The organism is Gilliamella sp. B2828, from assembly GCF_026537125.1.
Lineage (GTDB): Bacteria > Pseudomonadota > Gammaproteobacteria > Enterobacterales > Orbaceae > Gilliamella.
This window is the reverse complement of the sequence record NZ_JAFNMU010000016.1, coordinates 1-44,732: the sequence shown is the minus strand read 5'-3', so window position 1 is coordinate 44,732 and position 44,732 is coordinate 1. Positions and strand designations below refer to the sequence as shown.

Here is a 44,732-nt window from a genome sequence, read left to right as displayed (position 1 = left end):
GCAATGGCAGAAGGCTTACGCTTTGCTATCCGTGAAGGTGGTCGTACTGTTGGTGCTGGTGTTGTTGCTAAGGTTATTAAATAATCTTACTAACTATTTAGAGCATTATCCTTAATGCTCTTGATCAGTATAAAAGGCGCGTATAATACGCGCCTTTTTTAGGTTTATCAGAATTCCTTTTAAAAACCAATTTGCCATTTTAATTTGAATGTACTTTACTTGTTCTTTGTAGAACAATTTTCCTAAATACCAACAGCTTTTTTGAATAAACGTTGATAAGGAGAAATCCGTTCTTTCAAATAAAATACTTTTAGTATATTAACTCAATGAGTTTCAACTTAAATAATTTTTTGCTTTCGATAGTGCCACATCAATCAACTTAACGATTCATAACCAATACCTAACTTTGTTGCTAAAAGATCACGAGCGCTAGACAATATAAATTGATGAGCGTTATCCGAACATAATATCAATAAACAAATAACCAAATGCTATTGTAAGGCGCTTAATATTAAATACCTAATATTATTATCTATTTGTTCCTATACAGTTAGTACTGAAGCATATTAATAAACCGTCGCATAATAATGGGATGAGTTTTATAAAATTGATGTAAACTCGGTTTTTCAATCAATCGTACCCAATAACCTATTTTGGCTTTAATCGACATTGGAAAACGATAATGAGGCAAAAGATAGCAGCAATTACTACTAAATGATAATGATTTAAAATACCAAACATCGTTTCATCACCTAAATGAGTACTGCGATACACATGAACCTCCCTCTGTTAAAATAAAGGTATAGCAAAATAAAGGTGTGATTCATGGCGGATCATTTTGTCTTTAACCAATTTTTTATCGCTAGTGCTTCTATGGAATAATTTGACGGCCTCTTTAACGCTACCTAAAATAGGAATACCATGACTTAACACCGTTTTTTTGCTATAGTAAACGCCATTTTATTTAATTTGGATTAATCATACCCATGGAATCTATACCTAACTGCCCTGTTTGCCAGTCTGAACATACTTATCATGATGGTTCGTTTTATGTTTGCCCTGAATGTGCCCACGAATGGGATCCGAATGATGTTGCTTCAACAAATGAAGGTTTACAAGTGAAAGACAGTAATGGTAATTTACTTGCTGATGGCGACGATATTATTTTAATTAAAGATCTTAAATTAAAAGGATCTTCTACTGTTTTGAAAAAAGGGGCTAAAGCAAAAGGGATTCGTTTAGTCGAAGGTGATCATGAGATTGATTGTAAAATTGATGGCATGAAAATCATGCTTAAAGCCTGTTTTGTAAAAAAAGCTTAATTGATATAAATAAAATGCTGATTATATCAGCATTCTTTTCTTATTGAGTTTCCACTAATATTTTTTAATTTACGTTTAGTGGAATTCAGCCAATTTTTATATTCAAACGTATCGTTAACCTCAAATTTTTTTAAAAAAAGACCTATTTGAAGGAAGGTTAGTAAGCAGACTAATTCAGATAAGAATAAAATTGATAAATTATCCAGTCATATAATCAAAATTACACTACTGAACATCACTCAAAAACCATAAAATAGCTGAAATGTGATTGAATATTTGTTCAAAAATAAACTCTGTAAATGCTGGCAACATCGAAATTAAATAGCTTAACATGATTAATCCTAACAATAGTGTTAAAGGATAACCAACAACAAAAATGGATAATTGTGGTGTAATCCTATTTAATAAGCCCAATGATATATTAATGATTAACAATAAAGTCATTAAAGGAAGAGCTAACATAATACCATTAATAAAGAGTTGGTTACTGACATCAATTAAAGATAAATAGCCATTTGCAGGCAGTGGCATAAGTCGAATTGGAACAATATCAAAGCTATTAGAAATACCATATAGTAACCATAGATGACCATCTAAACTCAGAAAAATCAGTAAAGCTATAATATTAATTAAGCGTGACAAAACTGATGTAGAAGGTCCTCCAATTGGATCAAAAAATGTAGCCATACCCAGCCCCATTTGCATGCCAATTAATTCACCCGAAATTCTGACTGTTATAAACGCCAATTGCATAGTAAAACCGATCAACACTCCAATCATTATTTGCTGAGCAAGAACCCATATCCCCGTTAGAGAATAAAGTTCTATATTCTCATCAAGATTAGGAAGAGGTAGAAGCATAACAATTACTAACGCTAAACCAATTTTTATGCGATTTGGCACTTCTTTTTCACCAAAAATTGGCGCGACCATAATTAATGCTAAAATGCGCACAAACGGGAAAAAGATATCTTTAACCCAAGCAAAGAAATCAATATTAAATAGACTGTTAATATTAATATCCATTACATTTAATGAGTTAAATTAGGAATATCGGTAATCACAATTTGAATGTAGTCAATCATCGTTGACAACATAGAGGGACCCAAAATAATTAAAACCACAATGACCATTAAAATTTTAGGAATAAATGATAATGTCATTTCATTAATTTGCGTAGCCGCTTGCAATAAACTAATGACCAAACCAGTAAATAAAGCGGCTAACAATAAAGGACCTGCAAGGGATGCTGCAACTTTTATGGCTTGCATTGCCAAAGTACTAATATACTCAGGTGACATACTGTTCCTAAACTAAAATTTCTTAACTAAAAAAGCTTTGTGCTAATGAACCTAGTAATAAGTGCCAACCATCGGCCAATACAAACAACATTAACTTAAATGGTAATGAAACTGTTGCCGGTGGAACCATCATCATCCCTAATGCCATAAGTGTACTAGCCACCACTAAATCAATAATTAAAAAAGGAATAAAAATCGTAAAACCTATTTGAAAAGCGGTTTTTAACTCGCTAACCACAAAAGCAGGTACCAAAACTTTCAAGGGAATATCTTCACGGCTTTGGATTTCGTTTTGATGAGACATATTCACAAATAACGCTAAATCATTTTCTCGGGTTTGAGTAAGCATGAACGCCTGTAATGGTTTAGTTGCTGTGGATAAGGCTTCTTGCATGGTGATTTGATTTTGTGAATAAGGTATATAAGCATCTTGATAAATTTTATCAGTCACCGGTGACATAATAAAAAATGTCATAAAAAGGGCAATACCTAAAATAACTTGGTTAGGGGGAGCAGATTGTGTTCCTAGAGCATTACGCAATAAACCCAACACAATAATAATGCGGGTAAAGCTGGTCATTAATAGTAATATTGCAGGAATAAACGTAAGTAAGGTTAAAAAGACCAAAGTCTCAACCGGTAACGACCAGCTTTGTTCATTATCCAAAGTAGTACGGGTAATGATAGATAACGGTGAAATTTCAGCAAAGCTATATTGGCTAATCGACAATAAGCCTAGCAAAATAACAGATTTTAACCGCACTACCAATTACTCCTTTCTCAATTTCAAAATGGACTGTAACATTTGCTCAAATAACTTATTTTTTGAAAGGTCTTTTTCTGCTGATGGTTCTGCTAGCAGCATATCGGTTCGTTGTTCATTTATGGTATGCAGTAGGGTCATCTGCTGTCCAGTCACACCAACAACTAATAATTGATGATCGACATGAACCAAAACGATTCTTTCTTTAGGGTTTATATTATAAGTTGCTTTGACTTCAATTAATTGTTTATTAGGACTCTTCCAATTGAAGCGTTTTACTATCCATCCTAACAATAAGATCAGGACAATCACACCAATAAGCGATATCCCAATTGATGTAGCCATTTGTGTGTTTACTTTGAATTCCGGTGATATAGAAGTTAGCGAAATTGTATCTGTTGTTGACGAAGGCTGAGCCTTATTTTCGTGTTTTATATCCATTAACGACTCAACCTACGTACACGCTCTGATGGAGTGATAATATCGGTAATGCGTACGCCATAATTATCACCGACAACCACGATTTCGCCTTGGGCAATTAAATAACCATTAATTAATATATCTAAAGGTTCACCAGCAAGACCATCCAATGCAATGACCGATCCTTGAGTTAGATTCAATAAATCTTTAATTGCCATCTTAGTTCGACCAAGTTCGACACTCAAATCAATTGGAATATCTAAAATAAGATTAATATCTTGCTTTTGTTCTTCAGTTTGTTGCGGTGATAATGTTTCAAAAATAACGTCCTTAGTGGATAATTCATCACTTTTTACATCGACTTTTGGGATATCTTCACTATCTTGTTTGATATCAGTCATTTTGCATTCCCTCATTTAATTGTTCAATTACAGGATTAATAACCTGTTCAACTTGAATTGCATATTGTTTATTAACTTTACCGTAATGACCTTTTAATACTGGCACTCCACCAACAGTAACATCTAAATTTGTCGGTTTGTCGATGACTAAAATATCATTCGTTTTTAATGCTAATAGTTTAGAGACAGTCGTATGAATACGAGTAAAGTTAGCGACTAATTCGACAGTTGATTGTTTGATGCCAGAGGTTAATGAACTCATCCAGATATTATCATCTTGATAAGTTTGCTGCTCGATAGGTGGTTTTATTAATAATTCTTTGATTGGCTCAACCATGGCATAAGGAATACAAATATAAAACGTCGCTTTAAAACTACCAATTTCAATCTTAAATTTGGTGGTTAAAACTACATCATCAGGCGAAGTAGTAATATTAGTAAACTTACTTTGTATTTCAGAGCGGATATACTCAGTTTCAACTGAATATATATCTGCCCAAGCACTTTGATAAATGTTTAATGCTAACTCTAGTACTCGTTTTATGATTTGTTGCTCTGTATGAGTAAACTCACGATCTTCTGTTTCAACTTTGTTTGTATGCCCATCCCCACCAAATAAAGTATCAACCACAATAAACACTAATTCGGGTGAAAAGGAAAATAAGCAAGAGCCTCTTAAAGGATTGAGATGCACTAAATTCAAATGATATGTAGATGAAATATTAGAAAATTCTTTGAAAGTTTGTGTGCCAATTGGGGAAGCAATTACATCTGTATTACGACGTAATAGATTAAATAATCCTATTCTGAACTGACGAGCAAAACGTTCATTTATGATTTCTAATGCCGTTAAACGTTCAGGAATAAAGCTATGTTTGACCGATAAATCGTAAGGTTTAACATCGGCTTTTTTCCCTGATGGTAATGAGACAATATTAGTATCAAAAACGTTACCCTCAGTGGCAATGGAGCTTTCTGATACTGGCAAAGTATCATTGTCGGCATTAATGTCTGTTATCGGTTCACGCTTATCAGACATAACAATCACCGTATAATAAAATCAGTAAAGAGTACTTCGTCAATTTTTACTGAGTGTTTAATATCATATTGACGTGATAATGTATTTTTTATCTGCTCTTGTAATTCAAATTTACCTGATTCTTGTTTTAATTTATTAACATATTGTTTAGATAATAAAAGAAGTATATCACTTCTAACTTCAGGTAAGTATTCTAATAACGCAATTTTTTGGGCTTCATCGGCAACACGCAGTACCATACCAACATAAAGAATTTTATTAATATCACCATTATCTTCTGATGTAGGTAACGACACAGTAAACGGCTTTAAAGTTAAAAAAACTGGCGATACGATAGTTATTTCATCATGCTTTTTAGCCGTGGTTTTTGATTGATTTTGGAACCATAAATAAACAGCTGTACCTGATGCGAACAGCGTGATGAGAATAAGTATTAAGTTCAAAATATTCACTTTTTTAGGGGTAGTTGGCATATTTATTCTTATCTCAATAAAAAATTTATAACCATTAAATGGTAATAATAAGAAGAATAATAAATCAAACTCGCAGAATTGATTTGAAGAATAGGCAACAAAAATATTACCTATTTAACGTTTTCAATTTGTTTTTAAGATACTTGCTGACAATAAATCACAAATTAAATTTTAAGCAAATACACTCAATCCTGATTGAACAAAATGTTTTTGGTTGTTTGACTGCTCATTAATTTTGTCTACTGTTTTTGATACAACTGCATTCGATTGGTGACGGTGATTATTTTGATGATGCATCGCTGAGTGATCACCATCACTCATCATCGAAAAATCACTGATATCGGTTTGTTGTAAGTTAAAACCTTGTTCTTGCAGCGAAGTTCGTAAAAATGGTAATGCCGATTCTAACAATCCTTTTACCATATTGTGTGCAGCCATCATATGCAGATTGATATTATCATCGGTCATAGCAAGTTTAATATGTAACGAACCTAATTCTTGAGGATGTAATTTAATTTCGGCAGTTTGTATACCTTGACGATTAAACATCATGATGTGCTGAGTTAACGATTGTTGCCATTGCACAACATCAACAGGCGTAGATAAATCCATTGTGTAAGAAGAAACAGTCGAATTAGCTGGCGTTATCAAGTTGGGGTCATGGGTTATTGATGGCAAAGATGAGATTTGATGGATAGGCACCATCACATGGTGACTTCCTAAATTCATCGTAAAATCAGTTTGAGAAGGGGTCACTTTTGACATAACATCACCAATACTGGATAAATGAGTGGATGAATTAGAAAAATAATTGCTAACGTTATGACTAATATCAGAGATTTTTCGATGAATCAGTGTTGTGTTTGCTTGACGTTTTTCTTCAAATAACGACATAAAATCATTTTGTTGCATTATCGAATTAATGACCTTACCTTCGTTATTAATGACTTCGTGAGTTGGCTTACTATCTAATAGATTTGCGGGTAAATTGAGCAAAAAATTGGCTTCGAATATGTCAGAATTTATGTTATTCGTTGGCAGTGAATAATGGTTAATTGGTATATTTCTGTTTTCTGTAGCGTTTATTTCTGTCGCACTGATAATAGTCCACTTTTCCTGTTCAAAATATTCAATAGCACCTGGATAACAGCCGACAGTTAACTCATCATCAACAGATTTATCATCATCTAATTCTCCATTCCCCCTATCACTCAATTTCGTCGAATCTGACTTATTAGCAATGTGGCTATGCTGTTCACTTTGTAATAGCAATTGCCCAAATAAATCACCATCATTATCGATAGTATCATTAGAAACAAACTCTGATTGATGCACTGGCATTAAGTTTACATTACCAATCAAATTAATACTCACTCAATATTCTCCTTGCTAATTGCTGTTGGGCAAATTCATCGGTCAGTTTTTGTTGCAAACGATTTTGCTGTTGTAAATATTTGTTATATTGCTTATTTAATAATGTTGTATAGGTATTCAAACTTTTTTGTGATTGATTAAGCTGGTTAGTAATCTGCTTTTGTTGGATATCCAAGGTTAATAACAGTTTTTTTTGCTGTTCTATTCCTTGCTCAATAGTGGCAATAAAAGCATTAAAATTATTTAATTCATATCCTTTTATGCCACCAGATAAAGCATCGTTCAATTTTTGTTGATACTCAACATAGTAATCATGTAAGACATTAAGTTGTGACTGTGCTTTACCCTTATTTTCATTTGCTTTTTTTAACCTAACTAAGTTATCGTCAACAGATTTTTGCGCTAGCTTTTTTAATGTTAAAAAGGCTAATTGTGAAGGATTTTTTTTCATTAGTACTTTCCTAACCGTTTAATGTTGGCTCACAATCGCAGCCAATTGTTGACACGCCTCTTGATATCCACAGTGTTCGTAAATACCTTGTTGCAAAAATTTCTGCATAGCTGGATATAAAGTTATTGCCTTATCTAACAAAGGATCGGTACCTGACACATAGGCGCCAACATTAATTAAATCGCGATTACGTTGAAAACTGGAAAATAGCTGTTTAAATAAACGTGATTTCTTTTCATCTTCCGGTGCGGTAAGATCGGTCATTACTCGACTAATGGATGCTTCAATATCAATAGCAGGATAATGACCTGACTCAGCAAGTGCACGTGACAAAACAATGTGCCCATCTAAAATTGCTCTGGCCGAATCAGCTATCGGATCTTGTTGATCATCACCTTCGGTTAAAACCGTATAAAAAGCAGTAATAGATCCTTTACCATGTTCATCATTGCCCGCCCTTTCTACAAGTGCTGGTAATTTTGCAAATACCGAAGGAGGATAACCTTTAGTTGCTGGAGGTTCTCCAATTGCTAAGGCAATTTCTCGTTGTGCCATAGCATAGCGAGTTAAAGAGTCCATGATTAATAACACATTAAAACCTTGATCGCGAAAACTTTCAGCAATTCTTGTTGCATAGGCAGCACCTTGCAAACGTAATAATGGTGATACATCAGCGGGGGCAGCGACCACAACAGCACGTGCTAAACCGTCTTCGCCTAAAATATTTTCGATAAAATCTTTAACTTCTCGACCTCGTTCACCAATCAAGCCTACCACAATAATATCTGCTTGTGTATAACGAGCCATCATACCGAGTAAAACACTTTTACCAACGCCCGAACCAGCAAATAACCCCATTCGTTGTCCTTGTCCGACCGTTAATAACGCATTGATGGCTCTTACACCAACATCAAGAACCTGATGAATGGGAGTGCGATTGAGTGGGTTGAGTGTTTTATTAACCAAACCAGCATTTTCAATATTTTCTGGTAATGGCTTACCATCTAAAGGTTTACCCATGGCATCAACCACTCGACCTAATAACGCCATACCTACCGGTAATAATTTATGGCTAAAATGAGCTAAATCATACTGTGAGGTATAAACACGAGCGCCTAATAAAATGCCATCGGTTGCCTCAAATGGCATCAAAAACAACGTCTGACCATTGAATCCAACCACTTCACACTCAACTGCATCAAGTTGACCATGAGATTGTCGTTCAACAAAACAGTTTGAACCCAATGGTAATTTCAATCCCACAGCTTCAAGTACTAATCCCGATGCCTTAACTAACCGTCCATATTGGCGTATTAAGGACAAGGATTGAAGTTGCTGTGTAGCTTGGCTAATTTTATTGATCCATTGGGATGAGTATGTCATGTTAATGCTCACCTATCATGTAAAAAATCAGACATAATTTGCCACTGGTCCGTAACATTAGTATCAATTTCATTGGTTTCTGTAAAAATTTTACAGCCACCACTTTCAATATTGGGATCCGCAATAAGCTGCCAATGATATTGCTTAATCTCTTCATTGATTATTGGCTCTAACCACAGCAAATCATCAGGGTTAAAATGCACAGAAATCGGTTCTGATAACATTGAACATTGCTCAATAAGCCTCTGCACAGTAAAAACCAACTGCTTTTGTTTGACCTTAGAAAGTGTGCCAACGGTTTTTTGTGCAGCTAGCAATGCTAAATCAACTAATTTAGGTACTATCAATTCATCTATTTCACTAATTGACTGCTGAAAATTTTGGATTAGATCAGCTATGCTCTCAACAGCTTTTAACTTCTCATCACTCAGTTGCTGCTCTATCTTTTGACGTCCTTCTTGCTGTCCTAAAGCAAATCCCTGCTCATAGCCCGACTGTTTACCGACATCAAAACCTTCAGTTTGACCTAAAGAAAACCCTTCTTGATAAGCTTGTGCTTTAACCTCTTGCTTTAACTGATCAAGTATTTCTTGATCAATATCCGGTTCTTCATTTGATTCAATTAACTCTACCTCTTGTTCAGGCTGGCAAATATCACTTTCTTGTGTACTGCTGTTGGTACTTAATTGTGGTAATCTTGCCGAAGTTAAATCCTGAAAACTAAGTGGTTTCCAGTTTAATCTACTGAGTTGATTATACATACTCATCATCACCACTACTTAAGATCACCTCACCACTTTCGGCTAAGCGACGCGCAATAACCAAAATTTTCTTCTGTTCAGTTTCAACTTGTGATAAGCGCACTGGCGGTCTATTTTCCAGATCTTCACGTAAAATAGAGGCGGCACGTTGTGACATATTACTTAACAACTTATCACGTAATGTGCTTGAGGCACCTTTCAAGGCGATAATTAATGTTTCATTATCAACATCTTTAAGTAGACGTTGGATACTTCTGTCATCGACTTCAACCAGATTTTCAAATAAGAACATTTCATCAATAATTTTTTGAGCAAGTTCGTTGTCATAATCACGCAACGCACTAATAACAAGCTCTTCTTGCTGAGATTTCATTAAGTTAATGATTTCAGCAGCAGTACGAATGCCACCCATATTATTAAGTTTAAGATTTTGTCCATGTAATAATGTTGATAATGATGTCGATAAAACTTGTAATGCTGATGGTTCAACGCCTCCAAATGTTGCAATACGTAACATAACATCATTACGTAATTCATCATCAAAAAGATTTAAAATGTCAGCAGCCAAATCCCGATTCAAATGAATTAAAATAGTAGCAATAATTTGTGGGTGTTCTTTTTTAACCAGATCAACTGCCCTTGCAGCATCAACAAAGTTAAGCATTTCAAGACCATCGGTGGCTTCTTCGCGATCCGTTTCTAATAACTCATCAAGTAAACGTTCAGTTTTTTCGCTACCAATAGATTTTTCGAGAACTGAACGTAAATAACTATCTGTATCGGAAGTTAAAACAGCACAATTTTCAAGTGTAAATTGACATTCATTAAGGACATTTTTTAATTGCTCTTGCGAAAGCTGTGGTAATGACATCATCGCACTACTGATGTGCTGCACCTCTTTAGAACTAAGATATTGCATCACCTTTGCAGCAAGATTTTCACCCAATATCATCAATACTGTGGCGGCTTTTTGAGATTCACTTAAATTCATTATTCTGTGTCCTCCTTATTAATCCAACCACGAATAATTAAGGCCATTACCCGAGGGTCTTTCTCGACAATTTTGCGAATATATTGTTGTTGCTGCATATTATCTTCAAATATTTTCTGCTGCTGCTTACTGTGTGCTTTATAATCTAATTTCTCATCCAGCGTGATTTGAGAATCAGCCGTTTTATTATTAACACTCAAGTACTGTCGTTGTAGTTTTAGCCATACTGAACGCAATGCTTTTCGCCAAATAATCCAAATGATGAAAATATAGATTAAATATTTACCGCCTGTTTTAATAGAATCGTAAAATTCAGGCGTTTTCCAAAACGCGATACCACTATTGTCATCAAATTCTTGATCGGTAAATTTCAAATTGGCAACAGTCAAACTGTCGCCGCGTAATTGAGAAAACCCCATAGCTTGACGAGCTAATAATTCGATATTAGTTAATTCATTACTATCCAGTTTTACCCATTGTTCCGTTGGAAGTAACGACTTATTTTCACCATCACTTTCATCTGCTTCATTATTTTCTAATGCATTGGTCACAAACTTATAGTTAACTAGCACCGCGACAGATAAGCGTTTAATACGCCCCTCCGGTATCTTGCTGTGTACAACTTGCCGATTAACTTCATAATTTAAAGTATTATTAGATTGCCAGTTGCTCGGCTGCTGTTTATCAGCAATGTTTGTGTCTTCATTCTTTTCATCAATAGGTGCACTCGATGTAGGTACAGGTTGATTGGATAAAGCTCCTGGCACACCACCTATTCCATAACTTTTAATCAATTGCCGATTTTCCGTTAACTGCTTACTGCGAATAGTTTGTTTAGCAATATCACTATTAGGATCATAAATTTCTGAAGTTGATTCTTGTCGACTAAAATCAACCTCAGCATTAACTTGTACCCGAACATTATGTTTACCCAAAATAGGAATAATAATTTTTTCAACTCGTTCACGAACGCTGTTTTCGATGCGCTCACTAAATTCTAATTGCGCCACATTGGCGTTTCGGTCACGATAATTTTCACCCGTTAATAGGTGACCGTGTTGATCAATAATCGTTACTTTATCCGACTGTAATTCTGGTACGCTACTCGAAATTAAATGGATAATGGCATCAATTTGACCTTGTGACAAACTGCGGCCAGGTAATAACGTTAATGCCACCGATGCGGAAGGAAATTTTCTTTCTCTGACAAATAAGGATGGTTTAGGCATCGCCAGATGCACTCTAGCATCATCAATACTACTGATAATCGAGATTGTTCTGGATAGTTCGCCCTCCAAAGCACGTTGGTAATTGATTTGCTCGTTGAATTGACTCATACCAAAACTTTCTTTATCAAGCAATTCAAAACCTACAGCGCCACCTTTAGGCAGTCCTTGTTGTGCAATACGCAAACGCGTATCATAAACTTTATCTTCAGGAATTAAGATAGTAGAGCCGGACGATGAAAATTTATAAGGGATATTCATCTTATCGAGTTGGCTGATAATCTCGCCACCATCTTTATCATTTAAATTACTAAATAAAACACTATAAGAGTCATTTTTAGCCCATAAATAGATAATACTGATAATAGCAATAGCAATAACAGCTGCAATTGACCATGCCATTTTGGCATTTTGTTTTATTTGATTTATAAAAGGTAACTTATTTAATATTGATTCGCCTTTACCATCGACTGTTTGGCTAGCCATAAATATCCTAATGCTAAACTGATTAGATAAATTCTATGGTCTATTATCTTTGTATTAATAAAAATCAATAGCTAAAAAAACACAGCATTTGTCCCTTACTTACGCCATTTAGTTTTTACTTTGTATGATAAATTGCACCTTAAAGTAATAAAATAAAACCAATAACCAAACCTTTATGACAACCATCAATACATTAAATACAAACGAACTTATGCATTTAAATGCATCATATGCAACAAAGCCTCAATTAACAACTGAGAATAATTTTATTGATGAGCTCAAAACCGCATTAGATAATATTAGCCAATTGCAAATAAAAGCCAGTAATTCTGCAAAAGCTTTTGAAATGGGAGAACCGAATGTTTCTCTAAATGAAGTAATGGTTAATATGCAAAAATCGACGGTTTCATTGCAATTTGGCATTCAAGTTCGGAATAAATTCGTTTCAGCATATCAAGAAATCATGAATATGAATGTTTAACTAATTGATAACGATGCAATTCTAAATTTGTCCTCAATGACAGTCTATCCTTTATAATAAATTGTTAGACTAAGGTAACTATGCCCAGTTTCCCAGCAACTTTTTCTAATAAAAAAGTGAATAAACAATTTATTAGCTTGTTAAAACAGTTAAATAACCTGTTTCAACACTCGTTATTTAACTGATTGTGTTATAACTTGCTTATCAGCAAATCTAATTTAAAAGCACTAAATTACCAACTTATACCAAATTAGCAACGTTTTGATAGCTGTTTATCTTTGTTTGATAATCAACTTGTTTACCAATAAGCTGGCTTAGCTCACTCCGCCGTGCTTGAATTAATTGGATTAATTGCTGATGATAGCTAATTATATTGTTGAAATACATTTTAATAATATCTTGATATTGTAAAGGCATTTTTTTAATAACAGTAAAACCCTCAGAGAGTTTAAGTTCCTGCGTTAATTGGTGATATTTTGGTTGCCAACGAATTAAAGATTCCCAATCTTCTTTTTGAGTATCAATTAGCATTTGTTCAACAACATAATTAAGTTGTTCATATTGTTCTAATAAAAAATCAGTATTCACAGCATTCGTCCTCTAAGCTATCTCTCGCCAAGCTTGTGCAATATTATCAAGCAAATCAAAACAGGTTTGCAGTTTTTCCTTATCATTATGTAAGTTAGCTAAAACCAATTGCTGGCTAATGTAGTGATACAGCTGGTCTAAGTTTTCTGCAATTTCACCACCTTGCTCTAAATCAAGGCAACTTTTCAGTCCATTATCAATGATATTAATCGCTTTTGAGATTGCTTTTCCTTTACCGGCAATATCACCTTTTTGTATGTATAAATCAGCGAGTCGAATGGCATTAAGAGCTCCATCAAATAACAAAACAATAAGCTGATGTGGTGATGCCTGACTGACACTGGTTTCTAAATTAACTTGCCTATACGCTTGAGATCCCATTTTATACATTGTTATCCCTTATTTTTTTAAATTAGCCATCATTTCAAATTGGGTGGTTAAATAGTTGCTCATACCATTTAATTCATTGATCAAGATATCCAATTTGGTAAATTGCGTTCGATATCGCTCAATGGTTTGGTCAATGGAATTACTGACTTGGTCATAGCGTTTATCTAATGATTTTAACGTTGAATTTAAACCGTTAGTTGCAGTATCAATCATGCCATCACTATCAATAAAGCTATTGACTTTGGTAAACACTTCGTTAGCAATGCCTGTCGTTTCACCATCACCAGTAAATAGCATGGCGACTGCTTCACTGTTTTCTTTGAGGGCTTTTTCTAATTCATTTTCTTTAATTACCAGTTTGCCATTGCTGTCCATATTGATACCAATTTGTGACAATACCGATAATTCGCCTTCTTGACCTTTCGAAAAGATAGAGCGAATGCTCTGATCAATATTACGCAGTGTTGAATCTCCAATCAGTGGTCCATTATTACTATTTAATTCATCTGAGTTGGCATCACTAGCGGTGAATTGAGTTAAAGTTGATATCATTGATTGCAATTGATTAAATGCGTCCACCCACTCTTTAAGTGCTTCTTGACTTTTTTCATTATCGGCACCGATAGTTAAATTTTGTGATGTGGTTGTTACAGCTTTTAAAGTAATATCAACACCAGGAATAACATCTTTAACCGTGTTTGATTCACTATTGATTGTAATACCATTGAAACTAAATTTAGCATCTTGCGCTTTAGCCACTTCACTCATTGCCGATGATTCTGCTTGATGAATATCAAAACCAATAAATGAATTAAGCTTTTCATCATCAGATGAAATTGAAGTAATGGTTTGTTGCTCACCGGTTTCTTTTGATGTAATAACCAGCTGATAATTATCGGTTCCTGAACGCACAATTGTTGCATTGACGGTTGACTCACTGGTTGAACCATCTTCATTAACCACCTTCGCTTGATTAATCGCATTGGCAATCGACTCTAAAGACGTCTCATCTTTGGATAAAGTAACATTTAACTTTTGCCCATTGGCTTGTTCAATAGTGACGGTTCGAGTTTCATTATCGTTGCCTAACACTGCTTTTTTATCGTTTACCGCGTTGGTTGCAAGGCTGTGTGCATTAGCAAGCTGTTCCACACTAACGGCATAATTACCCAGTTGAGCATTACTTCTTACATTAGTCGTAAAATAATTATCATGACCTAATACTGTACGAGCATGAAAGAGTTCTTTTTTTTGCAGTTTTGCTGTCGCACTATTAAATGTGGATAAGGCACTTTTTAACTTACCAAAACCACTTATTTTATTATTTATTGCTTTTTGCTGAGCTTTTATTGGGGTAAGACGATTTTTTTCAACGGCTTCTAATTGATCTAATACTTCATTTAAATCAATACCAGAACCAATACCTAAAATACTCATTGCCATGATTGATTATCCTAATATAAATTCTTTCATATCTTGTTTTATCGGCCGATGTAACAAAAAGTTTAGTATTGATAATCAATTCATAGATTAAAAGTGAAAATCTGAGGTTATTTAATACAGTAGGATATATTTTGTGGAAATAATATTGATATAACCAATTGAAATATAAACATAATGTTGTATATTTTTTAAATAATTTTTTTTAAAACCAATATTCGTGGAAAAAATACTAAAGTTTCTTTTTTTAAAACCGATAACTAAATCATCAGCAAACGTTTTGAATTATTTTTCAATTTCGTGTTGATGAAACTTATCATATTAAAGGAGATAAAAATGGCACAAGTAATTAATACTAATACTATGTCTTTAATGGCAAGAAACAATCTTAATCATTCTCAAAGCGTTCTTGGAACAGCAATTGAACGTTTATCATCAGGTATGCGTATCAACAGTGCTAAAGATGATGCAGCAGGTCAAGCAATTGCCAATCGTTTTTCTTCAAGTATTCGAGGTTTAACTCAAGCAGCACGTAATGCAAATGATGGTATTTCAATTGCACAAACTACTGAAGGTGCATTGAACGAAATCAACAATAACGTACAACGTATTCGTGAGTTAACTGTTCAAGCGGCTAACGGCACTAACTCTGAAAGCGATCTTGTATCAATTCAAAACGAAATCGATCAACGTTTACAAGAGATCGACCGTGTATCAGCACAAACTGATTTTAATGGAACAAAAGTATTATCAGAAGATAAAGTTCTTAACATTCAAGTAGGTGCAAATGATGGTGAAGTCATTACTATCAACTTAAAACAAATTGATAGCAAAAAATTAGGTTTAGATGCTTTCAATGTATCAGATACTCCAACAGCAACTCCATTAAAAACCATTGATGCGGCATTATCAAAAATTGATGAATTACGTGGTGAGCTTGGTGCGGTACAAAATCGTTTTGAGTCAACGGTAACTAATATCAACAATACTGTAAATAATCTAAGTTCAGCGCGTAGCCGTATTGAAGATGCAGATTATGCAGAAGAAGTATCTAATATGACTCGTGGTCAAATCTTACAACAAGCAGGTACTTCAGTTTTAGCACAAGCAAATCAAGTACCTCAATCAGTACTTTCTTTATTACAATAAGGTATACAATTAGAATTCATGGTCACTCTAATTTGTACTATAGCAATAATGGTATTTTTTAATACCATTATTGCTAATAAGGTTAATTACCAATTTTTTTTATCTTATTCTAGCCATTAACTTAATCAATTATCGTCATAATACTTATTAGCATTTTTTTACATTGGTTCAAAAAATGAGTGATAGCCTGTATAACTCTCAAGGTATAGTGAATCAAATTGATTGGCAACAATATATCTATTTAGTTCGTAATGAAGCACTTAAATTAGCGGTTCGTTTGCCAACAACTATCGAACTTGATGACTTATTACAAGTCGGTTATATCGGTTTGTTAGAAACCATAAAACGGTATGATGCTTCCCAAGGTTATTCTTTTACCACATTTGCTGTTCCTCGAATAAAAGGTGCTATGCTAGATGAACTGCGTAGTCGAGATTGGTTGCCGAGACAGACGCGGAAAAAAATTAAAGAAGTGACAAATGCAATAAATGAGTTAGAAAAAAAACTAGGCGTCACTCCCAATGATCACCAAATAGCGGCATATTTGCAATTATCCCTGACTGAATATCGCAAAGTATTATTAGATACAAATTACAGTCAGATATTGTCCTATGATGAAATACAAAAAAAATCAGGCGATAATTTTGATGCATTAATTGAATCAGGTACGGACAATAATCCCTTTTCATCAATTATTAGTGATGAAATTCGCCATATTATTATTCAACAAATTGATAAATTACCAGAAAAAGAAAAAATGGTTTTAGCACTTTATTACCAAGAAGAATTGAATTTAAAAGAGATTGGTAACGTGATGAATATTAGCGAATCTCGAGTTAGCCAGTTACATAGTCAAGCAATTAAACGAATACAAAGTAAAATTACCTTATAACAAAACAGAATTAAAACAGTAAAACACAAAAAAATAAATTGAAAATAAATTGAAATGATTTTTTTATTGACCTTTTCCATTTAAAAATGTAATTTTAAGTACAAAAAAATTATTTTTGTTTTATTTTATTAATTATTCGTTTTTTTATACGAACATAAATGGATATGAATGGGTGATTAAATTGGGAAATATACTCGATGACGATATTTTGAAATGTATACATCATTTGAATCTTTCAACACTCTTGTTAAGTCAAAAGATGCTTGAAAAAGATAAAGTGATGGCAATGTATCGACTAGGCATTGATGAAGAAACAGCCGACATACTTAGCAGTTTAAATACTTCACAAATGTTGGTTTTATCAGAAACGAATCAATTAACATTTCAATTGCGATTTGAAAACGCAGAAATGATGAAAAAACTCACAGAAGATTCCCGCATAAGTGATATAAAACAAATGCATACGGGTATACTTTTATCAAGTTTACTTTTGGATTCATTAAATAAGTAGCGAAAAGGAATCAGGATGAAGTGTTCAAGTATCATTCAAAAATATAAGGAAGTTCAATTAGCTACCCGATTAATTTCACTTGGCGCAAGAATTCAAATGCTAGAAAGTGAAACGAATTTAAGTCGAGGTAAACTAATAAAACTGTATAAAGAGATTCAAGGTTGCCCTCCACCCAAAGGCTTATTACCATTCTCCACCACGTGGTTTATGACGTGGGAACCCAATATTCATTCTAGTATATTTTACAATGCTTACCATTTTTTGGTGAAACATGGCACAAAGCCTGGTATACAAACGATTTTAAAAGCCTATCAACTTTATTTAGAGCAATGTTCATTCTCACATGAACACGAGCCCATTTTAGGAATAACCCGTGCTTGGATCTTAGTAAAATTTGTTGAAAGTAATATCATGCAACAATCATGTTGTAAAGAATGTCATGGACGATTTATTACGCATGCTTATCAGCCATACAACAGTTTTATTTGCAGTTTATGTCAGCCACCATCAAGGGCAGAAAAAAATAATAAAACACCGAAAGAAAACCATGCAAAGTGTTTACAGGTACTATCAGTACCAAACAATTTTCATTCAGCAATTGCTAAAAAAATGACAGTTTAAAATCAGTATTAGAAACATTAATTATGGAGAAAAAGGAAAACCAATGTTAATAATTATAGGATATATTGTTGTTATCGCTTCTGCTTTAGTTGGTTATGTGCTAAGTGGAGGGTATTTAGCAGTACTTTTTCAACCATTAGAATTTCTGATTATTGGTGGAACAGCAATAGGGGCTTTTATTGTCAGTAATGAAAAGAAAGTAATAAAAGCGACACTTAAAGCATTAGGCCAATTATTTAAATCATCCAAATATAATAAAACACTTTATCTAACACTGATTAATTTAATGTACACCATTCTTACTAAAATTCGACAAAATGGTACATTATCCATTGAATCTGATATTGATAATCCAAAAGAGAGCGAGTTATTCAAAAAGTATCCAATTATTTTAGCCAATCCTCAAATCTGTGATTTTATCACTGATTATTTGCGATTAATGATCAGTGGCAATATGGATGCATTTGAAATTGAAGCGCTGATGAATGAAGAGATCGAGACTTATACTCACGAATTAGAAAAACCGGCTGATGCAATTTCCAGTGTTGGGGATGGATTACCAGCTTTTGGTATTGTGGCAGCCGTTATGGGTGTCATTAATACTTTAGCACAAGCGGACAGACCAGCGAGTGAGTTGGGTGAACTTATTGCGCATGCCATGGTAGGAACTTTTTTAGGTATTTTATTGGCTTACGGATTTGTTTCCCCATTAGCCGCATTATTAAAGCAAAGAAACACCGGTGTGATCAAAACACTAGAGTGTACCAAAGTAATACTCATTGCTAGTATGCACGATTATGCCCCACAAATTTGTATTGAATTTGGGAGAAAAACGTTATTTTCTCATGAAAGACCATCCTTTTTTGAATTAGAAAAATACATACAAGATGTAAAAGATAAAAATGCCAACTCAAATGAAAATAACGAATAATGAAAGACAAATCTGTAAGAATAATCACTAAAAAAAAATCAGGGCATGGTGGCAGTCACCATGGTGGTTCGTGGAAAATCGCTTATGCTGACTTCATGACAGCGATGATGGCACTTTTTTTGGTTATGTGGTTAATTTCCAAATCGAGTCCACAAGAATTACAAGGTATCGCAGAATACTTTAGAACACCGATTATTTTGGGGCAAAATGGCGGTAAAAACCTAAGTGACAGTGAAAGTCCCATTCCAGGTGGTGGTGATGATGTTAGTAAAAAATTAGGCGAAGAAAAAAATACATTTTTAAGCCAAAACCTGACAGAATCAGAATCCAAACAAGTTGAAAAATTACAGCTGATAAAAGTAGCTCAAAAAATCTATGAAGTCTTCCAAATTGATCCTAGATTAAAAAAATTAGCCGCCAATTTGATCATTGAATTGACCGAAATGGGATTACGGATACAGATTCTGGCAACGGATGATAATCCCATGTTTGAAGTAGGAAGCGCCGTAATTCGTTCTGATATGCAAGATATTTTGCATGCGCTTGCGCCAATTTTAAATTCTTTGCCAAACAAAATGACTTTATCAGGTCACACTGATGAGCGTCAGTATATAACCGGTGATCGAGGGTACAGTAACTGGGAGTTATCTGCTGATAGAGCAAATTCATCAAGAAGAGAACTTATTGCTGGCGGATTAGATTCTGGCAAGATTATTCGCATTATTGCTCTTGCTGATACGGTAAGTCTCAATAATCAAAATTACAGCAAAGATGCCAATCGTCGAATTAGTATTTTGATTTTGAATAAGTCGGCACAACAATATATTGAAGATGAAAATACGATGACGGGAATCGATTTTTTAAAACAAGCACAACCAATTAAATCAGAGTAATGCCAATAAAAATAATTTGATTGAGTACGCTAAAAAATGAAAATTAGAAAAAATCCAATTTTATCTAAAAAAAACTAAAGTTTTACGATTTTAGTCCGATATAAAAGATAACCCTAGGGGTGGTAGTTTGGTTATTAACGGAAATTATATTTAGGAGCTATTATGTCAAATTCATTGATGAACACAGGTATTAGTGGATTAAATGCAGCACAAAATATGCTTAATGTGATAAGTAATAACATTAGTAATGCACATACCGTTGGTTATAATCGCCAACAGCAAATTTTGCGTCAGGCAAATGGTACTAAATATAATTATGGATTTGTTGGTAATGGCGTATCGGTTTCATCCGTTAATCGAGCATACAATAGTTTTGTAGTAGGACAATTACGTCAAGCGCAATCACAAAATGGTTCGATAAAAGCTTACTACAATGAATTATCAAAAATCGATAATTTATTGGCTGAGAACGAAAACAGTATTTCTTCACAATTAAATAATTTATTTACTAGTTTAAATAAGCTCTCCTCTGATGCGGGCAATGCAGCATCCAAACAGACAGTCATTAATGATCTTAGCTCGTTAGTTAGTCAATTCAATAAAACAGAATTAAATTTAAAAAATCAGATTGCCAATATCAATACTGAAATCGTTAATAATGTTGATACGATTAACTCATACACTAAACAAATTGCCGATCTTAATCAAAAAATCGCAAGATTACAGGCAGTGAGCGGTGGTCATGAACCCAATGCACTACTCGATGAACGAGATCAATTGGTGAATGAGTTAAGTGAAATGATCGGAATAACGGTTACAGAACAAAATGGAGAATATAATATTTCGCTCCCTAATGGGCTAAGTTTAGTGCAAGGGTCATCGGCAACGCAATTATCTGTGCAACCATCTAAGGATGATCCTGCATTAAATACCATTATCTACACACATAATTCTGGTGCAACTCAAGAACTGACAGGCCAAAATATTGCATCAGGTCGATTAAATGGATTATTAGCTTTTCGTGATGGACAACTCGTTGAAGCACGTAATCAGCTAGGTTTAATTGCATTAAACCTAGCTGAGCGCTTTAATGAAGTGCATATGTCGGGTGTAGATATTAATGGCGATGCTGGTGAAAAATTGTTTGACTATCAGTCTCCTAGTAGTATTGCTAGCACCAAAAATCAAGGCAATGCTACGGCTAAAATTAATTACAACTCAGTGACAGATATAAAAGCGTCTGATTATAAAATTGAGTTCAATGGTCGTGATTGGGTAGTAACCAGATTATCTGATGATAAGCAAATTACCCCACAATTTGAAGATGGTAAATTATTGTTTGATGGATTATCTATTGAAATAAATGGCAATCCAGTAGCAGGTGATAGCTTTTTACTCAAACCTGTTGCAGATGTTGCATCATCATTACAATTATTAGTGAAAGATGTGAATAAATTCGCAACAGGTATAAACGATGATGAAAATGGTAATGGTGACAACCGTAATGTTGCTAAAATGCTTGAGATTCAAAATGAAAAATTAATTAATGGTACAAAAACTTTAAAAAGTGCTTATAACGCGTTGATAAGTTATGTGGGAAGTGAAACACAAACTGCTAAAATTTCAGCACAATCCAGTAAGAATATTACCCAAGAAATTTATGAGCAAAATCAATCAATCTCGGGTGTGAATATTGAAGAAGAATACATTTCCATGCAAGTTTATATGCAGTATTATCAAGCTAATGCAAAGATTATTGATGCGGCAACTACAATATTTGATACCATTTTAGGTTTGGCTAAATGATAAAAGGATTAAAATATGCGTGTTAGTACGAATGCAATGTATCAAAAAAATTTAAATAGTATTTTAAATACCAATAATAAATGGCAAAAATCAGGATTACATTTAGCAACCGGTAAAAAAATCTTATCGCCGTCGGATGATCCAATGGGCTCATCACAAGCGTTAATATTAAAACAGGCCCAATCGAGAAATAACCAGTTTCAAGCTGCGCGTGAAAGTGCTAATAACTCGTTAAGTCGCCAAGATACCGTACTAAAAGAAGCCAATACCGTTATCCAATCAATTCAAGAAACTTTAGTTTATGCAGGTAATGAAACGCTAAATGACGAAAACAGACTTGATTTAGCCAACAAACTACAGGGATTAAAAGATCAACTCATTTCGTTAGCCAATGCCAAAGATACAAATGGAAACTATCTCTTTGCGGGTAATAAAAATGATACACCTCCTTTTATTGTCGATAAAAATGGAATTGTTAATTATGTTGGTGGCTCAACAACCATCAATATATTTATTGATGAAACGCGTGAAGTATCATTGAGTTTTACGGGCGAACAAATTTTTATGACCGGTGCCAATAGCGCTGCTGAAAGTGATGTGTTTGCCAGTCTTGATTATGCAATTGATGCATTACAAATTGGTTTAGACGACAATGATCCTGATTCGATTGCGCAATTTAGAAAAGGGTTATCCAAAGCCAGCCAAGGGGTTGATAACTCGTTTGAAAACATATCCACAGTGAGATCATCGGGCGGTAATGTACTCGCAGAAGTCGAAAGATTAACTGCTCTTGGTAAGACATTGGACATCGATTTTGAAACGCAAATTAGTCAAATTGAAGACGTTGATTGGTATGAGGCAATTTCAGATTATGTGATGTTACAAGCAAATTTACAAGCAGCACAATATACATTTATGAATATGCAAAGCATGTCGTTATTTCAAATGAAATAACTGATCACCACTAAACTTTACTTATACAAAACCTTCATACCTTATATTTTAAATATACATCCTAAAAAATAGGAGGCAAAAGCCTCCTAATCATCACTTTCTTTAAACTTAAAACAGTTTATTAAATACTATTTAAAGGCAATTTGACTGAAACCAGACATGGATTTTTGTGATGTATTTTTAGCTATTGTCTCAATACGATTGATAATTTGAATCAATTTTTCACTATAATTAGGATCGGTTGCATAATTAGCATCTTGTAATGCTTTGGCCGCTGTTCTTGCATCGGGTGCATTGACTACAGCACGATAACGTGGATTTTTAGTGAGTAAATTAAGGTAATCGGTGATCGCATGTTGTTTACTGTTATACACTCTAAAATCATCTTGAATTTTAACTTTATTATTATTGAGAAATTCTTGCGTCGTTAACCGAGTAGAATTGTCTCTCCATGATGAAGATGCTTTTATACCAAAATAGTTATAACTTGGCTGATTATCAGTTGTTTTTATCTGTTTTTTACCCCAACCTGTTTCTAATGCGGCTTGAGCAATAATAACCTCATAAGGAATACCTGAAACTTTGGCAGCCTGTTTAGCGGGTTCAAACCATTCAACCACAAATTGTGTAATAGGATCTTCATCAAGACGATTAAGTGATGTTGATAGTGACAATTTATTAACATTTTTTTGGGTTATTTCATGAGTTTTATGTTGCTGGTAGAGCATTTGACCTAATGCGGCTGGAGATAAATTAGAAGAATTATTACTGAATAAAGATTGTGCCAATTGCATATTAGCTTGTTGATGATTAGCTTGAGATTGTGCATTAATGCTAACCGTAGAACGAGACTGATTAATTAATTGTTTAGCAATAATATCGGCAAGTCCAAGCCCTTTTCCTGCTGTTTGTTGTGCAATTTGCTGATCAAACATTGAGGTAAATAACTGCATGGCAGATTGATTAAATAACCCACCATTAGGAACGGCTTTTCGCATTGATTGCATCATCATATTCACAAACAATGTTTCAAACTGATCGGCAACTTGTTTGATGCTTTCCCTTGATCCACTAACGGCATTGCGTCTTAATTGGCTAATGTTTGAAAAATCATAAGCAAAACGGTTAATAGACTGATTAATTTGATTCTTCATATTAATAATTCTGCTTTAAATCGTTTCCAATGAGGCATGTAAACAACCTGCGGTTTTTAATGCTTCAAGTATCGACATTAACTCTGTGGGATTTGCCCCTAATAAATTAAGTGAATGAATAACTCGGTTTAAGTCAGTTCCTGAAGTCAAATTATGTAATGCGCCACCATCTTGCTCGATGCTAACATCATTATCAGGAACAACTACGGTGTTGCCTCCCGCTAATGGTGTATTAGGTTGATTAACTTTTAATTTGTTATTGACTACAACCGACAAGTTACCATGAGCAACGGCACAATTGTCTAATTTAACTTTTTGATTCATCACCACAACACCAGTACGTGTATTTATTACCACTTTAGCTGAAATAGGTGTATGACCAATTTCAAGATTTTGTATGCGTGACAATAACTTTACTCGCGCCTGATTATCCTTAGGCATTGTTACAGTAATGGTTGTACCATCCATCGCAACAGCTATATTTTTTTGTAACTTATTAATTGCCTCAGATATTTTTAAGGCACGGGTAAAATCAAATTGGTTAAGATGTAGATGAATCGTATCTTCTTCATCTAAACGAGTAGCAAGCTCTCGTTCGATTGTTGCACCATTAGGAATGGTCGCTCCAGCGGTTTGATTAACATTGACACTTGAACCCTTGCTGCTTGCCCCCATTCCACCAACAAACAAATTACCTTGTGCAATAGCATATACTTGATTATCCGTGCCTTTTAGTGGAGTCATAATTAATGTTCCGCCACGCAAACTTTTCGCATTCCCAAGAGAGGAAACCACCACATCAATTTGTTGTCCAACTCGTGCATAAGAAGGTAATTTGGCGGTTACCATTACGGCTGCTACATTTTTCAATTGCATGTTACTGCCTGATGGCACCGTTATCCCTAATTGCGATAACATATTTGTGATACTTTGGATAGTAAAAGGTGTCTGTGAAGTTTGATCGCCTGTGCCATCAAGTCCAACCACAATACCATAACCCACTAAAGCATTTTCTCTTACCCCTTGAATGGTAACAAGATCACGAATGGGTTTTGCATAACAAACAGGAACAACCAACAATGTCATAACAAGTAAATTGATAAAAATGCGTAAATTATTTAGCATAATGATACTCATTAAAATGGTGAAAAATTTAAAAATAGGCGCTGTAACCAGCCCATAGTTTGTGCTTCATCAATGTAGCCGTTACCGACATACTCAATACGGGCATCAGCAACTTGCGTTGAAATAACAGTATTATTACCACTAATGGTTCTTGGATTTACTACACCCGAAAATCTTATAAATTCTGTACCTTGATTAATGGCAATCTGTTTTTCACCAATGACTTTCAAATTGCCATTAATCATGACATTTTGCACAGTGACGGTGATGGTGCCACTAAAGGTATTTTTTGCATTCGCACCACCTGATCCCTTAAAATCATTACTACCTGAGATATCCGTATCGGCTTTACCTCGGCCAACCAGTCCATCTAAAAAGTGAGGAACGGTTTTTACCCCTACATTTAAAGCCCCATTACGACCGGCATTAATTGATGAGCTTTTGCTTGCACTAACGTTTTCTTGTAAGACAATTGTTAAAACATCACCAATGTTGCGCGGCCTACGATCTTCAAACATGGGTTGATAGCCAAAACTGCTCGGTTGGGCTGCCTGATAGATTGAACCACTGGTATTGACAATATCAGGCATTCTCGGCACGATACTTGTTTGCCCTTCAACCAAGGCTTTTTTAGGCAACTGAGCACAACTAAAAAGAAAAAGTGCTATGAGAATATAAAGATATTTCACTATATTTATCATGCTATTAGATTTATAATTGGTTTAAACGTTGTAGCATTTGATCCGATGCAGAAATGGCTTTACTGTTAATTTCGTAAGCACGTTGTACTTGAATCATATTAACCAACTCTTCGGCAACATTAACGTTAGACGTTTCAGTATAACCTTGATAGAGCAATCCTGCTCCATTTAGTCCAGGAGTATTTTCAGTTGGTGCACCTGAGCTTTCGGTTTCTAAATACAAGTTTTCACCCATACTTTCTAGTCCTGTATCGTTAATAAACGTATGTAAGGTTAATTGCCCAACTTGGACTTGTGTTGATTGATTGGCTAAGGTCACATTGACCACACCATCACGTGCAACGGTCATTTTGATGGCATTAGATGGAATATTAATGGTTGGCTGAATTTCATAACCAGCAGCTGTAACCAATTGTCCATTTTGATTGACTTGAAACGCACCATTACGCGTATACGCTTGTGTACCATCGGGTAATAAAACTTGGAAAAAACCTTGTCCATTAATTGCCACATCACTGCTATTATCCGTTGCTTCCAAATTTCCCTGGCTATGAATACGTTCGGTCGCAACTGGACGAACACCTGTACCAATTTGCAACCCGGATGGTAATGTTGTTTGCTCAGATGATTGTGCCCCTGGTTGGCGAACCGTTTGATAAAGTAGATCTTCAAATACCGCTCTCTGTCTTTTAAAACCACTGGTACTAACATTGGCTAAATTATTAGAGATAATATCCATATTCATTTGTTGAGCAGTTAATCCTGTCTTAGCAATCCATAATGATTTAATCATGCTATTCCCTCCTAAGTAAGTGATAAAATTTGATTCGCTTTTTGAGCATTTTCATCAGCAGTAGTGATTTCTTTCATTTGCATTTCAAATTGACGAGCATGAGAGATTAAATCCACCATAGCGGTAACAGGATTCACATTACTGCCTTCTAATACCCCTGACATTAACTGAGCTTTTGGATTATCAGGCATTACCGCACCACGTTCATTTAATGTTGCCTGTGTTAAATGAAAAAAACCATCATCGCCACGTACCATTTCTTGTGGCAAAAGATGGACTTTTTTTATTTTACCGACTTGGGCTATAGTGGTCGGTTTATCTCCTGCGCCTAAAGCAGAAAGGGTACCATCACGACTAATACTTACTTGAGATTGTTGTGGTACAGTTAAAACACCATTATCCCCCATTAATGGATGGCCTTGGATATAAAGTCCACCGTTTTCATCAATCTCAATTGCACCATTACGGGTATAAGCCTCACTTCCATCTGCTAACTGTACTGCTAGCCAATCGTCTTGAGATAGTGCGACATCTAAATTTCGACCAGTATAATTAAATGCTCCCATTGTTGAATCGTAAGTAGGTGTTGTTGCAACAACCATCGTTCGTGTTGGCATATCATTGCCTACTATTGGCACAGCTTTCATTGCTGTTAATTGAGCTCGAAATCCCACCGTTGATACATTTGCCAGATTATGTGAAGTAACCGCCTGCTGATTAAGCGTTTGGCTTGCGCCCGACATTGCAGTATAAATAACCCGATCCATAAATAATCCTTAAACTAACGCAAATTAACCAATGTATTGAGTATTTGGTCTTGAGTTTTAATGGTTTGTGAATTCGATTGATAATTACGCTGAGCGACAATCATATTGACCAACTCTTGACTCATATCAACATTAGAAGCCTCTACCGCACCACTGGCTAGTGAACCAAACGTCCCACTGTTGGCGGTACCCAACACTTCTGATCCAGAATTAAGCGTTGATCGCCAATTATTATTGCCCGCTGATTCTAATCCATTAACATTGGCAAAATCTGCCATGGCAATTTGACCTAATAACATGGTTTGTTGATTAGAATAAACACCGAAAATTGTACCGTCATCATTAATACTATAGCCAACTAGATCACCAGCGGCATAACCATCAATAATAGGGGTTTTAATGCTACCGACTTCTTTACCCATATTTTGTTGGGTACTGCTTGCAAGTGATAATGTAAAGCTGTTATCTGCCGAACCATTTAGACCATTAATATTGATCGTCATTTCTGGATCACTAATTAATTTACCGGATGAATCAAATTCCATTTTCCCTAAGGTCTGAAGCGTTGCGTTAGGATCGCTGCTATCAAGATAATGAACATCCCATTGGTTATCTGCTGTTTTAACATAAAAAAGCTGAACATTACGTTGATTACCTAAGGAATCATAAGTGGTGATGGTGGTTGAATAATTAAATGTGTCAGCATCTGTTGCACTGATCGGTTGTTTTTCAGGAACTTTACTGTTTGAATTTAAATTTGTTTGCAAAGAGGCCTTACTGGTTGCTGAAGCATTTAACATCTCTTGCGAAATTTTTAATGGGCCAGGCGCAGATCCCTGTTGGATTTGTGGTGGCGTACCTGTCGCTAAATAGCCCGTTAATTGTAATCCATCGGCAGAGATAATATTACGCTCAGCATCTAATTGGAACTGACCATTACGGGTATAATAGATTTGCCCACTGCTATCCACTAACCGAAAAAATCCATTACCAGAAATAGCAACATCCAAACTATTATTGGTAGAGGTTGTCGTGCCATCATTAAAATTTTGCATAACAGATGCAACTTTAACCCCCATTCCAACTTTTGAACCGGCATAGATATCAGCAAATGAGATACTAGCACTTTTGAAGCCAACTGTTGCAGAATTGGCAATATTATTACCAATAACATCTAATTGTTTTGAAGCGGCATTCATACCACTAATTGCTTGAGAAAACCCCATATGAACTTATTCCCCTTTAAAGAATTTGACGCACTTCGTCAATACTAATTGAACCCAGTATCCCTAAATCTAGTAATACTTTATTGTTAACTTTGCTATTAATTACTCCGTACACCACGGAATAAGATAATGGTGTTGAAGATACTTTTTGTCCATCGTAGCTGGCATTAACTGAAAACGTATAGCTACCATCAGGCGCAAGTGTTCCATCATTAAGTTCACCATCCCAAGTAAAAGAACTGACCCCAGCAGGAATCGAACCGAGATCAACCTCACGCACAACATTGCCGTTTTCATCTTTTATGGTAACAACCACTGAATCAGCATCACGCATAAGTTCAAAGCCAAATGGTGTGGTAATGGTCTCTTTTTCTGTTTCTGAGCCTTCGACTTCCGATGTGGCAACCAAAATTTTATTACCTGGAACCATGACACCTTTACCAATCATATTACTTGCATTCACTGACATACTGTCGTCAATCTGACCAGAAACCATACCTAATGTCGTATTAAGTCGTTCAATACCTGCTAACGTATTAATCTGAGCAAGTTGTGAAGTCAACTGACTGTTGTCCATGGGATTGGTGGGATCTTGATTCTTCATTTGGGCGATAAGTAATGTTAAAAAATTATCTTGTAATTCCTGACTAGAATTACCATCAGATGTCCCTTTTCTGACTGGACTCGTCATATTTGATGTTTCTGACACTGCTACATTCGAAATACCCATGAATTACATCCTTCTATTGCCCTAAGGTAAGGGTTTTAAGCATTAAACTTTTTGCTGTATTGATGACTTCTACATTTGCTTGATAACTACGAGATGCTGATATGGTATTGACCATCTCTGCCACTACATCAACATTTGGTTTTTGAATGTAACCTTTTTCGTCTGCTAAAGGATGATTCGGGTCATAGATTAAATTCATTGGCGCTGGATCTTCAATCACTTGTGACACCTTTACGCCTGCTACGCTATTTTGGTAACCATTATCATCAACTTGGAAAATAACTTGTTTAGCTCGATAAGCTTGACCTGTTGTGCTGGTAATACTTTCAGCATTGGCTAAATTACTGGCACTGATATTCATACGTTGGGTCTGTGCCATTAGTGCTGAACCGGAAATGGCAAAAATAGAAAAACTCATGACAATTATCCTTGCTGTAATACTGACATCACATTTTTAAATTGTTCACCTAAAAAAGTAAGATTACTTTGATAGTGAATAGTGTTATCCATAAACGCTGTACGCTCTTGATCCATCTCTACAGTGTTACCATCTGCTGAAGCTTGATAAGGTATTCGATACAATAGATTTTGATTTGTCATCATTGGCATTGACATTGGAATATGACCATTAGAAGTAATATGAAGTGCAATATTATTTGCATTACCTTCATTTTTTATGGCTTTAGTTAACTCTGCTTTAAAATCAATATCTCGAGCTTGATAATTAGGTGTATCACTATTAGCAATATTGGCGGCTAGAATATTTTGCCGCATTTCACGCACATTGAGTGCCTGACTGTGAAAATTAACCCAGTTATCCAATTTATCAAACATAAAATCACCCTAATTTTTTTTGATAGAAAGGATTTTAAGTGAAGCTAAAAAAAATCATCGTACAAATAACGGTTAAAATTGTCCTTATTTCAACATTCAGACTTTCTGAGCATAAAGTAAAATTTACATCATAAATAATATAGAAAAAATAAGCATGATTAGAATAGTGAAATTAATAATTGGTATGTTTATCTTATTTAGCTGCCATATCGTCTTAGCTAACTCGCTTAGCAAACAGATTAACGATCTCATTACTCAGCAATTTAGCCATAATCCTGAAGCTGTAACGATTAGTTATACCAATGATATGCCTAAATTGAATTGCGACAACCCCACCTTATCTTTACTTAATACCAAAAAACCGTGGGGCAATATGACCATCAGTGTACAGTGTGATAATAAAAAAAGGTTTATGCACATTTATGTTGCAGTTAGCGGACATTACCTTATCGCCAAACAACCAATCATGGCTGGCTCAGTTATCACAGAAGATTTGATAGATTTAAAATTTGGATGGTTAGATAAGCTCCCCTCCTCAGTTATTTTAAATAAATCCGATGCCCTTAATCATATTGCTACACGTAATATCAATCAGAGTGAAACCATAAAAAAAGCAATGCTACAAAAAAATTGGCAGGTTAAAGCTGGTCAAATCGTTAAAGTCATTATTGATGGCGAAAGTTATCAAATAACCACAAATGGTAAATCACTCAATAATGCCACATTAGATGAGAAAATTAGTGTTAAACTTAATTCAGGTAATGTCATTGATGGAGTATTAACAAATCAAGGTGTAATCATTTTCAACAAATAAAATTAATGATTTTTCTATTTTTGCCGATAATGGAACTAAACAAATTATACAAATCGTAATTATGATCAAAGGTACCTTATGAGTATTGATGCAACAAAATCTATTACCGCCATTTCAGGACTTATGAGTCGTGATGTAATTTCTGAGCAACAGAAAAATCAGACAGCGGTAATACCAGCCCAAAATGATACCAAGGTAAGTGCTAATGTAAACCTATCACAAAATTCAGTAACACTATTACGCACAATCGACAATGATATTAACGTAAAAAAAGTTGATAAAATAAAACAAGCCATTGCCGATGGTTCATTAGTGATTGATTCACGAAAAATTGCTAAAGAACTGATTCAGCAAATGCTACAAAACATTGAAAGCTAATGAACATTTAAGGAATATAAACATGTTAGAATTAGAGGATATTTTAAACAACATCACAGAAATGTTACAAACTCTCTCAGAAATTCTGCAAACAGAGCAACAAATACTGATTGATAATAAGTTAATCAATCAATTAGCTGATATTATTGATAAAAAAAGTCAGTTACTTATTCAATTAAAATTATTGGATGAAAAACGAGTTAAGTTGAGTCAACAACTGGCAATACAACCCCCTTATAATGAAAATCCAGCCGTGGCGGCTCACTGGCAATCAATTACCGATACTACCAAATTATTGGCAAAGATTAATCACGATAATGGTTTGATTATTCAAAATCGCATGAACATGACAGAACAGTCAATCAATTATCTTAAAAATTTAAATAATCCAGCAGTTTATACAAATAATGGCTATCAGCAAACTGAAGTTATTTCATCCAAACGGGCGAAAGTGTAAAATAAAAACAAACAAACTATTGATATTAAAATCCGTTAAACGAGATAAATACCCCATAAATCATCGCCTTTTCAAAGCAATAATTCTCAAATAATAAGTTCATACTGTTATCATTAAAAAATGCATTTAACAGTATAATTTTATTCCCACCATGGCTAATGAGAGTGATCTAGATAAAAGCGAACAACCCACGGATAGCAAAATAAAAAAAGCTAAGGAAAAGGGGCAGATACCACGATCTCGAGAATTAACATCCTTGTTTATTCTATTAATAGGTATTTCACTACTTTTAATAATAGGACCTTATACAGTTAATCAACTGATCACTATTATAAAAATGGCGATCAAAGTATCACACTCACCAAAAGATGATACATTAATTACTTTACATTTAGTTAATTTGATCACAGCAGGTATTTGGTCTATTGTGCCAATTGTTATAGGATTGGTAATTACTGCCATGTTTGCTCCACTTGGTGTTGGGGGATTACTCTTTAGCCTGCAATCAATCAAACCAAAATTTTCAAAACTCAACCCTATAGCTGGGTTTGGTCGACTATTTAGCATTAGAATTTTTTCGGAACTGCTTAAAAGCATACTTAAAGTTACCCTGATTTCAACCACGGTAGCTCTATTTTTATTACACTATTTTCCCAATATACTTTCCTTACCCAATATGTATTTAAATAACGCATTAACAAATGCAATAGAATTAGTCATTATTTGTGGAATTTTAAGTGTGTTATCTTTAATACCAATGGTTGGTTTTGATATTTTTTATCAAATTTGGAGTAATTTGAAAAAATTGAAAATGTCCAAACAAGAAATTAAAGATGAGTTTAAAGAACAAGAAGGTGATCCACAAATAAAAGGTCGTATTCGCCAAATGCAACAAGCAATGGCCCGACGTCGAATGATGAAAGATGTGACTAAAGCCAATGTTATTGTAACTAACCCAACCCATTACGCTGTTGCTTTACAATATGATGATAAAACCATGGCTGCTCCAAAATTATTAGCCAAAGGTACGGATAACATTGCGCTGCGTATTAAAGAAATAGCAAGCGAACATAATATACCCTTATTAGAGGCACCACCTTTAGCTCGTGCTTTATATCACCATGGTGAAATTGGTGAAACGATTCCAACCGAGCTTTATACCGCTGTGGCACAAATTTTAGCTTGGGTATATCAATTAAAACATTGGTATAAATATGGCGGTGATAAGCCAATAGCACCGAATAATTTACCCGTACCTGAATCGCTATCCGAATATAAATAACCGTAATTACTAATTTTATGATTAAATCAAAGCTACAGACATTATTGTCATTGAATACCTTAAAAAATGGTCAATATCAAATTTTAGCGGGACCAATACTCATATTATTGATTCTGTCGATGATGGTATTACCTTTGCCAGCTTTTATCTTAGATCTATTTTTTACTTTTAATATTGCCTTATCCATTATTATATTAATTGTCGCTTTATTCACTAAAAGAGTGCTTGATTTTGCAGCATTTCCAACGGTTTTATTATTTGCAACTTTATTGCGCTTATCGCTCAATGTTGCCTCTACAAGGGTAGTATTATTAAAAGGTCATACCGGCAGTGATGCGGCAGGGCGGGTTATTGAAGCGTTCGGGCACTTTTTAGTTGGTGGAAATTTTGCTATTGGTATGGTTGTATTTGTTATTTTGGTCATCATTAACTTCATGGTGATTACCAAAGGAGCTGGACGAATTGCTGAAGTGGGGGCTCGTTTTGCATTAGATGGCATGCCAGGTAAACAAATGGCAATTGATGCTGATCTTAATGCGGGGTTAATTGGTGAAGATGAAGCTAAAGCACGAAGAGCAGAAGTGACCCAAGAAGCCGATTTTTACGGTTCAATGGACGGTGCCAGTAAATTTGTTCGCGGTGATGCTATTGCTGGGTTGCTCATTATGGCAATTACCATTATCGGTGGCTTATTAGTTGGTGTTATGCAACATGGTATGACGTTTGCTGATGCAAGCCACACTTATGTATTACTGACAATTGGTGATGGTTTAGTTGCGCAAATACCATCATTAATTATTTCAACTGCAGCAGGTGTTATTGTTACTCGAGTGAACTCGCAAGATAGTATCAGTGAACAAATGCTTAACCAGTTATTCAATAGCCCTAAAGTATTGATTTTGACAGCGGTTGTAATTGGCTTACTTGGACTGATTCCAGGCATGCCCAATATTGTATTTTTAATGTTCACCGGTTTTTTAACCGTGCTGGCATGGTGGCTAAACAAACATAAAAATGCTGAGCCACAAAATACCACAAAAACCACAGAAGCACCGGCAACGACGCCAGCAAGTTTAGAAGCCACTTGGTCGGATGTAAATATTGAAGATATTTTAGCCATGGAAGTCGGATACGGACTTATCCCTATGGTGGATCAAACACAAAACGGCGAATTATTGGGTAAAATTCGTAGTTTACGTAAAAAATTTGCTCAAACGTTAGGCTTTTTACCTCCTCAAGTGCATATTCGCGATAATCTTTCATTAGCGCCTTATCAATATAAAATCTTTATTAAAGGTGGTGAAATTGGAAAAGGTGAAATTGTTAATAATAAATGGTTAGCCATTAATCCAGGTAATGTAACTGAAACCATTAAAGGCACACCTACTACTGAACCTGCTTTTGGATTGCCGGCTATTTGGATAGATAAAAACGATAAAGAAAATGCGCAGATATTAGGTTATACCGTTGTTGATACTAGCACCATGATTGCAACGCACTTTAATCACCTGTTACAACAATTTGCCAGTGATTTACTTGGTCGGTTAGAAACTCAAGAACTGCTCGATCGAATTAAGCAAGAAGTACCAAAACTTGTTGAAGACTTTATTCCAGGAGTCATAACATTAACAACGTTTCATAAAATATTGCAAAATTTGATTGCTGAAAAAGTTTCAATTCGTGATATGCGCACCATTATAGAAACCATTTGTGAACATGCACCAACTCAGAATGATGCTTATCAATTACTTAGTATGGTTAGAATTGCATTAGGGCGCGTAATCACTCAACAATGGTTTTCTGATAGTGAGCAAATCAATGTGATCTGCTTAAATGTCAATTTAGAGCGTTTGTTACTGCAAACACTGCAAAATACCAGTAACTTTGAGCCGGGTTTAGCTGAACATATCATTCAACAACTACAACAAGCTCTTCATCAGCAAGAAGCAATCGGTGCTCCACCGGTTTTATTGGTTAATCACTCGTTACGAGCCATGCTTGCTCAATTTTTAAGACCTAATTTTCCTCAATTAGCGGTATTGTCAAATTTAGAAATTCCGAATAATCGAGAGATCAAAGTAACATGTCAAATTGGCAGTGAAACCTAATAAAAACAGAAAGTTTAAACGGTCAGTTTCGATAGCCACGTAAAATTCTCTATCTCTTTTCAAAGATTGTCCCTTTTTTGAAAGGAGATTGCATAAACCTGTATTTGGTTAATAAGATATAACTTATTCCACCAACAAAAAAACCGACAATCCATGATAAACTTACTTCATAAAATGCCGAAGCAGAACCAATAAGCATCGCTAAAATAGCCGCAGGATTATAACCTGCAAACTGACCTTTATTATTGTATAAAGCATGTATATTAATTTGCTGGCGACGTAATAAATAATATTCCACCAATAGTATTGCAACAATTGGTCCTAAAAATGCGGAGTAAATGAGAATAAATAAGCCTAATCCTTGTGCTGATGTATCTTGCACTAAAATCCAAGGGAAAGAAGCGATAGCTAATAAACCGGTAATTGTTACGGATAATTGATAATTGGCTTTCGTTAACAAGGTAATCACGTAAGCTGGCGGAATAATGTTAGCGACAATATTTACCGCAATGGTACCTAACACAATAAAGGTTGATACGATAATAGTGATATAGGAATTATCTACCACGATTGCAAAGGCTTTCACTGGATTAGCGTTACCAGTGACAGAAGCCAACATCACGCCAATAGTAATAATAAAACCATAAGCAATAAAAATCGGTAGAAAATAAAGTAACGCTCTTTGACGATGGCTAAAGCCTAATTTGAGCTCTCGAGAATAATCAGCTGCACTCAGAAAAATTGCAGAATAATTGCCCAAAAACATCATAATAAAGCCATAAAAAGGCAGTCCCCAGGTTCCTTTAGGCTTCACCCATTTGTCTATAACAATATCTTGATGATTATTGAGTAGTATAATAAAAACATAAACTAATGCACAAAGAATAACAACCGAAATTAAGGTTTCAACCCATTTTATTGCATGGAACCCATATAGCGACAAGGCGATTTGGAAACATTGCAAAATAAGAAAACAGACAAATACCTGATTAAATCCGCCATTCGATAATATTTTAATGATTTCATTAAGGGCTGTTGCGCCAATCCAGCTTTGAAAGCCATACCAAACAATAGCAGGAATACCACGTAGCAACGATGAAACAACAGCTCCTTTTATTCCAAATGACATGCGCAGTTGCATCACATAAGGAATTCCAGTGCGATACCCTAACCGATCATTTAAAACAAAAATTGTGGTAATAATTAAGATTGAGATGAACATTGCAATGAAAGTTTGAAGAGTATTCATAGTCGCAACTCCTGCTACTACCAAGCTTGTGCCTAAAGTCATATTACCTAAATTCATACCATCGCCTATCCACATAAATCCATAGGTAAAACAATTCATGGTTCGATCTTTATTGGTCTTAGGTAGTAATGATCTGTTAATGGTTAGTGATTCAGATGATGATTGCTTTGTATGATTTTTCATAATCCTATCCCTTAATTACCTGAGTTTTTACTTATGTCTTTATGATTAACAGCGAATAAAGGTTCCTCTTGGTGTTGAATCAATACCAGAATCAATCTGATAAATGGTTTCTCCTCGTAACAATGTTTGTACGACTTGTGCACCAATTTGCCTACCCACATAAGGACTAAATTGATTGCGATATTCAAGATTTTGAGCTTTTAATACATAGCATGAACGAGGTTTTATAAAAATAATGTCAGCATCTTTACCAACTTGAATGGCGCCTTTGGTTGGTAAGTTGTATCTTTCGGCAGGATTTTTTGCGATAATATCGGCAAATTGCTTTAATGACATACCCCGTTTTTGTACCGCTTCATCAAAAAATATATCCACATTATTTTGAACACCAGAAATGCCGCCCCAAGCATCAAAAGCATTGTCTTTATTTTTTAAATCATAGGTACAAGGTGAATGATCGGATACGGCGGTAATAATGTGTCCTGCAAAGAGGTATTTCCATAATCCTTCTTGAGCTTGCTGATCGCGGATTGGTGGTGAACATTTTGCAATTGGTCCAATAGCATCCAATTGGTCTGTAGTAAAATAGAGGTAATGGATACAGGTTTCGCACGTCACATTAATGCCTTCTTGGCGTGCTTTGATAACCTCTTCAACTCCTTCTGGACAAGCGACATGGCATATATGAATCGGGCACCCAGTTTGTTTAGCGAAAAAGATGGCTCGACGAATTGCTTCAACTTCAGTAAATGCCGGACGGGTTGCTACATATTGTGATAATTTACTTTCGCCTCGTGCTTTAGCTTGTTGCCCTAAAATATCAGTAATTGCGGCATTTTCTGCATGGATAGCTAGCACTTTACCGGTTTTAGCAATTTGGCGCATTCCTTCCCACAATGCATAATCATTCACATTAGCAAAATCACCGTCAAGATTTGGATCCCCACAAGTTGCCATAAAACATTTAAATGCCGCAACGCCCTCTTCGACTTGTTCTGCAATACCATTATTGGTTAAGTTATAAGGAACTAATCCCCCATAGGAAGCAACATCGACATAAAGTTTTCCTTGACCAGCAGCGTATTTTTGATGAAGAGTTTCAGCACTGGTAGTGGCAGGAAGTTGATTAAGAGGCATTTCAACAAAGGTTGTTACGCCCCCTTTTGCACATGCTTTTGTTCCAGTCACATAGCCTTCCCACTCATGACGAACACCGCCAGGCTCACTAATATGCACATGAACATCAACCATACCAGGGCTGACAACTAAGCCTTGAGCATCAATAGTCTTAATAGCTTGCTCCAAATCCAAGCCAATAGCCGCAATTCTGCCATTTTTTATTGCAATATCGGTATAGACTTCACCCGATTCGAGAATAACAAGACCATTTTTTATGATCAGATCGTATTGCATAACATTTTTTCCAAGTAAAGTAACAACGAATCAAAGACAGTACAACTATAAGAATTATGAAAAAGTGATAAGAACAGTAATGCAATAAATATGCCAATGAATCAATTGGTAAGGATCGATATTGTGATTTGAAAATTTCGATTCGTGATGCACTAAAAGGATCCAACAATGTGTAGCTATATAACATTTTGCCACATTTTTGTGATATTAGAATGAAAATAGATACACGTTATCAAAAATTTCTAATGCTTGCGGATTAAATCATTTGCCTTACATACAACCTAGTAATTTGATTATAGACCATCTTAATGTAAGGCTTAATAAACTAATGAGCAACAACTGTGAAACGTTGCTGAATATGTTTAGCATTTTCAGCTTCATCAACCATAGCAATAGCATAATCAGCATAGCTAATTTGGCTTTTGCCTTGACTATTAATCATAAACTGCTCACCACCAGTGGTATAATGACCTGTTCTTGGACCATCAGCAATAAACTCAATAGCAGGGCTTAAGTATGTCCAGTTCACATTGTTACATTTTTTGAGTGCATCTAACGCTTTTGCCATATTATTTGCTAATGGTTTAAACTCTTCAGGGAATTGGGGAGTATCAACTAAACGAATAGAATGTTCTGGATTGACATATAAACTACCTGCACCACCAACAACTAATAATCGATTAGGTTTATCCATCAAAATATCCGTAAGATGTTTTAAACTTGTTTGATGTAAAGGCAGTGACTCGAGTGTCCAGGTGGCAAATGCATCAACAATAACATCAAAAGGTCTTAAATCATCATAAGTTAACTCAAAAAGATCTTTAACCAATACGTCAGCTTTAGGATCAACTTTAGCATCAGCTCTACGGACAATTGCCGTGACGGCATGACCACGGTTAAGTGCTTCTTTAACAATTAATGAGCCTGATTTACCATTTGCACCAATTACAGCTATTTTCATTATTTACTCCTTTCCTATTATTTAAATTAAAATTCAATTTGATTCAAATAAATATCTGTTATATAAAAAATCTTTTACTCAATGGCAAGTTTTAGATTAATATTCAAAGTATCTATTGTAAAGTAGGTACCGTTATGTAATATAGTATCTTTTAGGAAACTATCATTGAATTTAAAGGAATTATTAACAATGTCATTAAATGAAAATTTGCCTCCTTGTCCTGTTGAAATCACATTAATGTTAATGGGTGATAAATGGAAAGTATTAATAGTGCGTGATTTACTGACTGGAACCAAACGTTTTGGCGAATTAAAAAAATCCCTAAATGGCATCTCACAAAAAGTCCTCACTTCTCATTTACGCATTATGGAAAAAAATGGCTTAATCACCCGCAAAGTTTATGCACAAGTACCACCAAAAGTTGAATATACCTTAACCGAAGTTGGACAAAGTTTAAAACAAGTGCATGATGCGATGTTAGCGTGGGGAAAAACTTATCAAAAATTAATATCAAACAGTGAATGAATAAAATCATAAAAACCATTTCTTATAGTAACGAGATAAATACATTGGGTAATGGCATTAACAGTCAATCGTGTAAAAATCGAATACCGTAATAAATAAAAAAGTGGATCATTTTTGCACACTATTCATTTTATTCAACAACCTATTGAAAGTACACTACTTTTTCCAACGGAAAAACAAAGTTTTTTAGGATTTATTTGAACAATAATGCATGAATCATTGAAGAATGATTGAACAGATCAATTGAACATGATATCTCTATTCATAAACATCTTATTCAATCGGAATATCGCAATTTTGGTCAATCTATATTACTATGATTTCATTGATTTTCGTATAATGAAGTGATTATGAGTGCGTTGTCTAACCATCTAACCATTAAAGACATTGCTAAATTAAGCGGTGTGAGCAAATCGACCGTTTCACGGGTAATTAATCATGATCCAATGGTGAAAGAAACCACCCGTAATAAAGTGATGACAATCATTGAACAGTATCAATTTATCCCTTCTAAGTCAGCAAGAGCAATGCGTGGTTATGGAAATAAAGTGATAGGTATTATTGTCACTCGTCTTGATTCGATGTCTGAAAATCAAGCAGTGCGCGCTATACTGCCAATTTTATACCAGCATGGTTACGATCCTATCATCCTTGAAAGCCAGTTTAGTGTTAATAAAGTCCACGAACATTTAACCATATTGAAAGAAAAGCAAGCAGATGGTGTGATTGTTTTTGCTTTCACTGGGTTAGAACACTCATTATTATCATTTTGGCAAAATAAAAGTGTGATAATCGCCAGATCATTTCAGGAATATACTTGCATTTGCTACGATGACATTGGTGCAGTCACAACCTTACTGAAATATTTACATCAATCAAGAAAACATCAAAATATTGGCTTTATTGGTATTGATCAACAAGACCAAACAACAGGTGCATTACGCTATCAAGCCTATATGGATTATTGCCACAAACATCAAATCAGTACAAATGCTTACTTAGGCAATTTGAGTTATCGTTCAGGTTATGAACTTGCTGAATCAATTTTATCACACTCGCCAACAGCAATCGTTTGTGCGACTGACGCCATCGCTTTAGGATTAAACAAATATTTACAGCAGAATCAATTAGAACATATTGTGGTCGCGAGCATTGGCAACAGTGAGTTACTTAATTTTTTGTTCCCTGATACGCTTTCAGTTGAGCTTGGGTTTGATAAAGCCGGTACCTATGCCGCCCAAGCATTACTCAGCATGTTACAAAATACCGTTTCATTTAAAACCACTACCGTACCTTGTAAATTAATGATTTAAAATCAGCCTCGATTAATCAATCGCCTCACAATCCAAGTAAAAAATTGTGAGTTCAGTCACAAATAGGGAACGTTCCCATTTATTATTTATTAAAATCAATTTAAGCTTGATTCATATTAAATAATAGCCAAACTATTGATGAAACAAATCAGCTAAAGTTTTAATTACAAGGAGACTTTTATGGCTAAAGATTCAAAAATATCAACCGAATCAATAACGCAACTGGTCGATTTAATTGGTGGGAAAGAAAATATTGCCAGTGTTACCCACTGCTTAACCAGATTAAGATTTGCGTTGATCGATCCCAACATCGCCAATGTTGATGCCATACAAGCCCTTCCTTTTGTCAAAGGTTGTTTTAACAACGCCGGGCAATTTCAAGTTATCATTGGGACGAATGTTGATAGCTATTACAAAACTTTAACCCAACAATTAAATTTGGACGAAGCAAGCAAAGAACAGACCAAAGCCGCTGCTAAGAAAAATATGTCTTTCTTTGAACAACTTATTGCCAATTTGGCCGAAATTTTTGTGCCATTATTACCGGCTTTAATTGCCGGAGGTCTATTACTTGGTTTACGTAATATCATCGGTGAAATGCCAACTATTGATGATAAACCACTGATTCAAACTTACCATTGGTTAGAACCTATCTATAATATTCTTTGGCTACCTTGTGAAGCGATTTTCCACTTTTTACCGGTTGCTATTTGCTGGTCTACGGTGAAAAAAATGGGTGGTTCGCCAGTATTAGGTCTTATACTGGGTATTACTTTAGTTTCACCACAACTAATGAACGCTTATGACCTTGGAAGCAAAATACCGGAAGTCTGGGATTTTGGTTGGTCTAGTATCGAAAAAGTTGGCTATCAAGCACAAGTGATCCCATCCATTTTTGCAGGTTTAGCACTAGGGTGGATCGAAACACGATTACGCAAAATTGTGCCTGACTACTTAACGCTAGTAATTGTGCCGATTGTTGCGCTGCTAGCATCAGTATTTTTAGCTCACTTTTTATTGGGACCATTTGGACGAATGTTAGGTAACGGTATTGCTACGGTTGTTAAATATTTAATGACCGGCGATTATGCTTTTATTGGTTCAGCTATTTTTGGATTTTTCTATTCACCGCTGGTCATTACCGGTATTCACCATACTACACTCGCTATCGACATGCAGATGACCGAAAGTATGGGCGGCACTCCGCTTTGGCCAATTATTGCTTTATCTAATATTGCCCAAGCATCCGCGGTAGTGGGTATTATATTAGTAAGTAAAAAACATAATGAGCGGGAAGTCTCGGTTCCAGCTGCCATCTCGGCTTATTTAGGTGTAACTGAACCGGCAATGTACGGCATCAATTTACGCTATAAATTCCCAATGCTATGTGCCATGATCGGTGCAGCTTTAGCTGGATTAATTTGTGGTTTATTTGGCGTTTTATCTAATGGTATCGGTGTCGGTGGTTTGCCGGGCATATTATCGATTAAACCGGTATATTGGTCGATTTATGCCTTAGCAATGATTGTGGCGATTGTTGTACCGATCGTTTTAACGGCTACCGTTTATAAAATAAAGCTTAAACAAGGTACGTTAGATATTCGCTAAATAGTCTATAAAAGTTAACCGTTCTGGCATAAGAACAGTTAATCAATTGTTTAAATTAACGATTTTTAAAAATTACTATGAAGAGCAAGCAATGAATAAAATTGATATTCCTTGGTGGCAAAACGGTACTATTTATCAAATCTATCCCAAAAGCTTTCAAGCCAGCGGCGCAAGTCCAACTGGGGATGTATTAGGTATTATCAGTCGATTAGATTATCTAAAAAGACTCGGGATTAGTGCCATTTGGTTAACGCCTATTTACCCGTCACCACAAATTGATAATGGTTATGATGTCTCTGATTATTATGATATTGATCCCGCCTATGGCAGCATGGAGGATTTTGAATTGCTGGTACAGCAAGCCCATCTTCGCGGTATCCGTATTATGATGGATATGGTATTTAATCATACTTCAACTAAGCACCCATGGTTTAAATCTGCTTTAGATAAATCCAGCCCTTATCGATCTTTTTATATTTGGAAAGATGCCAAATCCGATGGTGCTGAGCCTAATAACTGGCGTTCAAAATTTGGCGGTAAGGCTTGGCAATGGCATGAACCATCTCACCAGTATTACTTACACTTATTTGCTAAAGAACAGGCTGATCTGAATTGGGAAAATCCCAACGTCCGACAAGAAATCAAAAAAGTTTGCCAATTTTGGGCGGATAAAGGAGTGGATGCCTTAAGATTGGATGTCATTAATTTAGTTTCAAAACAACAAGATTTTGCGGATGATAACAACGGCGATGGTCGAAAATATTACACTGATGGTCCCAAAATACATCAATTTCTACAAGAGATGAGCCGAGAGGTATTCCAACCTAATCAACTTATTACCGTGGGTGAAATGTCCTCAACTAGCCTTGAAAATTGCCAACACTATGCTGCTTTAGACGGTAAAGAACTGACCATGACATTTAACTTTCATCATCTAAAAGTTGATTATCCTGATGGTTACAAATGGTCATTGGCACAGCCCAACTTATTAGAATTAAAAAAAATCATGGGGTATTGGCAAACTGGCATGCACGGTAAGGCTTGGAATGCCATTTTCTGGTGTAATCACGATCAACCCCGCATCGTATCACGCTTTGGCAATGAGACCCAATATCATACCGAATCAGCTAAAATGCTGGCTATGTTGCTCTATGGTCTACAAGGTACGCCGTACCTGTATCAAGGTGAAGAAATTGGTATGACCAATCCTCATTTTACTGATATATCACAATATCGGGATGTAGAAAGCTTAAATATTTACCATGAAAAAATCGCCGAAGGCATGTCGAAAGCGGAAATGCTAGCTATTTTAGCCAGCAAATCACGCGACAATAGCCGAACACCGATGCAGTGGGATAACTCCGCTCATGCTGGCTTTAGCAAAGGCGAACCGTGGATAGCTGTTGCCAACAATTATCCACAGATTAACGTAAAAGCCGCACTTGACGATCCCAATTCCATCTTTTATTGCTATCAAACCTTAATCAGATTGCGGAAGGAGTACCCAATATTTATTTTGGGTGATTATCAAGATTTAACGCCAGATATTGCCGATTATTGGTGCTATGTTCGCAATTGGAATAATCAAAAACTTCTGGTAATAATCAATTTGACGAATAAAACAACTCACTGGACATTGCCAAAAGATCTGCAACAGATTCATTGGCAACAATTATTCGGTAATTATACAAACAGCAATGCGTTGGAGTCTGAAATAACCTTAAAACCTTATCAGGCAATGTATTTATTGCTGAAAGTGGATGGATTAAATTAGCCGTTCATCTTTCAATATCATTAACGATTAAAAAGCGTAATCTAGCCAAGATTACGCTTTAATAGCGTTGTTTGAAACTAACGACCAAAATCGACTAAATAAAAAGCATTTTTACTAAAATATGGTCCTAAAACTATAGTACTCTTTCTTCAACGTATTACTCATTCTCGTAAATTATCTATCTATTTTAATTTAAGATTTTTCAAAAAAAAAGTTGCAAAATACATGAAACCGTGTATTTTATATTCACTCTTCAATGATTTTTTGACGTTAATCAATTCCGGATGTTC

47 protein-coding genes and 1 pseudogene are annotated in these 44,732 nt (G+C 35.1%); 20 read left to right on the top strand and 28 right to left on the bottom strand.

The genetic code is table 11. From position 1 onward, the window contains the following. Together J3U19_RS10990 and J3U19_RS10985 are read left to right on the top strand one after the other, a co-directional pair. Positions 1-84: pseudogene (locus J3U19_RS10990) on the top strand (elongation factor Tu); the annotation flags it as partial. A gap of 902 nt (positions 85-986) precedes the next feature. Continuing rightward, the gene (locus J3U19_RS10985) at positions 987-1,322 is read left to right on the top strand and encodes a zinc ribbon domain-containing protein YjdM (RefSeq protein ID WP_267342012.1); all 336 of its coding nucleotides are present in this window, start codon (positions 987-989) and stop codon (positions 1,320-1,322) included. 225 nt (positions 1,323-1,547) lie between these two features. Here the strand turns inward: J3U19_RS10985 and fliR are convergent, their stop codons facing one another. From fliR to fliF, 13 genes are all read right to left on the bottom strand, one after another. Beyond that, the gene (gene fliR / locus J3U19_RS10980) at positions 1,548-2,348 is read right to left on the bottom strand and encodes a flagellar biosynthetic protein FliR (RefSeq protein WP_267346316.1); all 801 of its coding nucleotides are present in this window, start codon (positions 2,346-2,348) and stop codon (positions 1,548-1,550) included. Between the two features lie 5 nt (positions 2,349-2,353). Then, positions 2,354-2,623, bottom strand: coding sequence for a flagellar biosynthesis protein FliQ (gene fliQ, locus J3U19_RS10975; protein ID WP_267342010.1), 270 nt, complete (start codon positions 2,621-2,623; stop codon positions 2,354-2,356). Positions 2,624-2,645: 22 nt separating this feature from the next. Continuing rightward, on the bottom strand, positions 2,646-3,323 hold the full coding sequence (gene fliP / locus J3U19_RS10970) for a flagellar type III secretion system pore protein FliP (protein WP_324123805.1): 678 nt from the start codon (positions 3,321-3,323) through the stop codon (positions 2,646-2,648). A 69-nt stretch (positions 3,324-3,392) separates the two neighbouring features. After that, complete coding sequence (gene fliO / locus J3U19_RS10965) at positions 3,393-3,827, bottom strand: flagellar biosynthetic protein FliO (RefSeq protein WP_267342009.1); 435 nt, start codon at positions 3,825-3,827, stop codon at positions 3,393-3,395. Continuing rightward, positions 3,827-4,207: a flagellar motor switch protein FliN gene (fliN, locus tag J3U19_RS10960; protein ID WP_416380268.1), complete on the bottom strand. Its 381-nt coding sequence runs from the start codon at positions 4,205-4,207 to the stop codon at positions 3,827-3,829. Before fliN ends, fliO begins: the two co-directional genes overlap by 1 nt. Further along, on the bottom strand, positions 4,200-5,246 hold the full coding sequence (fliM, locus tag J3U19_RS10955) for a flagellar motor switch protein FliM (RefSeq protein WP_267346314.1): 1,047 nt from the start codon (positions 5,244-5,246) through the stop codon (positions 4,200-4,202). Before fliM ends, fliN begins: the two co-directional genes overlap by 8 nt. A gap of 5 nt (positions 5,247-5,251) precedes the next feature. After that, positions 5,252-5,719: a flagellar basal body-associated FliL family protein gene (locus J3U19_RS10950; RefSeq protein WP_267342005.1), complete on the bottom strand. Its 468-nt coding sequence runs from the start codon at positions 5,717-5,719 to the stop codon at positions 5,252-5,254. A 171-nt stretch (positions 5,720-5,890) separates the two neighbouring features. Continuing rightward, positions 5,891-7,093 carry a flagellar hook-length control protein FliK gene (locus J3U19_RS10945; protein ID WP_267346312.1) on the bottom strand — a complete coding sequence of 401 codons (1,203 nt, stop codon included), beginning with the start codon at positions 7,091-7,093 and terminating at the stop codon, positions 5,891-5,893. Further along, positions 7,083-7,544, bottom strand: coding sequence for a flagellar export protein FliJ (gene fliJ, locus J3U19_RS10940; RefSeq protein ID WP_267342003.1), 462 nt, complete (start codon positions 7,542-7,544; stop codon positions 7,083-7,085). The genes J3U19_RS10945 and fliJ overlap by 11 nt, the downstream gene beginning before the upstream one ends. Before the next feature lie 18 nt (positions 7,545-7,562). Further along, a complete protein-coding gene (fliI, locus tag J3U19_RS10935; protein ID WP_267346310.1) occupies positions 7,563-8,927 on the bottom strand; it encodes a flagellar protein export ATPase FliI in 1,365 nt (454 codons plus the stop codon). Positions 8,928-8,935: 8 nt separating this feature from the next. Further along, positions 8,936-9,688, bottom strand: a complete 753-nt coding sequence (locus J3U19_RS10930) for a flagellar assembly protein FliH (protein WP_267346309.1) — start codon at positions 9,686-9,688, stop codon at positions 8,936-8,938. After that, positions 9,681-10,679, bottom strand: coding sequence for a flagellar motor switch protein FliG (gene fliG, locus J3U19_RS10925; RefSeq protein WP_267342000.1), 999 nt, complete (start codon positions 10,677-10,679; stop codon positions 9,681-9,683). The genes J3U19_RS10930 and fliG overlap by 8 nt, the downstream gene beginning before the upstream one ends. After that, positions 10,679-12,391 carry a flagellar basal-body MS-ring/collar protein FliF gene (gene fliF / locus J3U19_RS10920; RefSeq protein WP_267346308.1) on the bottom strand — a complete coding sequence of 571 codons (1,713 nt, stop codon included), beginning with the start codon at positions 12,389-12,391 and terminating at the stop codon, positions 10,679-10,681. The genes fliG and fliF overlap by 1 nt, the downstream gene beginning before the upstream one ends. A gap of 175 nt (positions 12,392-12,566) precedes the next feature. Between fliF and fliE the strand changes: the two genes are divergently transcribed. Then, positions 12,567-12,872 carry a flagellar hook-basal body complex protein FliE gene (fliE, locus tag J3U19_RS10915; protein WP_267341998.1) on the top strand — a complete coding sequence of 102 codons (306 nt, stop codon included), beginning with the start codon at positions 12,567-12,569 and terminating at the stop codon, positions 12,870-12,872. A 240-nt stretch (positions 12,873-13,112) separates the two neighbouring features. On the opposite strand, the gene fliT is transcribed toward fliE, so the two are convergent. Genes fliT through fliD form a run of 3 tightly spaced genes read right to left on the bottom strand, consistent with a single transcriptional unit; the run spans position 13,113 to position 15,293 of the window. Continuing rightward, positions 13,113-13,460 carry a flagellar protein FliT gene (gene fliT, locus J3U19_RS10910; RefSeq protein ID WP_267346307.1) on the bottom strand — a complete coding sequence of 116 codons (348 nt, stop codon included), beginning with the start codon at positions 13,458-13,460 and terminating at the stop codon, positions 13,113-13,115. A 12-nt stretch (positions 13,461-13,472) separates the two neighbouring features. Further along, on the bottom strand, positions 13,473-13,850 hold the full coding sequence (gene fliS / locus J3U19_RS10905) for a flagellar export chaperone FliS (RefSeq protein ID WP_267341996.1): 378 nt from the start codon (positions 13,848-13,850) through the stop codon (positions 13,473-13,475). Between the two features lie 9 nt (positions 13,851-13,859). Beyond that, positions 13,860-15,293 carry a flagellar filament capping protein FliD gene (gene fliD / locus J3U19_RS10900; RefSeq protein WP_267346305.1) on the bottom strand — a complete coding sequence of 478 codons (1,434 nt, stop codon included), beginning with the start codon at positions 15,291-15,293 and terminating at the stop codon, positions 13,860-13,862. 333 nt (positions 15,294-15,626) lie between these two features. Here fliD and J3U19_RS10895 point away from each other — a divergent pair, with 333 nt between their 5' ends. From J3U19_RS10895 to flgL, 8 genes are all read left to right on the top strand, one after another. Continuing rightward, positions 15,627-16,439 carry a flagellin gene (locus tag J3U19_RS10895; protein WP_267341994.1) on the top strand — a complete coding sequence of 271 codons (813 nt, stop codon included), beginning with the start codon at positions 15,627-15,629 and terminating at the stop codon, positions 16,437-16,439. 175 nt (positions 16,440-16,614) lie between these two features. Continuing rightward, positions 16,615-17,331 (top strand): RNA polymerase sigma factor FliA, encoded by a 717-nt coding sequence (locus tag J3U19_RS10890; RefSeq protein ID WP_267341993.1) that lies wholly within the window; start codon positions 16,615-16,617, stop codon positions 17,329-17,331. A gap of 190 nt (positions 17,332-17,521) precedes the next feature. Beyond that, complete coding sequence (gene flhD, locus J3U19_RS10885; RefSeq protein ID WP_086271528.1) at positions 17,522-17,842, top strand: flagellar transcriptional regulator FlhD; 321 nt, start codon at positions 17,522-17,524, stop codon at positions 17,840-17,842. Between the two features lie 15 nt (positions 17,843-17,857). After that, positions 17,858-18,463 carry a flagellar transcriptional regulator FlhC gene (gene flhC / locus J3U19_RS10880; protein WP_267341990.1) on the top strand — a complete coding sequence of 202 codons (606 nt, stop codon included), beginning with the start codon at positions 17,858-17,860 and terminating at the stop codon, positions 18,461-18,463. A gap of 43 nt (positions 18,464-18,506) precedes the next feature. Continuing rightward, on the top strand, positions 18,507-19,394 hold the full coding sequence (gene motA / locus J3U19_RS10875) for a flagellar motor stator protein MotA (protein WP_267341989.1): 888 nt from the start codon (positions 18,507-18,509) through the stop codon (positions 19,392-19,394). Continuing rightward, positions 19,394-20,287 (top strand): flagellar motor protein MotB, encoded by an 894-nt coding sequence (gene motB, locus J3U19_RS10870; RefSeq protein WP_267341988.1) that lies wholly within the window; start codon positions 19,394-19,396, stop codon positions 20,285-20,287. Before motA ends, motB begins: the two co-directional genes overlap by 1 nt. A gap of 162 nt (positions 20,288-20,449) precedes the next feature. Next, entirely contained in the window at positions 20,450-22,093 is a 1,644-nt protein-coding gene (gene flgK / locus J3U19_RS10865; RefSeq protein WP_267346303.1) for a flagellar hook-associated protein FlgK, read from the top strand. A gap of 15 nt (positions 22,094-22,108) precedes the next feature. Then, positions 22,109-23,047, top strand: coding sequence for a flagellar hook-associated protein FlgL (gene flgL, locus J3U19_RS10860; protein ID WP_267341986.1), 939 nt, complete (start codon positions 22,109-22,111; stop codon positions 23,045-23,047). A 128-nt stretch (positions 23,048-23,175) separates the two neighbouring features. On the opposite strand, the gene flgJ is transcribed toward flgL, so the two are convergent. From flgJ to flgB, 9 genes are read right to left on the bottom strand one after another with little or no spacing between them, the layout of a single operon-like run. Continuing rightward, the gene (flgJ, locus tag J3U19_RS10855) at positions 23,176-24,201 is read right to left on the bottom strand and encodes a flagellar assembly peptidoglycan hydrolase FlgJ (protein ID WP_267341985.1); all 1,026 of its coding nucleotides are present in this window, start codon (positions 24,199-24,201) and stop codon (positions 23,176-23,178) included. A gap of 15 nt (positions 24,202-24,216) precedes the next feature. Next, the gene (locus tag J3U19_RS10850; RefSeq protein WP_267346302.1) at positions 24,217-25,326 is read right to left on the bottom strand and encodes a flagellar basal body P-ring protein FlgI; all 1,110 of its coding nucleotides are present in this window, start codon (positions 25,324-25,326) and stop codon (positions 24,217-24,219) included. 11 nt (positions 25,327-25,337) lie between these two features. Then, on the bottom strand, positions 25,338-26,015 hold the full coding sequence (locus tag J3U19_RS10845; protein WP_267341981.1) for a flagellar basal body L-ring protein FlgH: 678 nt from the start codon (positions 26,013-26,015) through the stop codon (positions 25,338-25,340). 22 nt (positions 26,016-26,037) lie between these two features. Next, positions 26,038-26,820 carry a flagellar basal-body rod protein FlgG gene (gene flgG, locus J3U19_RS10840; protein WP_039126475.1) on the bottom strand — a complete coding sequence of 261 codons (783 nt, stop codon included), beginning with the start codon at positions 26,818-26,820 and terminating at the stop codon, positions 26,038-26,040. 11 nt (positions 26,821-26,831) lie between these two features. Next, positions 26,832-27,587 carry a flagellar basal body rod protein FlgF gene (locus tag J3U19_RS10835; protein WP_267346300.1) on the bottom strand — a complete coding sequence of 252 codons (756 nt, stop codon included), beginning with the start codon at positions 27,585-27,587 and terminating at the stop codon, positions 26,832-26,834. Between the two features lie 14 nt (positions 27,588-27,601). Then, on the bottom strand, positions 27,602-28,813 hold the full coding sequence (flgE, locus tag J3U19_RS10830; RefSeq protein ID WP_267341976.1) for a flagellar hook protein FlgE: 1,212 nt from the start codon (positions 28,811-28,813) through the stop codon (positions 27,602-27,604). 16 nt (positions 28,814-28,829) lie between these two features. Further along, positions 28,830-29,543, bottom strand: a complete 714-nt coding sequence (flgD, locus tag J3U19_RS10825; protein ID WP_267341975.1) for a flagellar hook assembly protein FlgD — start codon at positions 29,541-29,543, stop codon at positions 28,830-28,832. Positions 29,544-29,556: 13 nt separating this feature from the next. Further along, positions 29,557-29,961: a flagellar basal body rod protein FlgC gene (flgC, locus tag J3U19_RS10820; protein ID WP_267341974.1), complete on the bottom strand. Its 405-nt coding sequence runs from the start codon at positions 29,959-29,961 to the stop codon at positions 29,557-29,559. A gap of 5 nt (positions 29,962-29,966) precedes the next feature. Next, the gene (gene flgB, locus J3U19_RS10815; protein ID WP_267341973.1) at positions 29,967-30,377 is read right to left on the bottom strand and encodes a flagellar basal body rod protein FlgB; all 411 of its coding nucleotides are present in this window, start codon (positions 30,375-30,377) and stop codon (positions 29,967-29,969) included. Positions 30,378-30,543: 166 nt separating this feature from the next. Between flgB and flgA the strand changes: the two genes are divergently transcribed. The 5 genes from flgA (at position 30,544) to flhA (ending at position 35,416) form a co-directional block, all read left to right on the top strand. Further along, a complete protein-coding gene (flgA, locus tag J3U19_RS10810; RefSeq protein WP_267341972.1) occupies positions 30,544-31,191 on the top strand; it encodes a flagellar basal body P-ring formation chaperone FlgA in 648 nt (215 codons plus the stop codon). A gap of 78 nt (positions 31,192-31,269) precedes the next feature. Continuing rightward, positions 31,270-31,569, top strand: coding sequence for a flagellar biosynthesis anti-sigma factor FlgM (flgM, locus tag J3U19_RS10805; protein WP_267341971.1), 300 nt, complete (start codon positions 31,270-31,272; stop codon positions 31,567-31,569). 22 nt (positions 31,570-31,591) lie between these two features. Beyond that, positions 31,592-32,026 (top strand): flagella synthesis protein FlgN, encoded by a 435-nt coding sequence (locus J3U19_RS10800; protein WP_267346299.1) that lies wholly within the window; start codon positions 31,592-31,594, stop codon positions 32,024-32,026. A 151-nt stretch (positions 32,027-32,177) separates the two neighbouring features. Further along, positions 32,178-33,308, top strand: a complete 1,131-nt coding sequence (flhB, locus tag J3U19_RS10795; protein WP_267341969.1) for a flagellar biosynthesis protein FlhB — start codon at positions 32,178-32,180, stop codon at positions 33,306-33,308. Positions 33,309-33,325: 17 nt separating this feature from the next. Next, the gene (flhA, locus tag J3U19_RS10790; RefSeq protein WP_267346298.1) at positions 33,326-35,416 is read left to right on the top strand and encodes a flagellar biosynthesis protein FlhA; all 2,091 of its coding nucleotides are present in this window, start codon (positions 33,326-33,328) and stop codon (positions 35,414-35,416) included. A 49-nt stretch (positions 35,417-35,465) separates the two neighbouring features. On the opposite strand, the gene J3U19_RS10785 is transcribed toward flhA, so the two are convergent. From J3U19_RS10785 to J3U19_RS10775, 3 genes are all read right to left on the bottom strand, one after another. Then, the gene (locus tag J3U19_RS10785; RefSeq protein WP_267346297.1) at positions 35,466-36,848 is read right to left on the bottom strand and encodes an NCS1 family transporter; all 1,383 of its coding nucleotides are present in this window, start codon (positions 36,846-36,848) and stop codon (positions 35,466-35,468) included. Positions 36,849-36,893: 45 nt separating this feature from the next. Then, positions 36,894-38,261, bottom strand: coding sequence for an allantoinase AllB (allB, locus tag J3U19_RS10780; RefSeq protein ID WP_267346296.1), 1,368 nt, complete (start codon positions 38,259-38,261; stop codon positions 36,894-36,896). Positions 38,262-38,586: 325 nt separating this feature from the next. Beyond that, positions 38,587-39,222: an NAD(P)-dependent oxidoreductase gene (locus J3U19_RS10775; RefSeq protein WP_267346295.1), complete on the bottom strand. Its 636-nt coding sequence runs from the start codon at positions 39,220-39,222 to the stop codon at positions 38,587-38,589. A gap of 189 nt (positions 39,223-39,411) precedes the next feature. On the opposite strand from J3U19_RS10775, the gene J3U19_RS10770 reads away from it, so the two are divergent. From J3U19_RS10770 to treC, 4 genes are all read left to right on the top strand, one after another. Next, positions 39,412-39,747 carry a winged helix-turn-helix transcriptional regulator gene (locus J3U19_RS10770; protein WP_267341962.1) on the top strand — a complete coding sequence of 112 codons (336 nt, stop codon included), beginning with the start codon at positions 39,412-39,414 and terminating at the stop codon, positions 39,745-39,747. A gap of 350 nt (positions 39,748-40,097) precedes the next feature. Further along, on the top strand, positions 40,098-41,060 hold the full coding sequence (treR, locus tag J3U19_RS10765; RefSeq protein ID WP_267341961.1) for a trehalose operon repressor TreR: 963 nt from the start codon (positions 40,098-40,100) through the stop codon (positions 41,058-41,060). Positions 41,061-41,240: 180 nt separating this feature from the next. Continuing rightward, entirely contained in the window at positions 41,241-42,668 is a 1,428-nt protein-coding gene (gene treB / locus J3U19_RS10760) for a PTS trehalose transporter subunit IIBC (protein WP_267341959.1), read from the top strand. Positions 42,669-42,759: 91 nt separating this feature from the next. Beyond that, positions 42,760-44,442: an alpha,alpha-phosphotrehalase gene (gene treC, locus J3U19_RS10755; RefSeq protein ID WP_267341958.1), complete on the top strand. Its 1,683-nt coding sequence runs from the start codon at positions 42,760-42,762 to the stop codon at positions 44,440-44,442. Positions 44,443-44,732: the final 290 nt, after the last annotated feature.

What these genes read in the sequence shown, in the direction of transcription:
- J3U19_RS10985 (WP_267342012.1), top strand. Translation starts at nt 987, where the DNA reads ATGGAATCTATACCTAACTGCCCTGTTTGCCAGTCTGAACATACTTAT.
- fliR (WP_267346316.1), bottom strand. Translation starts at nt 2,348, where the DNA reads ATGGATATTAATATTAACAGTCTATTTAATATTGATTTCTTTGCTTGG.
- fliQ (WP_267342010.1), bottom strand. Translation starts at nt 2,623, where the DNA reads ATGTCACCTGAGTATATTAGTACTTTGGCAATGCAAGCCATAAAAGTT.
- fliO (WP_267342009.1), bottom strand. Translation starts at nt 3,827, where the DNA reads ATGGATATAAAACACGAAAATAAGGCTCAGCCTTCGTCAACAACAGAT.
- fliN (WP_416380268.1), bottom strand. Translation starts at nt 4,207, where the DNA reads ATGACTGATATCAAACAAGATAGTGAAGATATCCCAAAAGTCGATGTA.
- fliM (WP_267346314.1), bottom strand. Translation starts at nt 5,246, where the DNA reads ATGTCTGATAAGCGTGAACCGATAACAGACATTAATGCCGACAATGAT.
- J3U19_RS10950 (WP_267342005.1), bottom strand. Translation starts at nt 5,719, where the DNA reads ATGCCAACTACCCCTAAAAAAGTGAATATTTTGAACTTAATACTTATT.
- fliJ (WP_267342003.1), bottom strand. Translation starts at nt 7,544, where the DNA reads ATGAAAAAAAATCCTTCACAATTAGCCTTTTTAACATTAAAAAAGCTA.
- fliI (WP_267346310.1), bottom strand. Translation starts at nt 8,927, where the DNA reads ATGACATACTCATCCCAATGGATCAATAAAATTAGCCAAGCTACACAG.
- J3U19_RS10930 (WP_267346309.1), bottom strand. Translation starts at nt 9,688, where the DNA reads ATGTATAATCAACTCAGTAGATTAAACTGGAAACCACTTAGTTTTCAG.
- fliG (WP_267342000.1), bottom strand. Translation starts at nt 10,679, where the DNA reads ATGAATTTAAGTGAATCTCAAAAAGCCGCCACAGTATTGATGATATTG.
- fliF (WP_267346308.1), bottom strand. Translation starts at nt 12,391, where the DNA reads ATGGCTAGCCAAACAGTCGATGGTAAAGGCGAATCAATATTAAATAAG.
- fliE (WP_267341998.1), top strand. Translation starts at nt 12,567, where the DNA reads ATGACAACCATCAATACATTAAATACAAACGAACTTATGCATTTAAAT.
- fliS (WP_267341996.1), bottom strand. Translation starts at nt 13,850, where the DNA reads ATGTATAAAATGGGATCTCAAGCGTATAGGCAAGTTAATTTAGAAACC.
- fliD (WP_267346305.1), bottom strand. Translation starts at nt 15,293, where the DNA reads ATGGCAATGAGTATTTTAGGTATTGGTTCTGGTATTGATTTAAATGAA.
- J3U19_RS10895 (WP_267341994.1), top strand. Translation starts at nt 15,627, where the DNA reads ATGGCACAAGTAATTAATACTAATACTATGTCTTTAATGGCAAGAAAC.
- J3U19_RS10890 (WP_267341993.1), top strand. Translation starts at nt 16,615, where the DNA reads ATGAGTGATAGCCTGTATAACTCTCAAGGTATAGTGAATCAAATTGAT.
- flhC (WP_267341990.1), top strand. Translation starts at nt 17,858, where the DNA reads ATGAAGTGTTCAAGTATCATTCAAAAATATAAGGAAGTTCAATTAGCT.
- motA (WP_267341989.1), top strand. Translation starts at nt 18,507, where the DNA reads ATGTTAATAATTATAGGATATATTGTTGTTATCGCTTCTGCTTTAGTT.
- motB (WP_267341988.1), top strand. Translation starts at nt 19,394, where the DNA reads ATGAAAGACAAATCTGTAAGAATAATCACTAAAAAAAAATCAGGGCAT.
- flgK (WP_267346303.1), top strand. Translation starts at nt 20,450, where the DNA reads ATGTCAAATTCATTGATGAACACAGGTATTAGTGGATTAAATGCAGCA.
- flgL (WP_267341986.1), top strand. Translation starts at nt 22,109, where the DNA reads ATGCGTGTTAGTACGAATGCAATGTATCAAAAAAATTTAAATAGTATT.
- flgJ (WP_267341985.1), bottom strand. Translation starts at nt 24,201, where the DNA reads ATGAAGAATCAAATTAATCAGTCTATTAACCGTTTTGCTTATGATTTT.
- J3U19_RS10850 (WP_267346302.1), bottom strand. Translation starts at nt 25,326, where the DNA reads ATGCTAAATAATTTACGCATTTTTATCAATTTACTTGTTATGACATTG.
- flgG (WP_039126475.1), bottom strand. Translation starts at nt 26,820, where the DNA reads ATGATTAAATCATTATGGATTGCTAAGACAGGATTAACTGCTCAACAA.
- J3U19_RS10835 (WP_267346300.1), bottom strand. Translation starts at nt 27,587, where the DNA reads ATGGATCGGGTTATTTATACTGCAATGTCGGGCGCAAGCCAAACGCTT.
- flgE (WP_267341976.1), bottom strand. Translation starts at nt 28,813, where the DNA reads ATGGGGTTTTCTCAAGCAATTAGTGGTATGAATGCCGCTTCAAAACAA.
- flgD (WP_267341975.1), bottom strand. Translation starts at nt 29,543, where the DNA reads ATGGGTATTTCGAATGTAGCAGTGTCAGAAACATCAAATATGACGAGT.
- flgC (WP_267341974.1), bottom strand. Translation starts at nt 29,961, where the DNA reads ATGAGTTTTTCTATTTTTGCCATTTCCGGTTCAGCACTAATGGCACAG.
- flgB (WP_267341973.1), bottom strand. Translation starts at nt 30,377, where the DNA reads ATGTTTGATAAATTGGATAACTGGGTTAATTTTCACAGTCAGGCACTC.
- flgM (WP_267341971.1), top strand. Translation starts at nt 31,270, where the DNA reads ATGAGTATTGATGCAACAAAATCTATTACCGCCATTTCAGGACTTATG.
- J3U19_RS10800 (WP_267346299.1), top strand. Translation starts at nt 31,592, where the DNA reads ATGTTAGAATTAGAGGATATTTTAAACAACATCACAGAAATGTTACAA.
- flhB (WP_267341969.1), top strand. Translation starts at nt 32,178, where the DNA reads ATGGCTAATGAGAGTGATCTAGATAAAAGCGAACAACCCACGGATAGC.
- flhA (WP_267346298.1), top strand. Translation starts at nt 33,326, where the DNA reads ATGATTAAATCAAAGCTACAGACATTATTGTCATTGAATACCTTAAAA.
- J3U19_RS10785 (WP_267346297.1), bottom strand. Translation starts at nt 36,848, where the DNA reads ATGAAAAATCATACAAAGCAATCATCATCTGAATCACTAACCATTAAC.
- allB (WP_267346296.1), bottom strand. Translation starts at nt 38,261, where the DNA reads ATGCAATACGATCTGATCATAAAAAATGGTCTTGTTATTCTCGAATCG.
- J3U19_RS10775 (WP_267346295.1), bottom strand. Translation starts at nt 39,222, where the DNA reads ATGAAAATAGCTGTAATTGGTGCAAATGGTAAATCAGGCTCATTAATT.
- J3U19_RS10770 (WP_267341962.1), top strand. Translation starts at nt 39,412, where the DNA reads ATGTCATTAAATGAAAATTTGCCTCCTTGTCCTGTTGAAATCACATTA.
- treR (WP_267341961.1), top strand. Translation starts at nt 40,098, where the DNA reads ATGAGTGCGTTGTCTAACCATCTAACCATTAAAGACATTGCTAAATTA.
- treB (WP_267341959.1), top strand. Translation starts at nt 41,241, where the DNA reads ATGGCTAAAGATTCAAAAATATCAACCGAATCAATAACGCAACTGGTC.
- treC (WP_267341958.1), top strand. Translation starts at nt 42,760, where the DNA reads ATGAATAAAATTGATATTCCTTGGTGGCAAAACGGTACTATTTATCAA.